This is a genomic window from Corynebacterium fournieri, from assembly GCF_030408775.1.
GTDB classification, from domain to species: domain Bacteria; phylum Actinomycetota; class Actinomycetes; order Mycobacteriales; family Mycobacteriaceae; genus Corynebacterium; species Corynebacterium fournieri.
Genome location: NZ_CP047210.1, coordinates 1,294,617 through 1,351,246, shown reverse-complemented (window position 1 = coordinate 1,351,246; position 56,630 = coordinate 1,294,617). Strand labels below are relative to the sequence as shown.

Sequence of the window (56,630 nt, the reverse complement as noted above, 5' to 3'; positions counted from 1 at the left end):
AATCGGTCGTTTTGTCCGCTCCCGCATGCCGGGCGAATCCGCGTCCGTGTTTTTGCCGTCCGTGCCAGTGCTACTGGGCCTGGCCGAGGAGATGGAGGTCTCGCGCGACCACGTGCTGGGCAAGCCTCACCGGGAATCAGGGTGGTCCGACGAACTGCTCGAACAAGCCAACCGCACGCAAAGCGAACCGGACGACCTGCCGACGTACGAGTCGATCGGCGCTTCCGCCGAGCTGGATTCGCTGATTTTCGACGGCTCAACCTACGGCACGCCCACCCAGGCCGGTTCTGCGGAGGAACAGGATTTCCTGGGCCTGCCCGGCCTTTTGGACGCTGATCAAGTCCGCACCCTGCTGGCAAAGCGCCAAAGCGAGCAACTTGACGCGCGCGATGCGGAAGAGCGGGCACGGCGCGCGGAGGAGCGCAAGGCCCGCGAACGTGCCGAGGTGCTGGGCGAGCCAGTGAAAAAGACGGCGCCTGCCGAAACCGCCCATAGTGAGGCGAGCACGGCCGCGGACGAGATCCCCGCCCTGCGCAAGGAACTCAACACGCGCGTCGCCATCGCGGCCGGGAAGACAGGCCGCCCCCACGGCGCGATCCACACTGAGGTGCGCAAAGCGTGCGGTGGCCCGCCGACAGCCCTGTGCAACGCAGAGCAGCTGCGGCAGCGCATTGCGTTCCTGCGCGACTGGTAGCTCGCCCGGTAGGGTGGCGTGACACACGTATACACGAAAGGAAATGTAATGAGCACTCCCTATAACCCCGGCCAGAACCCGAACGACCCGAACGACCCGAAGAGGCAGAACCCCTATGGGCAAAACCCCTACGGCGAGCAGCAGCAGTACGGCGCTCAGCCGGCGGACGGCAACTACAGTGCCCACCCGGAGGGGGTGTCCAGCTACGGCAACTACGACGGCCACGATCAGCTGCAGCCGGATTACACCCGCGGTGAAGCCGGCCATGCGGGCTATGGCATGGCCGGCGGCAATTACAACGCAGCGCCGACCTCGTACGGCTATGAACCGGCCCCTGCCCAGCAGGGGAGCAACGGGATGGCGATTGCGGCGCTGGTGCTGGGCATCTTGTCCCTGCTGGGCCTGCTTCTCGTCTTCCCCGGACTGATTCTTGGTGTCATCGCACTGATCCTCGGCATCGTGGGCGTGCGCAAAGCCAACAACATCGCCGGCCCCGGTGCCCGCAAGGGCATGGCCATCGCCGGCCTGGTCATGGGCGCGATCGCTACGATTCTGTCGGTACTGATGCTCATCTTCGGAGTCTCCGTGGCAAAGCAGATGATCGACGACGGCGTGTTCGAGGCGTGCGAACACCTCCAGGACGATACCGAGGCCTACCAGTCCTGCATTGAAGACGAAGTAAACGAGAGCTTTAACCAGTAGGGGTGAGGTAGCCTCTGCTGCAAAGCGCAAAGACGCCCTGACCTTTGAAAGGTCAGGGCGTCTTTGTGCGCTGGGCGCAAGCCCGCCAGCCGCAGGTGGCCGGGGTGAAAAACTAGTCCAAGTAGTCTCGCAGCACCTGGGAGCGCGACGGGTGACGCAGCTTCGACATCGTCTTGGATTCGATCTGGCGGATGCGCTCACGTGTCACGCCGTAAACCTGGCCGATCTCGTCGAGGGTGCGCGGCATGCCGTCGGTCAGGCCGAAGCGCAAGCGCACAACGCCCGCCTCGCGCTCAGACAGCGTGTGCAGCACGTCCTGCAGCTGGTCCTGCAGGAGAGTGAAGGAAACCGCGTCCACAGCGACAACAGCTTCGGAGTCCTCGATGAAGTCGCCCAGCTGGCTGTCGCCCTCGTCGCCGATGGTCTGATCCAAAGAGATCGGCTCGCGGGCGTACTGCTGGATCTCCATCACCTTCTCCTCGGTGATGTCCATTTCCTTCGCCAGCTCCAGCGGCGTGGGCTCGCGGCCGAGGTCCTGCAGCAGCTCGCGCTGGATTCGGCCGAGCTTGTTGATGACTTCGACCATGTGCACCGGAATACGGATAGTGCGGGCCTGGTCCGCCATTGCGCGGGTAATAGCCTGGCGGATCCACCAAGTGGCGTATGTGGAAAACTTGTAGCCCTTGGAGTAGTCGAACTTCTCCACAGCGCGGATCAGGCCGAGGTTGCCTTCCTGAATCAAGTCGAGGAAGGCCATGCCGCGGCCGGTGTAGCGCTTGGCAAGGGAGACCACGAGACGAAGGTTCGCCTCCAACAGGTGGTTCTTCGCCTTTCGGCCGTCGCGGGCCACCGAGCGCAGATCACGCTTGACAGCTGGGGTGAGTTTGGCGTCCTTGTCGCCCTCCGCCGCTGCACGCGCCATCTCGTCCAGCCGGTACTGCGCGTACAGGCCAGCCTCGATGCGCTTGGCCAGGGAGACCTCTTGCTCAGCGTCGAGGAGCGCAACCTTGCCGATCTGCTTCAGGTAGGCACGAACGGAGTCTGCGGAAGCGGTCAGCTGCGCGTCCTTGCGGGCTTGGCGCAGTGCCGCAGATTCCTCGATGTCCCAAACAGAGGAACCGTCGTCTTCCTCTTCTTCTTCCTCTTCGTCCTCGTCTTCGCCTTCGCTTTCGAGGGTGTCGTCGATGTCTTCGTCGAACGCGTCATCGTCGTCGCCGAGCTCCGGATCGTAGTCCGCGTCGTCGCGGTCTGCGTCCTGGTCGGCCACATCGTCTGCGTCGCCGCCGGGGTTGAGAAGATCGTCCTCAATCTCGTCCGCATCTGCTGCGCCCGCCTTGGCGGCCTTCGTCGCCTTCTTCGCCGCGGCCTTCTTTGCCGTGGTCTTGCGGGTGGCTTTCTTCGCGGACTTCTTGGCGGTCTTTCTTGCCGTCTTCTTCGCCGTCTTCTTCGCCGTCTTTTTGGCGGTCTTCTTCGCGGTCTTTTTCGCAGCCTTCTTGACTGTCTTCTTCGCGCTGGATTTAGCAGCGCTGCCTGCGTCACCGTCGGACGAGACTGCAGTCACGTCGTCGGTGTTATTGCTTGAAGCTTCGCTGGCTACCACGTATGCCCTTTCGAGTCATCGGACCTTACCACTGGCAATCCAGGGTACGTATGCGTCCCAAATTTTTCAGACCGCCAATAATAACAGTCAGCAGCGGATCGTATTCCTAGTCCCCGTCTGCCAATCGTTGAACGGCACTCACCGTACAACACCTGTGCACGACGGCTACGGTGCGACATGGTCGCGGGCGGCCATCGCTGCGCCCACGATGCCTGCGCGGTTGCGCAGCGCAGCCGGGACCACTGGGACGTCCACGGTCAGCAGAGGCACCCACTGATCAGCGTTTTGAGAGATGCCGCCGCCCACCACGAACGCTGTTGGGTTAAACAGCTTGCTGAATTCATGCAGCACGCGATCCACCCGCTGCGCCCACTGGCTGTAATTCAACGCCTCGCGGTCGCGCGCTGCAGAGGAGGCGAACTGCTCCGCCTCCGCGCCGTCGATAAGCATGTGCCCGAGTTCGGTGTTTGGAAACAGCGTCCCATCCATGAGAAACGCTGATCCGATGCCGGTGCCGAAGGTGAGGAAAACGACAGCTCCACTGCGGGCGGCCTCGTCGCCAAAGGCCACTTCCGCTAGTCCGGCGGCATCCGCGTCGTTGAGCACCGCAACGTTCGACCCCTGCAGGGCGGCGGAGAACACCTCCCGCACATTTGCGCCCACCCAGGACGGGTCGATGTTCGCTGCGGTGAGCGCGACCTGCTGGGTGATCACGGACGGCACAGTGATGCCGACAGGGCCGGCCCATTCGCACTGCCGCACGATCTGTGCGACCACCTCGGCAACGGCCTCCGGGGTGGCAGGTTGCGGAGTAGCAACAGTGACTTGCTCGCCGACGAAGTCGCCCGTGCGCAGGTCGACCACGGCGCCCTTGACGCCGGACCCGCCGATATCTACCCCGAACCCGAGTGCATTTTCTGTCATGCTGGGCAGTGTACAAACGCGCCCGACATGTCGCGCTACATTCGATAGTTTCGCATTGTGAGCTGGGAGGATGACAGGGCTATGTGGATGACCTAGTATTCCGCTCAAATAACGACATTCAGCCCCCTTCCGGGGCGACCACGCTGAGCTGGAGGACACACCACCATGGCCACCGATTACGATGCGCCGCGCCGTCGGATGGACGACGACATTGAGACCGATTCCTTGGAAGGGCTCAAGGCCGCCGAGGTAGCCGGCAGCAGCATGGATGACGACGGCGAGATTGTCGAGCCGGTCGAGCCGCCGACCCAGGACCTCTCCGGCGAGGAGCTCAACGTCGAGGTCAAGCCCCGCCAGGACGACGAATTCACCTGCGCGTCCTGCTTCCTCGTGCAGAAGAACAACCGCCTCGCCTACACCGAGGACGACGGTTCCAAGATCTGTCTCGACTGCGAGTAGGCACTCGCTTCACGACGACCAAAGGGCGGCGCCACCTTGGAAGGTGGCGTCGCCCTTTCGTGTCATCGGCTCCGAAGGCCTATTCGCCCGCGACCGTCTCGGGAGCAAAAGCCGCCAACACCTCTTCCGGGTGCTTCGCAGAAACGAGCCAGTAGGGGGTGGGATCCTCCGGGTCGTCGAGCACAACCAAGATGTGCTCACTGACCCACGGGCGAGACACAAGGAAAGCGGCCGGATCCAACTGCCGGCCCAACGCGTTTTGGCGTGCGGAGCCCGGCACCACCATGGACCGGGAGACAACGGTGTCGGGCAGGTTCGCGTCTTCCACGAGCAGCCAACGGGTGCCGTCCGTGTCCTGTTCCACGGACACTGTCGTGCGTGAAAGCCAAAACAGGAACCACGCGAACAGTGCCGTGAACAACACGAGCGGGACAATGAACCACCAGATGTTGCGGTTGAGTCCAAACTGCCCGGCAAGCAGCAGCGCCAGGCCTGCCAGGGCTACCCACCAGTACCAGGGCACCCACTGCCGCTCCGTGTACAGCACCTTCGGCTGCGTCGCTGACGCGCGGGTAGCGGCGCTGCCGGATCCGGGATTCGTAGGGGTCGACGAGGTCTCACTCACCCCTCCCACAATAGGCGGGGCTGGCTCGGTGGCCTACTTCCATCCAGCTTCCGGTGTATCCCCGCAGGACTGTCTCACGTAGGGTGGGCGGAGTGGAACAGCAAAGCAGCGAGCACAGCACGACCGGGTGGGACGCACTGCCGCCGATTCCGATGAAACGGCTTGACCCGGAACTTCCAATGCCGAACCGGGCGCACCCCGAGGATGCGGGAGCGGACCTGTATTCAGCCGAGGACCTGGTGCTGCAGCCGGGGGAGCGTGCGCTGGTGGGCACTGGCGTGGCTATCGCCCTGCCGGTGGGAACCGTCGGGCTTATCCACCCGCGCTCCGGCATGGCGGCGAAGCACGGGTTGAGCATTGTGAACACTCCCGGCACCATCGATGCCGGTTACCGTGGCGAATTGAAGGTGTGCCTGCTCAACACCGACCGGAGCGAGCCCATTGAGATCACCCGCGGCATGCGCATCGCGCAGCTGGTTGTCCAGCGGGTTGAATTGGTCGGGTTCGAAGAGGTCGATCAGCTCGACGAGACGCAACGCGGAAGTGGCGGGTACGGCTCGACAGGCACACACTGACGCGGACTACAGTCTTTAGCCGTAAACACAATTAATCCACACATCTGCGACCACAACTAAGGGAGTGACCAGCGATGGCATTTTGGCCGTTTGGCAAGAAAAAGAAGAAGCAGCAGGAAGAGCGTGCAGTAGAGTCGTCGCCGCTCGAGCCGCAGACTGATGCGACCGAGTCTGTCGCGCCAGAGGCTGATGCTGTGCCAGCCGAGCAAGCTGCGCCAGCCGAACAGGCGCCTAAGGCCGATGACGTGGCGGACGCTTCGAACGTCGAAAAGCGCGAGGCTGCTCCTGTCGCTTCTGCCGCTGCGGGCGTGGAAGCGCTGACGGATTACGACCCGGTCGGCGGATCCACCGGCCCCTTCGACGGCGACAACGTTGACATCGAGGACTTCGATTTCACCGACTTCTCCAACGTCACCCTCAACCTCGGCTCGATCCGCATCCCGCTGCCGAAGGAATCCCAGGTGCAGGTGGAAATGGGTGAGCAGGGCCCGAAGATGGTCCACATTGTCACCCGCTACGGCCGTATCACCCCGGTCGCCTTCGCCGCGCCTCGCACCGGCGGCCTGTGGGAGGAATCCGCAGAAGAAATTATCCAGGGCATGCGCTCCGAGGGAATGCCGGTGGAAATCCAGCAGGGCCCGTGGGGCCAGGAAGTGGTTGGCACGGGCACCAACGGCGTGATCCGCATCGTCGGTGTGGAAGGCCCGCGTTGGTTCTACCGCGTCACCTTGGCGGCGCCGACCGGTTCCGAAGATCAGCTCGCGGAAATCGGGCGCGAGACCATCGCCCGCTCCTTTGTCTACCGCGGCGAGGACCCGATCCTGGCCGGTAACTCCCTGCAGGTGGTGCTGCCGGCGCAGCTCGCGCAGCAGGTGCAGGCCGCCGCCGAGGCGCGCGCACGCCAAGGCCAGGCCACCGAGCAGGCGCCGGCAGAGGGCAACCCCAACGCGCTGAGCGACGCGCTGAAGCAGATCATTGCTCAAAACGCTGAGAATCAGAAGCAGCTGCAGGAGTTGCGCGAGCGCCGCGCAAACGGGGGCAGTACGAACGCCGGCGGCGCAACCCCGCCGGCCGCCGAGTAAGTGGCTGACACACGCGACAGCACCGGCTCACCCGCACTGACAGCGGGCGAGCCGGTGCGCTTGCACGTGCGCGCCATGGCGCATGGGGGAGAAGGCATTGCAGACGCACCCGACGGGCGGGTTGTGTTTGTCCGCGGCGCCATCCCCGGCGATGTTGTCGATGCCACACTGACCAAGGTGAAGAAGCGCTGGGCGCGCGCCGAAACGACCGCGGTCGTGCAGGCTTCTGCACACCGGATCGAACCCACGTGCCGCGCGGCGGCCGTTGGGGCGGGGTGCTGCGATTTTTCCTTCATCGACCCAGAGGCTCAGCTACAGCTCAAGCGCGAGGTTCTTTCCGGCCAACTGACTACCTTGTCCTCTCGGTCCGGCGTGCTGGACAACATCGACCTTTCTGCAGTGGGAGCGATGCAGCTGCAGCCGGTGACAGGCTGGCGCACCCGCGTGCGGTTGGGCGTCGATGGAAACGGCCGTGTTGGCGTGCGTCGCGCTCGGTCCACGGAGGTTGTCTCAGACAAGCAGTGCACCCAACCTGTCCCAAGCTTGCTCGACGGCGTGGTAGGCGAGGGCGCGCGCACGTTCACTCCGGGAGCGGAGCTGGTCGTCGCCGTCGACGCCGAGGGTGCGCGTCATGTGGTGGAAACCCAAGCTGCGCAGCGGGGCCGCCGCGTGGAGCGCGTCGAGCGTGTCCTTGAAGGGCCCGGCCGGGTGGTTGAGCGGGTGCGTGGTTTCGAATACGTCTTCCCGCCCACCGCATTCTGGCAGGCGCACCGCCGTGCTCCCGAGGAGTACTCGAATGTGATCGCGCGTTGGGGTCGTGCGGACTACGCCAGCCGCGTCGGCTGGGACCTCTACGGCGGTGTCGGCGCATTTGCCCCCGCCATCGCCGACGCCCTGGGCGGAGGGACGATTGAATCGGTGGATTACTCCAGCGCCGCCGCCGCACACCGCCAGCAAGTCGCGGAAGAGCTGCCGCTGCACATGCACCACGGCGACGTGGCGGCGTTGGTCGGTCAATTGCCAACTCCGGGACTGGTCGTTTTGGATCCGCCGCGGGCAGGGGCAGGTGCGCAGGTGGTGCAAGCAATCGCCGCGGCCCGGCCGGAGCGTATCATCCACGTCGGCTGCGACCCGGCCACGTTCGCCCGCGACCTGGCGGGCTTCGGTGAGCAGGGCTATGCGGTAACTCGCATGACGCTTATCGACGCGTTTCCGAACACCCACCATTTCGAAACGATTGCTCTGCTCGAACCAGCATCACGCGCCGGATAGGGGCGCGCGGCCGGACGTGTAAACTAACGAGAACTACACGGCAGACGCACCCGCGGTGGGCGCGTCCGAAAATGCGAAGGAGTACGACAGGACTGTGGCACTGCTCGAGCACATTGCAACGCCAGCGGATGTCCGCAAACTTTCTCCTGCGCAGCTCAATGACCTCGCGGATGAGATCCGCGAGATGCTGATTCAGAAGGTTTCCGCCACCGGCGGCCACTTGGGGCCCAACCTTGGCGTGGTGGAGCTGACTATCGCGCTGCACTACATCTTCGACTCGCCCGACGAGCCGATGATCTTTGACACGTCCCACCAGTCGTACGTGCACAAGATCCTCACCGGCCGCGGCGGGCAGTTCGAGTCGCTGCGCAAGAAGGGTGGCCTTTCCGGCTACACGTCGCGTGCGGAGTCTGAGCACGACTGGACGGAATCCTCCCACGCCAGCGCGTCGCTGTCGTACGCGGATGGTCTGTCCAAGGCGAAAGCGCTGACGGGCCACAGCGAGGACAACGTGGTTGCCGTGGTTGGCGATGGTGCGTTAACCGGCGGCATGTGCTGGGAGGCACTGAACAACATCGCGGCGGCGAACCGCAATGTCGTCATCGTCGTCAACGACAACGGCCGGTCCTACTCGCCAACCATCGGCGGGTTCGCCAACAACCTGACTAAGCTGCGGGACCAGCTCGCGGCGATTCGCATGCAGCCGGCCTACGACGAAGTGATGGAGTCGGGCAAAAAGACCCTGAAATCCATGGGCTGGGTGGGTGAGCGCACCTTTGATGCGTTGCATGCGATCAAAGAGGGCGTGAAGTACCAGGTGCTGCCCTCCGAGATGTTCGCCGAGCTCGGCATCAAGTACGTCGGGCCTGTGGAAGGCCACGACATCAAGAGCTTGCTCAACGCGTTCAAGTACGCGAAGCGCTACGAAGGCCCGCTGATCGTGCACGTGGTGACCGAGAAGGGCCATGGGTTCGCCCCGGCGGTGAATAACGTGGCGGATCAGATGCACTCCACTGGCGCGATCGACCCGGTTACCGGCGAAGCGCTCGCAGCGACCAAGCCCGGGTGGACGTCCGTGTTCACGGAGGAGCTGCTGCGCGCGGGCCACGAACGCGACGACATCGTCGCAATCACCGCCGCGATGGCGGGGCCGACTGGGTTGCAGCCGTTTGCGGAGCAATTCCCGGACCGTTTCTTCGACGTGGGCATCGCGGAACAGCACGCGGTGACCTCCGCGGCCGGGATGGCGCTCGGTGGGTTGCATCCCGTGGTCGCGGTCTACTCGACATTCCTCAACCGCGCTTTTGACCAGCTGCTGATGGATGTCGGCTTGATTGACCAGCCTGTCACATTGGTGCTCGACCGCGCGGGCGTGACTGGGTCAGACGGCGCGAGCCACAACGGCGTGTGGGACATGGCGATTTCTTCCATCGTGCCGGGTATCCGCATCAGCGCGCCGCGCGATACGGCGCGGCTGCGCGAGGAGTTCGCCGAGGCGATCGCGATTGACGACGGCCCGACGGTAGTCCGCTTCCCCAAAGGTGCAGCAGGACCGGACATCGTCGCGTTGGAGCGCCTCGCTGGCGGCACCGACGTGCTCGCGCGACCAGAAGGCGAGGGCACCGAAGACGATATCGACGTGCTCATCGTGGCGGTCGGCGCATTTGCGCCCTACGCACTCGAGGTGGCGGAAGCAGTGCGCGGCGACGGCATCCGCGCGACGGTGGTCGACCCGCGGTGGGTCGTCCCTGTTTCCGCGGACGTGCTGAGCCTGGCGGCAGATGCAGACCTGGTGGTCGTCTACGAAGACGGCGTCGTCCGCGGTGGTGTCGGATCCGCTGTGGTTGAGGCACTTGCTGCCGCGGAGGTGGACGTGCCGGTGAGGCAACTCGCATTCCCGGATATCTTCCCGCTGCACGCCTCGCGCGGCGAGATCCTGCAGGAATACGGTCTCGATCCTGCCTCCGCAGCCGAGCAGGTGCGAGCGTGGGCGGGCAGCTTGGCTGACCCTGACGTTTAAACTAGGAAGTCCTAGTCGGACGCAGTCATCTCTGCGTGGGCGGCAGCGAGGATCGGCGCGGTGATAGCAACTTGCCAGGGGCGCGCACCTGCAGTTTGAAGCGCGGCGGCAGCCTGGTGCGTATCCCACGCCTCGCTTGTCGGCGCATTCCACACCGCCTCCCGCAAAATGGCGGGGGTAAGCAAGATCTCGGGCTGGACATCCAAATCGGAGGCGGCCCGTGCGATCTCGGCACGACACGTCTGCAGCACCCGCCACGAATCTGGGTAATGGCGCTCCCAGCCGGATTTCGACGGGGTGGCGTCCGGGCTCGGCTCACGGCGCTTCGGCCACGTGGCCGGGTCAGCTTCAAGCGCGGTCTCGACCACGCTCAGCCAACGCCGCACTTCCCGCGGGGGCAGATGTCCCCGACCGGCGGCGGAAGTCAGGTCGCGGGACGTGGCTGGTTCTGCTCTCGCAATGTCCACCAATGCCCGGTTGGACAGCAGCCGGCCGGGGGAGATGTCCTTCTGGGCGCTGAGCTCCTCGCGTGAGTTCCATAGCTCGCGTGCTACCTGGAGGCTCGACTGGTTGCGCAGTGAGGACAACCCCTTGATGTCGCGCCACGTCTTTTCCTTTTGGGGGGAAAGCGAATAGGCGGTGATGAGGTGGTTGAACTCTTGGAACGCCCACTCGAGTTTGCCGTCGGCGTCGAGGACTTCAGTGAGAGCCTCGGCGAGTTCGTTTAGATATTCCACGTCGAGCGCGGCGTAGTCCTGCCACGCTGCCGGCAGCGGTGTGCGGGACCAGTCTTCGTGGCCGTGCCCCTTTTCCAATTCGACTCCGACAAAACGCTCAACCATCGCCGCCAGGTTGGGGCGGCTGTAACCAGCGAGTCGTGCAGCGAGCTCAGTGTCGAAGAGCACGCCGGGTCGAAGACCTAGGTGCGCCAGGCTGCGCAGGTCCTCGCCGGCGGCGTGGATGATCCATTCTGCGCCGTTGAGTACTGGGGCGAAGGCCTCTTGTGCTTCATCGCGGTGTCCTTCGGGTGCGATGAGAAACGTTCCCGCGCCACGGCGGCGCACCTGCACTAAGAAGGCTCGGTTGCCGTAGCGAAATGAAGAGGCGCGTTCGGTGTCCACTGCGAACGGGCCCCGCCCGCGCGCGAGCGCGCCCGCCGCTTGTTCAAAAGCGGCGGGCGAGTCAACTAAAACGTAGTCCAGCCGGTGACGCATACGGACAAAACTAGCGCGGGCTGAGCTGGGACACACCTTCTGGGGGCAGGCCCGCAACGTGTGCTAGCACCTTGGCAAATGCCTCGACATGGTGCTGCAGGTCGGTGCCTTCCGCGGTCCACGACGCGCGCATTTCCAACTGGTACGCGCGCGGCGGGCCACCAATTTCGCCGAAGCGTACCGATGCGGTGGAGGTGACGGTGCCACCGAGGTTGGTGTAGCCAGCGCCAGTTTCGGCGAGCGACTCGTTGAGCCACTGCCACGCCACATCCGGCAACAGCGGGTCCGAGGCGACGGCATCGTCCATGTCTGCCTGGATGTAGGCGACGAGGCGCATGGTGCCTTCCCACGCCTCCTCGGCGGCGGGGGAGTGCAGCAGGATGAGGCGGCCGAACGCGTCGCCTTCGGAATCGACGGGCACGTGGTCCTCGTCAGCGTGCGCGACCTCGAGGCCGACAGCGTGGCTGAACGGCGCAGGGCGCTGCGGCGGGCGGATGGTGCCCAGGGTGATTTCGGGGCGCAGGCGCGCGGCGTGCATGGATTCCACTGCCGCGCTGAATTCTGCGGGCCAGGTTTCGCTGCTGCCGTGGTCTTGCCTGCTCTCGCCCGCGCCGCCGGCGGACATGGGGGAGGTGGTGTCCGGTTTCATCACAGGGTCAAACGTATCCAGCAACCGGCGGTGGTGGGGGAGGCGCGCCGTGAGTCCGAGAAGCGACGGCGTAGAATCTCATACGACTTTCGTTTGATCTGCCGTGTGGCAGGAAAGGGGCAAAATCCATGGCAAAGCTCGACTTTGACAAACTCAACGCTACGCAGCGCTTCCTCCAGTTCGCGGTCTTCCGCGCCATCCCTGGTGCGCTGGGCAATGAGCGAGCGGAGCTTATCGACGAAGCTCGCGCATTTTTCGCTGGATTGGAAGAGCAGGGCCTCGTCACTGTCCGCGGCATCTACGACAACACCGGAATCCGGGCTGATGCGGACTTCATGATCTGGTGGCACGCCGAGGAGTTCGAGCACCTGCAAAAGGCGTTGGCCGATTTCCGCCGCGAGACGTCTTTCGGGCAGCGTGTGGAGGTCAGCTGGATCGGCAACGGCTTGCACCGCCCTGCGGAATTCAACAAATCCCACCTGCCCAGCTTCATCATGGGTGAAGAGCCGGGCGATTGGATCACGGTGTACCCCTTTGTCCGTTCTTACGACTGGTACGTGATGGATCCGCAGGAGCGGCGCCGCATCCTCGCCGAGCACGGCATGGCAGCACGCGACTTCGCCGACGTGCGGGCGAATACCGTCGAGGCGTTCACCTTGGGCGATTACGAGTGGATGCTGGCGTTCGAGGCGCCCACGCTGGAGCGCATCGAAGCGCTGATGAAGACGATGCGCTACACCGAGGCACGCCTGCACGTGCGCGAGGAGATCCCGTTCCAGACGGGCCGCCGCGTGGGCGACATCGCCGAGATTATCGAGATGCTGCCGTAGGTGGAGCGGTCAAGCTCCTGCTCTACGCTTCGTCGAGCGTCAGCGATATGGAGTTGATGCAGTAGCGCAGGTCGGTGGGGGTGTCGAAGCCCTCGCCGGCGAACACGTGGCCCAGGTGCGAGCCGCAGTTGGCGCACAGCACCTCAGTGCGCACCATGCCCAGCGAGGTGTCCTCGCGCTCGATGACGGCATCGCCCGCAAGCGGGGTAAAAAATGACGGCCAGCCGCAGTGAGCGTCGAACTTCTCCGAGGAGCGGAACAGCTCCGCCCCGCACGCACGGCAGCGGTACACACCCTCGGTGGTGGTGTTGGTGTACTCGCCGACCCCCGGAGGCTCAGTGCCAGCCTCGCGCAAGACATGGAACTCCTCAGGAGAGAGCTTCTCGCGCCACTGTGCGTCCGTGAAGTCCAAGTAATTCGGTGTCTGCTCGCTCATCGCACAGTCCTTTCCGTCGAAGGTGTCCGCAAGGATAGCCCCGACAATACCCAGCCTGCGCACGCAACAATAAATATCGCCCACCCGGCAGTGGGCAGGAACGTATTTAGCCAGGCGCCCTCCAGCGGATGCGCGGAGCTGGTCCAGCTCAACGGGGAAAGGCAGAGCGCGGCACCCAGCCACGCAGGCCAACTGCGCAGTGGGCTCGCGGGATGGAAAACGGAAAACAGCGCGGGAAACAACGTCATGGAGTAGTAGGCCTGGCCTAGCGAGGACAGCAGGCAAACCCCTGCCAGCAGCACTCCCGAACCCACAGACAGGTACAGCAGCTCCTCGGTCTGCCGGACTCTGGCCAGACCTAATACAGCGGCGGCAACCGCCGCGGCCAACAAGGCGAACAGCACGATGTGCGCCCAGGCGGGCATGCCGAAGTAGACGGCGCAGCCAGACAGGGAGGAGTTGGCGTAGTCACGGGTGGTGCGCAGGTACGGCACCACTACATCGAGGTAGTCGCGTGCGCCCGGGGTCAACGGCCAAGCGATGAGGTTCATCAGCACCGGCACGGCGACTGCTCCAATCAGAGGGCGCCAGCGCAACTGCAGCAACGGAAGGATCACCAGCGGGGCGAACATGGGCTTGACCAAAATAGCCACCCCAAGCACCACACCTGCAGCGATGTCGCGTCGAGAACCAAGCAGTGCAATAAAGGTAACCAACGCGAGCAGAAGCACGCCGTTGATGTTGGAAAAGACCAACGTGTTGGTCACAGCCTCCGTGCAAAACGCCAGGGCGATGGCGACCGGCAGAGTCGGTCCGGACAGCGGGCGGCCCCACAGGCGCGTCAGCCAGGCCAGCGCCGCGATGATGCAAGCCGCGTTTAGGGCGATGAACACGGGGCGCGCCGTCGCCATGTCCGAGAACAACCCCAGTGGCGATAACAGCAGCGTCGCGCCAGGGTTGTACAGGTAGTGCGGGTCGACGTGGCTGTAGACCTCGTTGTAGACGGGGACCCGCTCCACAAAGCGGCGCGCCGCCGACCACACCGTGGTGAAGTCGTCTGTGACCGAGCCATCCCGCGCCAAAATGAGCAAACGGTGTAGGACGAGCAGCACCGCGATCGGCCAAACAGCTGCGGTCACGGCAGGCGCGAAAGAGGCAGTCGGCACCGCAGATGGGTCCTGCTGGTTAGCGGTACTGCTACTCAGCGGCCTTGTATGCGTCGGTGGGGAAGCAATCACGCGCCTAACCGTACCTGGCGGGATGTGCTTACCTTTCGCGCACGCTCCGGTATCGCAGGAACAACACAGAATCGCCTGAGTCTGCCTCGAGGTCGGAAGCATGCGTGGCCTCCAGCGTGTAGCGATCTTCAAACGGTGGCTGCTGGGCCAGGTTGTCCATGCCCCATGGGCCGTCGGCGTCGCTCACGGTGGGATCGAGGGTGATGTGCAGGACATCGATCTGGTTGTCTGCGATCATGTCGGCGTACACGCTGGGGCCGCCCTCGCAGGCAATGCGCTTGAATCCCTCCCGGTGCAACGCCTCCACAATCTCAGCTGCGGTGCCTTCGCCAGCGGCCACAAATCGAGCGCCCGCCCGTTCTAACGCGGCGCGTTTGTTGTTGAGCGTGACGTCGAGCAGTGAATCTTCCGGGCAGACGATGATGGCGTCGCGTCCCTTGAACACTCCGGCATTGGGCTTGATGTTGAGGGAACGGGAGAGGATGGCGATGGGCGTGTCTGCAGGACCGTAGGCCTCCGCCGTGACAGTGCCGGCGGAAACGAGCACCACGTCGGCCCACGAGCGCAAAGCGTGGAGGAGCTGCGAGTCGAGGTCGTTTCCCAGCACCGCGGAAGTGCCTCTGCGTCCGAAGGCGCCGAAGATAGTCATCACCATCGCGGCTCGGGTTTCGCACTCTGCGCTGTCGAGGACGGGACCGATCAAATCGCTTGCACAAGTAGTCATGCGCAAAAGAGTAACCCCGGCTCCAGGCAGAACCTGGGCCGGGGAGTGGAGCGGATGACGAGACTCGAACTCGCGACCCTCACCTTGGCAAGGTGATGCGCTACCAACTGCGCTACATCCGCAATGCAAACGTTCGTCTGCATAGGAATCCAGCAAGGATTCCAGTGCGCGATACTGGGATCGAACCAGTGACCCCTACCGTGTCGAGGTAGTGCTCTACCGCTGAGCTAATCGCGCGAGGCTAGTTAAGTTTGGAGGTGGATACGGGAATCGAACCCGTGTACACGGTTTTGCAGACCGTTGCCTAACCACTCGACCAATCCACCGTGGAGTTACCTCCGAAGTATTCGGTGTACCCCGAAGTACTTGGAGCGGATGACGAGACTCGAACTCGCGACCCTCACCTTGGCAAGGTGATGCGCTACCAACTGCGCTACATCCGCATTGTTATTCAATTTGCGAGGGGTAAACCCTCTGTGCGCGATACTGGGATCGAACCAGTGACCCCTACCGTGTCGAGGTAGTGCTCTACCGCTGAGCTAATCGCGCTCAAGTTCCCTTGGGAACTGGAGCGGATGACGAGACTCGAACTCGCGACCCTCACCTTGGCAAGGTGATGCGCTACCAACTGCGCTACATCCGCATGCTCTCTGCACTGTTCGTGCTGAGTGCGAGAACAAACCTTATCCGCATTCCGCACTCCCTTCCAAATCGGCACGTCACAGCCGTTTCTGTGCGCGTTTTTGGAAATTACGCGGGTGTCATTCCTGTCGCGGGGACTCTTGCTTGGCGACGTTCACCTTCGGCTCTCCGCGATACCCCGCATGACCTGCCGATTCGGTACTTTCGGGTGCGGCGTGTAATCTTTCAACTCGTTCGGTCCTATGGCTCAGTGGAAGAGCGTTCCGTTCACACCGGAAAGGTCGCTGGTTCGATCCCAGCTAGGACCACAAAATCAGAAGCCGCCTCCAAGCAGGCGGCTTTTTGCGTTTGCGGCCCGACTAGCGGTGCGGGGCTGACGGCTCTTATGTTTTCGCAGCGGGGGTCAGGGAACTAACGTTTGGTCGCATCCGACTACTGAAGCTAAGCGCCAATCGGCGCGAAGGTTTTACCTGTAAGGAGATGTCATGCACATTGCGACTACCGCACGACGAGGGGGAGTGGTGGCCGCTATCGCGGCGACGACGGTCCTTTCTGCAGCGCCGGCTCTCGCCCACGATTCCGTGATCGGTTCAAACCCTGAAGACGGCGCAGTGATCTCGCAGTTTCCGGATACTGTCTTGCTCGAGTTTTCCGGTGAGGTCCAGGACGGCTTCAGCACCGTGGCCATTTCGCGCGAAGCTGACGGCTCTGCCGACGTGATTTACTCGGGCGAGCCCGAAATTGACGGCCGCAATGTCACCCTCGACCTTCCGGCGGATCTCGCCCCGGAGGCGGGCGATTACAAGGTCGGCTACCAGATCGTGTCCTCTGACGGGCACGCAACGAAGGGCATGACCTCGTTCACGTTTGATCCTGCAGGCGAGTCCGAAGCGGCGACTGCCCAGGAGAAGAGCCAGGAGAAGAGCGAGCAGAAGGGCGCAGCGGAGGAAGCCGAAAAAACCTCTGAAAACGAAACCGATAGCTCTAGCTTGCTCAAGACATTCCTGATCGCGTTTGTCGTCGCCCTCGGCGTCATCGTGGCAGGGCGCGCACTGATGAAGCGTTCGAAGCAGAACGAGCCGGACACCAGCCGCGACGAGAAGTAGGAGACAGCGATGAAAAAGACTCTGATTTCCGGGCTCGTAGCCTCCGCAATGGTTCTCGCCGCATGCAGCGACGAGGCGAGTGATTCTGCGACGCAGGAGCAGTCGTCATACAACGAGGCAACGTCCGAGGTGGCCACTAGTGATCCGGCAGGCGACTTCGCCGACGGTGATGTCGCTCTCGACCGGGGAGCTGTTCGCGCGAAGGCGGCGAATGATGCAGCCGATGGCAGCGACATGACCTCGATCTTCGGCACGCTGCGCAACACCACGGACAAGGACATCACTGTGGTTGGGTTCACTACGTCGCTTGGTGATGCCACCTACCAGATTCACGAGGTGGTCGACGGCAAGATGCGTGAAAAGGAAGGCGGTTTCGACGTCCCCGCGGGCGGCACGCACGAGCTCGCCCCAGGTGGCGACCACTTCATGGTGATGGGCTACGCCCCGGCGATCGAGGCGGGCGACTCCATCGACGTCACGCTGCTGCTCGAGGGCGGCAGCACCGTTACCATCCCCGACGTCGCAGTTCGCACCATGCTGCCGGGCAATGAAAGCTATGGCGATCAAGCCGGACACGACATGGGCGGCCATGCTGAGCACTCTGGGCACGCTGAGCACGCTGAGCACAGCCACTAAGGAGGGCGCATCATGCCAGGTGTGAGCCGGCGGGGGTTTTTGAAGGGGACGGCCGGGACGGTCGGCGTGGCGTCGTCAGGCATGCTGCTCGCTGCCTGCGACGATCCTCCGAGCAACTCGGAGCCGAACAGCGAGCCGCTGACAGAAGCGGCTGTCGCCTTCGACGGCGAACACCAGGCGGGCATTCAGACCCCGTCGCAGGCGTCGTTGAACCTCGCCGGTTTCAACCTTAAAGACGCGGTGGACGCGGCAGGCGTCGCCAGGCTGATGCGGCTGTGGACCGAAGACGCCCGCGAGCTCACCGCAGGCCGAAACCCGCTGTCCAGCTTGGAACCGGAGATGGTTCAGTGGCCGGCGAATCTCACCATCACCTGCGGGTTCGGCCAGCGAATCTTCGAGCTCGCAAACCCGGATGCGAAACCGGACTGGTTGCACGACATCCCTACCGTGCCACGCGAACAGCTGCAAGCGCAGTGGGGACAGACGGATCTGGTGCTGCAAATCTGCTCGGACGATCCAGTGATGTGCGCATGGGCGTTGCGCCACATGACGCGTGCCGGGATGGATTACGTGGAAACCGCCTGGTTGCAGCAGGGCTTTGTCAACGCCTACGGGTCCATCCCGAAGGGCCAGACACCGCGCAACCTGTTCGGCCAAGTAGACGGCACCGTCAACCCGCAAACAGACCAGGACTTCCAGCAGCAGGTGTTCGCGGACGACGGATCGTCCTCGCTCGTGGTGCGCCGCATCACGATGGACCTGGATAACTGGGAGCGCCTCGACCGCGCGTCTCGCGAGGTAGCAGTCGGGCGCAAGCTTGACGACGGTGCTCCGCTGACCGGCGGCGACGAATACGATGCCCCGGACATGGAAGCCACGGACGAGTACGGGCTTCCCGCCATCGACAAAAACTCCCACATGGCGCGCGCGATGCCGCCTGCAAACCATCCGGAGCAGCGGTTTTTGCGCCGACCCTACAGCTACACGCTGCCGCCGGCGCTGGGCGAGCTGTCCAACGCAGGGCTGATCTTCCTGGCCTATCAGAAAGACCCGGACGTGCAGTTCACGCCGGTGCTGCAACGGCTCATGGAGGTGGACCGCCTCAACGAGTGGACCACCCACATCGGTTCCGCGGTGTATTGGATCCCGCCGGGCACGGCGGCGCCCGAAGGGACGTCGCAAGGCAGCGCACGCGGCGACACGTACTGGGGCGAGACAGTACTTTCGGGTGGCCGGGGGTAGAATCCCTGGCGTCCGGCGCGCCCCGAGCGCCGTCAGGAGAGAACGTAGAGGATGGGTCGCGTCCAGGTATGCCGTGTCCCAGTGAAGCGCAAAGGAGCGCACGACAGATATGTCCATCGAAGCAGCAGTCGAGTTCGCACCGTTCGAGGTTCCCGCCGGTACCGCCGTCGGCGCCGCCATGCGGGAGCTGAACCTGCCCAATAAGGGGGAGGGCGCCATCGTGTGCGTCCAGGATGAACAGGGCGACCTTAAAGACCTCTCGTACGTCCCCGACACGACCGCGACGTTTATTCCGGTGCCCGCGAACACCGAGCAGGGCCGCTCCGTCATCCGCCACTCCTGCGCCCACGTGCTCGCCCAGGCCGTCCAGGCCGAGTTCCCCGGCACCAAACTAGGAATCGGCCCGGCCATCAACGACGGTTTCTACTACGACTTCGACGTGGCGGAGCCGTTCACGCCCGAGGATCTGAAGACGCTGGAAAAGCGCATGAAGAAGATCATCAAGCAGGGCCAGAAGTTCGTCCGCGGCGTCTACGCCTCTGCGGAGGAGGCCGCCGCTGACCTGAAGGACGAGCCGTACAAGCTTGAGCTGATCAACGACAAGGGCAACGTCGACCCAGATTCCGACGAGGCCACCGAGGTCGGCGCCGGCGAGCTGACGCACTACGACAACGTCAACCCGCGCACCAACGAGGTCGAGTGGCACGACTTGTGCCGCGGCCCGCACGTGCCCACCACCAAGTACATTCCGGCATTTGCACTGACGCGCTCGTCCGCGGCCTACTGGCGCGGCGACCAGAACAACGCCGGCCTGCAGCGCGTCTACGGCACCGCGTGGGAATCCAAGGACAAGCTCGAGGAATACATGACAATGCTCGAGGAGGCGGAAAAGTGCGACCACCGCCGCCTGGGCAACGAGCTGGACCTGTTCTCCTTCCCGGATGAGGTCGGCTCCGGCCTGCCGGTGTTCCACCCGGACGGCGGCATCGTGCGCATGACCATGGAGCAGCACTCCCGCGAGCGCCACGTCGCCGCCGGCTACTCCTTCGTCAACACCCCGCACGTGACCAAGGGCGACCTGTTTAAGAAGTCCGGCCACCTGGACTGGTACGCCGACGGCATGTTCCCGCCGATGAAGCTCGACGGCGAGGTCGACGAGGACGGCAACGTGACGAAGCAGCCGGTGGACTACTACGCCAAGCCGATGAACTGCCCGATGCACAACCTGATCTTCGATTCGCGCGGCCGTTCCTACCGTGAGCTGCCGCTGCGCCTGTTTGAGTTCGGCACCGTCTACCGCTACGAAAAGTCCGGTGTGGTCCACGGCCTGACCCGCGCCCGCGGCTTCACGCAGGACGACGCCCACATCTACTGCACCGAGGAGCAGCTGGAAGAAGAGCTGACCAGCGTGCTGGAGTTCATCATCTCCCTGCTGCAGGACTACGGCCTGGACGACTTCTACCTGGAGCTGTCCACCAAGGACCCGAACAAATACATCGGCGACGACGAGATTTGGGAGCGCTCCACCAGCATCCTGGAGTCCGTGGCCAAAAAGTCCGGCCTGGAACTGGTGCCGGATCCGGCGGGTGCAGCTTTCTACGGCCCGAAGATTTCCGTGCAGGCGCGCGACGCCATCGGCCGCACCTGGCAGATGTCCACCGTACAGCTCGACTTCAACCTGCCGGAGCGCTTTGACCTGACCTACACCTCCTCCGACGGTTCGAAGAAGCGCCCGGTGATGATTCACCGCGCTCTGTTCGGCTCCATCGAACGCTTCTTCGGCGTGCTGCTCGAGCACTACGCCGGCGCATTCCCGGCGTGGCTGGCGCCGCACCAGGTGGTGGGCATCCCCGTGGCCGACGCCTTTGGCGAGCACCTGGACGGTGTTATCGGCGCACTGCGCGAACGCGGCATCCGCGCGGAGGTCGACCACTCCGATGACCGCATGCAGAAGAAGATCCGCACCCACACCACCGGCAAGGTGCCGTTCATGCTGCTCGCCGGCGAGCGAGACGTGGAGGCGAACGCGGTCAGCTTCCGTTTCCTGGACGGCTCCCAGATCAACGGCGTGCCGGTGGACGACGCAGTGGAGATCATCACCGAGTGGGTCACCGCCAAGCGCAACGACCAACCGAATGAGGCCACCGTTGCAACCCGCAACTAACGGTGAGACCTATGCCGACACCGGCGTAGGCGACCCGGACCGCCTCTCCCGCCTGTGGGCGCCGTACCGTTCGAGCTACATCGCGTCCATGCCCGCAGCGGATGAGGGGGCGGGGGAGACCGAAGGAGCGTCGCGAAGCAAAGGCGACCCCTTTTTGGAAATCCCCACAATGAGCGACGAGGACGGGTTGATCATCGCGCGCGGCCAGACCGTGTACGCGGTGTGCAACCTGTACCCGTACAACGCCGGCCACCTCATGGTCGTGCCGTACCGCAAGGTTGCGGAGCTTGAGGCGCTCACCGACGAGGAAACCGCCGAGCTGATGGCGTTTACCAAACACGCGGTGAAAACGCTCAAGCGCGTCTCCTCACCGGAAGCGATTAACGTTGGGCTGAACCTGGGCAAGGCGTCCGGCGGGTCCGTGGGCGACCACTTGCACATGCACGTGGTGCCGCGGTGGGCCGGCGACTCGAACTTCATGACGGTCGTCAGCGGCACGAAGGTCCTGCCGCAACTTCTGCGAGACACCCGCGCGCTGCTTGCCGAGGGCTGGCGCGAGATTGACGAAAAGGAAGCGGGGCAACGCGATGCTTAGCGTGCACGGGCGAAAGCCGGCTGCCGTGGTGGTGGAGCCGGTGGCGAAGGGGCTGCTGAACATCGGCATGACCGCGAACGCGACGACGGCGGTCGGCACAGCACTGACCATGCTCACGGCGATGGTGCTCATCCCCACCGACCACCTGGTTGCTGCTGCTGTGCTGAGCCTGTTGTTCGCCGCCTTCGACATGGTGGACGGCACGATGGCCAGGCTGCGCGGCGGAGGCACGGCGTTCGGCGCAACGCTGGACGCCAGCTGCGACAGGCTCACCGACGGTGCACTGTTCGGCGCCATCGCGTGTTGGATGATCTACGTGGCGGACGCCGCCCCGGTCAACGTGGCAGTGTGCCTGGCGGTGCTCGTCCTTTCGCAGACCATCAGCTACATCAAGGCCCGCGGCGAAGCTGGCGGATTGAAGATCGTGGGCGGGTTGATCGAGCGCCCGGAGCGCCTCATCCTCGGACTCGGCGGCATCGCACTCGAGGGCTTCGGCGTGCCGCACGCAGTGGAGGTATCGCTGTGGATCCTGCTGGTCGGCTCCGTATTCACCGTGGTGCAGCGACTCATCTTTGCCAAGCGCGATGAGGGGGCGAACGCCACAATCGCCCCGCCGGCGGGGGCGTAGATGGCCTCGGTGCGGGAGCGGCTCACCGCCGCCGGCTACATCGCCGGATGGAAGATCGTTGGCGCGCTGCCGGCACCCCTGACCGCACGCGCCGCCGAGATCGCGGCGGACCAGATCTCCGCCGACGGCGCAGGCATGGATATGCTGCGCCGGAACTTGGCCCGCGTAGTCGGGCCGGAACATGTGACCCGCCAACTGGTGCGCGACGCCACGCGCTCTTATGCCCGCTACTGGCTGGAGGCGTTTCGGCTGCCGCGGCTCGCAGGCGATCCGCAGCTTGACGCCTCCCTGTCTGCGGGCCTGGTCGGCCGTGAACACTTAGACCGCGCGCTTTCAAAAGGCAACGGGGCGGTGATCACGCTGCCACACTCCGGTAACTGGGATATGGCCGGAATGTGGCTGGTGCAAAACTACGGAGGGTTCACCACGGTGGCGGAGCGACTGAAACCGGAGGCGTTGTTTGACGCGTTCGTCCAGTTCCGCCAGTCCCTCGGCTTTGAGGTAGTGGCGCTGACAGGCGGCGAACGGCCGCCGTACGAGCAGCTCAAAGAAACGCTGGAAGCCGGCGGCGTGGTGTGCCTATTGGGCGAGCGCGACTTTTCCGGGCACGGTGTGCCTGTGACGTTCTTCGGCGAGGAAACGACGTTTCCAGCCGGGCCGGCGAAGCTGGCCATGGACACCGGGGCTGCGCTGCTTGTGGCGCACTCCTGGTTTTGCGGTACCCGGCTCCGTCCGGAGTGGGGCATGAGCGTGTCCGCGCCGGTGGAAGTAGCCACGCTCGAGCAGACTGCGCAGCGTGTCGCGGACTTGTTTGCAGCCAACATCGCCGCGCACCCCGCTGACTGGCACATGTTGCAGCCGCTGTGGCCGGCGGACGCGAAAAAGCCCAGCCGCCGCCGTGATTTCGAGCGCCGCTTGCGGGAGGCGGGGAGGTAGGCCGTGCGAGTCGGTTTGGTGTGCCCCTACTCCTTCGATGAACCCGGGGGAGTTCAAGCCCACGTGCTTGAACTAGCGCAGCAACTGCGAAATGCGGGGCATCACGCCGAGGTGCTCGGCCCGGCATCCGAGGCAACGCCGTTGCCGGAGTGGGTCACCCGCGGCGGCCCCGCGGTACCAGTGCGCTACAACGGCTCCGTGGCGCGGCTGTCCTTCGGCCCGCAAGTGCGGTGGACCACCCGCCAATTCATCGAGCAGGGCGGCTTTGACATCCTCCACGTCCACGAACCGAATTCGCCGAGCTATTCCATGGCGGCCACGCGCACGGCCACCGGGCCGCTCGTTGCTACCTATCACGCCTCGGCAGAGTCGTCCTACGCGCTGAAACTGGCCCTGCCCGCGTTGCGCGGCAGCCTGGAAAAGATTCGCGCCGGTATCGCAGTCAGCGAGGAGGCATGGCGCTGGCAGGCAGAGCAGGTGGGCACCGATCCCGTGATCATTCCCAATGGGGTGGACACTTCCCGGTTTGCCGCCGCCCGCCGGGCAATCGCGGAGGACGGTGATGTTGAGGTGGCGTTTTTGGGCCGGTTGGACGAACCCCGCAAGGGTCTCGACGTCTTCCTCGACGCGGTGGCGATGCTCCCGCAGCGTCCACGGGTCACTGTCATGGGCGCTGGCACCGCGCGCGCCGTTGACGGCGTCACGTTCACGGGTCGCGTCACTGAGGAGAAAAAGGCCGCGATTTTGGGTCGTGCCGACATCTTTGTCGCTCCGAACCTGGGCAGTGAGTCCTTCGGCATCATTTTGGTCGAAGCGATGGCGGCGGGCTGCGCGGTCGTCGCCAGCGACATCCCCGCGTTTGCGGCAGTGTGCGGCCAGGATGCCGGGTTGCTGTTTCCACCGGGAGACACTGTAGCGCTCGCCAGGAAAATACAGATGCTTATCGACGACGTCCCGTTGCGCACCCGCCAGTCCAACCAGGGGAGCGAACGGGCCAAGCAGTTCGACTGGTCGGTGGTGACCGGTCAGGTGCTCGCGGTCTACGAGGCTGTGTCCGTCGACGAGAAGGTAGGGGTGGAACGGTGGCTGTGACACTTGTGCTGTGGGTGATTGTCGCCGTCGTTGTGGCGCTGTTCGCCGCGTGGGCCTTCAACACGGCGCAGCGGTTGAACCGGCTGCACATCCGCCTCGACCGTTCCCGCGACGCGTTGCAGGCGACTTTGGATCGCCGGTGCGCTGTTGTGGCGGCCCTTTACCCGGAGCTGGGGCATCTCGCGTCCGAGACGGAACAGGTGCGGCTCGGTGCGACTGATCTGCGCAGCAGGCTCGCGCAGGAGGAGGTACTGACGGCGGCGCTGCGCGAGCGGGTGGGCGCGGCCGGGCTGCCCACAGCGTTGCAAGACGCGAATACCCGAGTCGAACTTGCGCTTCGCTTCTACGACGACGCGGTGGAGGATACGCGTGCGTTGCGGGTCCGGCCGACGGTTCGCGCGTTTCGCCTCAGCGGCACGGCACCCCTTCCGCAGTATGCACGGGGTGACCGGTCTTAGCCCGCCGAAGGCGGTGCGTATAATGCCGTCTGTTACACGTCAACCGAGGAAAAGGGGTGCGTTATGTCGGGCCACTCAAAGTGGGCAACCACCAAGCACAAGAAGGCCGCGAACGACGCGAAGCGTTCCAAGCTGTGGGCGAAGATGATTAAGGACATCGAGGTCGCGGCTCGTACCGGCGGTGGCGATCCGGCCGCGAACCCCACTCTGGACGACATGATCCGCAAGGCCAAGAAGGCCTCTGTGCCGAACGACAACATCGAGCGTGCGCGTAAGCGCGGCTCCGGTGAGGAAGCTGGCGGCTCGAACTGGGAGACCGTCATGTACGAGGGCTACGGCAACAACGGTGTTGCCGTGCTGATCGAGTGCCTGACCGACAACCGCAACCGCGCCGCCACCGAGGTTCGCACGGCGATGACCAAGAACGGCGGCAACCTTGGCGAGTCCGGTTCGGTCGGTTACATGTTCGAGCGCACCGGTGTGGTGACAATCCAGAAGGGCGAGCTGAGCGAGGACGACGTGCTCATGGCGGTGCTCGATGCCGGCGCCGAGGAGGTCAAAGACCTGGGCGAGGAGTTCGAGATCACCTGTAAGCCGACGGATCTCCCGGCGGTGCGTGAGGCGCTGACGGGCGAGGGCATCGAGATCGAGGATGCTGGCCAGGAGTTCCGCGCGGACGTGGAGGTAGAGCTGGACGCTGAGGGCGCGAAGAAGATGATGCGTCTGATCGACGCGTTGGAGGACTCCGACGACGTGCAAAACGTTTACACCAACATGAACATCTCTGACGAGGTTGCAGCACAGCTGGAGGACTAGATTCCTTCTGCGTTTCAAGCCCGTGTCGCGCTGCGGTGCGGGCTTTTGTGCTGCCGGACCACCGCCGATTGAGGCTGCGCGTGACAGGCGTGTGGTAGAACATATGTGTCACATGTGCGGAAGGAGGATGGGATGTCGCTTGAAGGCTTGCGCGTCATGGGCATCGACCCGGGGTTGACCCGGTGCGGTCTGTCTGTGGTTCAGGCGGGGCGCGGGCGGCAGATCATTCCCATTGCGGTCGGTGTGGTGCGCACGCCGTCCACCGCCGAGCTTGCAGAGCGCCTGCTGCGAATCTCGCGTGCGGTGGGCGAGTGGATCGACGACTACCAGCCGGACGTCATCGCCATGGAGCGCATCTTCGAACGCGGCAACGTCTCTACGGTCATGCATACTGCACACGCGGTGGGTGTGATGGTGCTCGCCGCGGCGGAGCGTGGGATTCCGGTGCACATGTACACCCCATCTGAGGTGAAAAAAGCGATCTCCGGCAACGGCCGTGCGGACAAAAAGCAGATGACGGTGATGATCACCCGCATCTTGGGGCTGTCTGAGGCGCCCAAGCCGGCGGACGCGGCGGACGCGCTGGCCATCGCGGTGTGCCACTGCTGGCGCGCACCGCTGATCGCACGTACTAACCAGCTCTCTATGAAGGCGGCGAACCAATGATTGACTCCTTGCACGGCGAAGTGCTCTCCATCGGACTCGACCACGGTGTCATCGAGTGCTCCGGCGTGGGCTACCGGTTCTTGGCCACTCCGCAGACGCTGGGGAGGTTAACTCGCGGCGAGCAGTGCAGGGTGATGACGTCCATGGTCGTCAAAGACGACGGGGTCACACTGTACGGTTTCGGCGACACCGAAGCGCGGGAGATGTTTCACAAGCTGCAGTCGGTTTCCGGGCTGGGGCCGAAGCTCGCGCTCGCGGCGCTGTCCGTGTTCGACCCGGGGGAGCTGTCTTTGCGCATCGCCAGCTCGGACACGAAGGCCATCCAATCCATCCCTGGGGTGGGTAAGAAGATGGCGGAGCGCATCGCGCTCGAGCTCAAGGACAAGGTTGAGGCCTTCATCCCGGCCCGTGGCGAATCTGGCCCGGCCAAAGCAGCGGCCTCGAGCGCGGGGACCTCGTTGGCGTCTGAACAGGTAGTGGAAGCACTTGTGGGCCTGGGCTTCCAGGAACGCTCTGCCCGTCCCGTCGTGGAGGCGCTGGTGGAGGCAGAGCCGGAGGAATCCGCGTCCGTGCTGTTGCGCCGCGCGTTGAGCCAGCTGGGCAAGAAGTAAGGGGGCAGGGCAGTGTCGGACGTGGAAAAGACTGAATTTGCTCTCCCAGACGGGTTCGCCGCGAAGTCTCCGTCGCCGGTGGATGCCCACGCGCAGGCGGACGAGCACGACATCGAGCGCTCGCTGCGACCGAAGTCCATCAAGGAGTTCATCGGGCAGCCGAAAGTGCGCGAGCAGCTCAACTTGGTTCTCGCCGGCGCCCGCAGTCGCGGAGTGACCCCGGACCACATCTTGCTTTCCGGCCCGCCCGGCTTGGGCAAGACAACCATGGCCATGATCGTGGCGCAGGAGCTGGGCACGTCGCTGCGCATGACCTCGGGCCCGGCTCTCGAACGGGCCGGCGATCTCGCTGCGATGCTGTCGAACCTCATGGAGGGCGACGTGCTGTTTATCGACGAGATCCACCGCATCGCCCGCCCGGCGGAAGAGATGCTGTACATGGCGATGGAGGACTTCCGCATCGACGTCATCGTCGGAAAAGGTCCCGGTGCCACCTCGATTCCGCTGGAGATTCCGCCGTTTACCCTCGTCGGTGCGACCACGCGCGCGGGCATGCTCACCGGTCCACTGCGTGACCGTTTCGGGTTTACCGCGCAGATGGAGTTCTACGACGTTGAGGATCTGACCAAGGTGGTCAGCCGTGCCGCGACGATTCTGGGCGTGCGCATCGACAACGATGCGGCAGTAGAAATCGCGTCGCGCTCCCGAGGCACCCCGCGTATTGCCAACCGTCTGCTGCGTCGCGTGCGCGACTGGGCGGACGTGCACGGGGACGGCAACGTCGACCTTGCAGCTGCGCGTGCAGCGCTCGACGTGTTCGACGTCGACGAACTCGGGTTAGACCGGCTTGATAGGGCTGTGCTGGACGCGCTGATCCGCGGGCACGGCGGGGGACCGGTCGGCGTCGGCACGCTGGCGATTGCCGTGGGTGAAGAACCGGCAACGATCGAGGAGGTGTGCGAGCCGTATCTCGTGCGTGCTGGACTCATGTCGCGCACCGGACGCGGCCGCGTCGCCACCGCCGCGGCGTGGGAGCACCTCGGTTTGCAGGCGCCGCCTGACGCCCCGGGGCAAATGTCACTTTATTAAGGGTTGAGTGGGACCGGACTGCGGAATTTTTCGAGCTATGCCGTAGCATGTTCCGTTGTGTCTCCACCGGCACGCCCCTCATTTGCATCAATTCGCAGGTGCGGCGGGGTGCGGTGGGGGAGAAAATTGGAGCTCGGAAAGCAGAGGAGTCAGCTCAGTGTCCAACAACACTCGGCGGTCCCGCGAGATGAAGGGGAAGAAGCGTTGGCCTGCACGGGCTCTCGCCTTCTTCGCCCTCCTCGTCATCGGCGTCTACGCCCTAGTCTTTTTCACCGGCAGCAAGTCTGCTGAGCCAAAGCTCGGCATCGACCTGCAGGGCGGAACCCGCGTCACGCTGGTCCCGCAAGGCGACGAGCCGACGTCCGAGCAGCTGGAAGACGCACGCAACATCCTGGAAAACCGCGTCAACGGCATGGGTGTTTCCGGCGCGTCTGTCGTCGTGGACGGCAACACCATCGTCATCGAGGCGGCCGGCGACGACACGGCTGAGATCCGCAACATCGGCCAGACCTCCCAGCTGTTCTTCCGCCCGGTGTTGGACCCGCCAGCCGCGGACAGTGCCAAGGTCGACGCCGTGATCCTGGACATGGCCAACGAGTGGGTTGAATACGGCATCTTCTCCCCGCAGGAGGGGCAGGCTGTGATGACGCAGCTCGCCGCGCGCAAGGAAGCGGCGGAGAAGGAGGCGCAGAAGGCCGCAGAGAATCCGCAGGGCGACTCGCAGGAGGGCAAGGATGCCGCTCCGAAGGACGATGAAGCGCCGGAGGAGCCTAAGGATGTACCGCAACTGACGGCGGAGCCGCTGCCGGAGCCCAAGGGACCGGTGGAGTCCGCAGAGCGCCGCCAGGAAACCACGGACATGCTGCGCCGCACCCGCCAGTCCACCGACCCGACCGAGCAGTTCGCCGCGCTGACGCTGATGTCCGCGCGATGCATGGGCCAAGTCACCGACCCGCTTGCCGGCTCCGACAAGGCGGATCTGCCGCTTGTCGCGTGTGACCAGAATTCCGGCCAGGCGCTGCTTCTCGACGAGGTTCCCTTGCTCGACGGTGTGACTGACCCGAACGGCCCGCGCCTGACCGGCGAGCAGATCGACACCTCCCGCAACATCAGCGGCGGCTTTAACCCGCAGTCCAGCAAGATGGAGATCAGCTTCGCCTTCAGCCAGGCAGGCCAGCCCAACGGCTCTGAAACGTGGGCTCGCCTGACCAGCGAGATGCTGGGGAAGCAGATCGCCATCACCCTGGACTCCCAGGTCATCTCTGCACCTGAGATTCAGGGAGCTACCCCGGTCGGTTCCGCGACCTCCATCACGGGCAACTTCTCGCAGGAAGAAGCTGAGAGTCTGGCGAACAACCTGCGCTACGGCGCTCTGCCGCTGTCCTTCGCCGGTGAAAACGGCGAGCCGGGCGGCACCGCGTTGTCGGTTCCTCCGTCACTCGGCCAAGCCTCGTTGAAGGCAGGCCTCTACGCGGGCCTGGTGGGCCTTGCCCTGGTGGCACTGTTCGTCTTCGCTTACTACCGCCTGTACGGCCTGATCTCGCTTGCTTCCCTGGTCGTCTCCGGCGTGCTGGTTTACGGCACGCTGGTGTTGCTGGGCCGCTGGATCGGCTACTCGCTGGACCTGTCCGGCATTGCCGGTCTGGTCATCGGCATCGGCGCGACTGCCGACTCCTTCATCGTCATCTACGAGCGCATCAAGGACGAGGTGCGAAAGGGCAAGACCTTCCGCTCGGCCACCGCTTCTGGTTGGGAGCGTGCGAAGGACACCGTGATCACAGGCAACATGGTCACCCTCATCGCCGCGGTGATCATCTACTTCCTGGCCGTGGGCGACGTGAAGGGCTTTGCGTTCACCATGGGTCTGACAACCGTGTTCGACCTGGTTGTCACCTTCCTGGTCACCGCGCCGCTGCTGATCATCGCCTCGCGCAGCCGCTTCTGGTCCAAGCCGTCCGTCAACGGCATGGGCAAGGCATTTGAGACCGCCGACGCACGTCGCTCGCAGGCGCGCGTCACGGGGGAACAGGATGGCGTCGTAAAGCAAGAGCTCCAGCCGGCCGCAACGAATGAGGAGATCTAGACATGTCGAGCACGAAGGCAACTGCCACACACACCTCGGCTGAAGCTGTGAACACCGCAGCTCCCGTCAAGGCGAAGCGTTCCGCAGAGACCCTGTACGACGGCTCCGGCGCCATCGACTTCGTCGGCCGCCGCAAACTTTGGTACGGCATCACGCTCGCGTTGGTTGTGATCTCGCTTCTGGCGATGCTGCTGCGCGGGTTCAACATGGGCATCGACTTCGAGGGCGGCACCAAGATGACCATGCCCGCCGGCGAGCTGGTGGCCGAGCAGGTGGAAGAGACGTTCGTCGACGCCACCGGTGTGACTCCCGAGATGACCCAGATTGTGGGCTCGGGCGACACCCGCATGCTGGAGATCAACTCCGAGCACCTGTCCCAGGAGCAGATCGACGCGGCCCGTCAGGCCATCTTCGACGAGTACCAGATCGAGGACTACAACGGCGAGCCCAGCGCAGACGCGATCGGCGACTCCACGGTCTCCGAGTCCTGGGGCTCCACCATCACCAACCGCATGCTGTTGGCCATGGCGGTCTTTTTGGTCGCCGCAGCGGTCTACGTCGCTGTGCGCCTGCAGCGCGAGATGGCGGCAGCGGCCATGGCCGCGCTGATCGTGGATGCCGTGCTGATCGCGGGCATCTACGCGCTGTTCGGCCTCGAGGTCACCCCCGCGATGATCATCGGTTTGCTCACAGTGCTCACGTTCTCGCTGTACGACACGGTGATCGTGTTTGACAAGGTGCGCGAGAACACCTCCGGCGTGCTTGATTCCCGCCGCTCCACCTACGCGGAGGAGGCGAACCTGGCGGTGAACCAGACCGTCATGCGCTCGATTTCCACGTCCGTCATCTCCGCGCTGCCGATTGTGGCGCTGATGGTCGTTGCCGTGTGGATGCTCGGCGTGGGCACGTTGCGCGACCTGGCCCTGATTCAGCTCATTGGCGTCATCGAGGGCATCTTCTCCTCCCTGTTCCTGGCCACGCCGCTGCTGGTCAGCCTGGTTAACCGGAAGAAGAAGTACAAGGACCACAACGCTGAGGTGGAGCGCTACCGCGCCCGCGCCACCGGCGTCGAGGTGGATGAGGCGCCCGAAGAGGTTGTGCAGGAAAAGCGCCAGGTGGCTACCCCGATGCGCCGCCCTGGCAGCGACGCCGAGGGCACCACTGGCTCCACCACTTGGCGTCCGACGAGTCGATAGGTGGCGGCGCAGACGATGGCAGGACGTTTCACACGAGCCGTCGCGGCATTGACCGTGGCGGTAAGCTGCGTGTCCCTTTCCGCATGCGAGCCCGAGGAGGACACCGGCGAGGAAACGAAAAAGCTGTTCGGCTACCAGGTCCTGAGCGATCTGCGCTCGACCAACGCCGGCACGCTCGAGGGAGCAACGGATTTGGCTGAGGTGCTGTCCGTGCGCCTATACCCGGGCGTGTACGTGCCGGGGCCGAGCGGGCAGATGATCCCGAACACCGACTTGGTCACGACCCAGGTGCTGCCGAGCGATCAGCGCAAGGTGATCTACACGCTCTCGGACGAGGCGGTATTTTCGGACGGCACTCCCGTGACTTGTTCGGATTATCTCTTGACCTTCACCGCCGGGCAGTACCCCGGAATCTTCGGCTCGCACATGCCGCTGTTCGACGACACCGAGGAGCTGTCGTGCACGCCCGGGTCGAAGGAATTCACCCTCACCTTCAAGGAGAAGCGCGGCGCGCGTTGGCGCGGCCTGTTCGAAGCTGGCACGGTGCTGCCCGCCCACGCGGTCGCGTCCAAGCTGGGCAAGAGCGTCGAGGAGCTTGACGACGACCTCCGGTCCGACGACTTCTCCCGCTTGAAGCCGGTGGCGGATGTGTGGCGCAACGGCTTCAACCTCGCAGAGTTCGACCCCGAGCTGCAGGTGTCCTTCGGCCCGTACAAGATCTCCGAGGTCGGGGAGCGCGGGGAAGTCACGCTTGTGGCCAACGAGCACTACTACGGCGATGCCCCGCAGACCGCCGAGATGGTGGTGTGGCCCGGCTCCGCCGATTCTGGGGAGTTGGCCGCGGCGCAGGCACTGCGCATCGGCGATCTGCGCGAGACTGATCCCGCCTGGCACGACGTCAACGCCGAAGGCAACCGTTTGGATGTGCAGACCTCCGTCGGTGAGCTCACCGAAGCGCTGCGGTTTCCGGAGGTTGGCATGTGGGCCACCCCGGAAAACCGCCAAGCGCTTGCCAAGTGCGTGGACCCGAAGGCCGTCGCAAAGGCCTCCAGCGATGTCGCGGGCGTGGACGTGCCGGTTGCGCCGCTGCACGTGCTGCGTCACACCGACCCGCTGGCGCAGCGCGTGGTTGACGTGGCGGAGCCGCACCTCGCCGTCGACATCGACGCGGCTTCCGCGCTGGCGGGCACCGAGGTGCGCATCGGGTATCCGTACCCGGACACGCGCTTTGCCGCGATGGTCGAATCCATCCGTCGCTCCTGCGAGCCGGCCGGCATCACGGTCCGCGACGTCACGGAGGGCGGCAAGACGCTCGCGGACTTGCCGCGGGCGGAATACGACGAATGGGGCAACGAGACGTGGACGGAAGGCAGCGCGGACGTGATTTTGCGCGCCGGCGACCCGATGCGCGAATACCCCTCTGCAAACAACCGCGCCCAGGAGCTGGGTGCGCTGCGCGCCCAAGAGGGCTATCTGTGGGACGAGTTGTCCTCGATTCCGCTGGCCGCGCAGCCCCGTACCTTCGCTGTGGACAGCGAGGTGCGTAACGTGGTGCCATACACAGGTCTTGCCGGCATCGGCTGGAACATGGACCGGTGGCAGCTGCACTCAACCACAACCCCGGCCGAGAAGTAACAGGAGAATCCAACACATGGCCCCCACACCTATCGACGGCAACCGCTACGCCACCGCCCGCGACGCACTGAAGGACAAGATCCGCCAGGTGCAGGACTTCCCGGAAGAGGGGGTGCTATTCGAAGACCTCACTCCGGTGCTGGCGGATCCGGCCGCGCTGAACATCGTGATCGCAGAGATGGCCTCCGCCAGCCGCAGGCTTGGTGCCGACCTGGTCGGCGGCCTGGACGCTCGTGGCTTTTTGCTCGGCTCCGCCGTCGCCTACGAGTTGGGCACCGGTATCTTGGCCATCCGCAAAAAGGGCAAGCTTCCGCCGCCGGTGGTGACTCAGGAGTACACCACCGAGTACAGCTCCGCGGCACTGGAGATCCCGGCAGATGGCATGGACATCGCCGGCAAGAACATCGTGCTGGTCGACGACGTCCTCGCCACTGGCGGCACCCTTCGTGCAGCCCACGACCTGATCGAGCGCGTCGGCGGCACCGTCGCGGGCTACGTAGTTGTGCTGGAGGTGCCGGGCCTCGGCGGGCGCGAGAAGCTTGGCGACGCTCCGCTGGTAGTTCTCGGCGAAGAGGCCCCGGACGCAGCGTAGGATTGCAGTCTTAACAGCGAGAGAAGTTCCCGTCGTGATCGGAGGCTGGAGATGACCGACAAGCCGGTGAAGCGAACGGGGCCCTCTGTGCGCAGCATGTCTGCGCGCTTGGCGCGGTCGCTGACGGGCAACAGCCGCTCCAAAATCAACCCGGTGCTCGACCCGCTGCTGTCGCTGCACCGCAAGTTCCACCCGAAGGCCGATGCGGAGCTGCTGGACCGCGCCTACTCCACGGCGGAGCGGCTCCACGAGGGCGTCTACCGCAAATCGGGAGATCCGTACATCACCCACCCGTTGGCGGTTGCCACGATCTGCGCCGAGATCGGCATGGACACCACCACGCTGGTGGCGGCGCTGCTGCACGACACGGTGGAAGACACCGACTACTCGCTCGACGACCTCACCCGCGACTTCGGCCCGGAGGTGGCCAAGCTCGTCAACGGCGTGACCAAGCTGGACAAGGTGGCGCTCGGGGCCGCCGCGGAGGCGGAGACGATCCGCAAGATGATCGTGGCGATGGCCGAAGACCCTCGCGTGTTGGTGATCAAGGTGGCGGACCGCCTGCACAACATGCGCACGATGCGGTTCTTGCCGCCGGAAAAACAGGCGAAGAAAGCGAAGGAGACGCTCGACGTCATCGCTCCGCTCGCGCACCGCCTGGGCATGGCGAGCGTGAAGTGGGAGCTGGAGGATCTCGCTTTCGCCATTTTGCAGCCGAAGAAGTACGAGGAAATCGTGCGCATGGTGGCCGACCACGCACCCTCACGTGATCGGGCGCTACGGGAGATCACGGAGACACTGAAACGTGAGCTCGCCGCCAACGGCATCGAGTCCGAGGTGATGGGGCGGCCGAAGCACTATTGGTCCATCTATCAGAAGATGGCGGTGCGCGGTCACGACTTCAACGAGATCTTCGACCTTGTGGGCATCCGCGTCCTCGTGGACACGGTCAACGACTGCTATGCAGCCATCGGCGTGGTCCACTCGTTGTACTCGGTGATGCCGGGCCGGTTCAAGGACTACGTGTCCAAGCCCCGCTTCGGCGTGTACCAGTCGCTGCACACCACGGTGATGACGCCGACGGGCCGCCCGCTGGAGGTGCAGGTGCGCACCCACGAGATGCACTACAACGCGGAGTTCGGCGTGGCTGCGCACTGGCGCTACAAGGAGACCAAGGGCTCCCACAAGGGCGACCAGTCTGAAGTGGACCAGATGGCGTGGATGCGCCAGCTGCTGGACTGGCAGAAAGAGGCGGCGGACCCGAACGAGTTCCTAGACTCGTTGCGCTACGACCTGACCAGCCAGCAAATCTTCGCCTTCACCCCGAAGGGCGACGTGGTGGATCTGCCCGCCGGTTCCACCCCGGTGGACTTCGCCTACGCCGTGCACACCGAGGTCGGCCACCGCTGCATCGGCGCGAAGGTCAACGGCAAGCTGGTCACGCTCGAAACTGAGCTGAAATCCGGCGACCGGGTGGAGATTTTCACCTCCAAGGACCAAAACGCCGGGCCTTCGCGGGACTGGCAGGACTTTGTCGTCTCCCCGCGGGCGAAGGCGAAGATCCGCCAGTGGTTTGCCAAGGAGCGCCGCGAGGAGCAGCTGGAGGCGGGCCGCGACGCGCTGGCCGCGGAGGTGCAGCGCGGCGGGTTGCCCTTGCACAGGCTGTTCACCAACGAGTCCATGCGCCAAGTGGCCACGCGCTTGCACTACCAGGACGTCGACGCGCTCTACACGGCCATCGGTGCGGGCAACGTGTCCTCCCAGCACGTTGCGCACCTGCTCATGGATATGTTCGGCGGCGACGACGACGCCGTCGATGTGCTCACCGCACGCACTCCGATGTCCGCGCTGGTGCGCCCGCAAGCCTCCAGCGACGGCCCGGGCATCCTCGTCGAGGGCAGCCCGGATGTGATGGCCAAGTTGGCGAAGTGCTGCCAGCCGGTGCCCGGCGACGCCATTTTCGGCTTTGTCACCCGCGGCGGAGGAGTTTCCGTCCACCGCACGGACTGCACGAACGCGAACAAGCTCAAAGATGAGACGGAGCGTTTGGTTCAGGTGGAGTGGGCGAACCAGAGGTCGTCGCAAAGCTCCTCGCGCGCGACTATCCAGCTCGAAGCCCTGGACCGCAACGGCCTGCTCACGGAGACCACTGGGGTGTTGTCCGAGTCGAAGCTGCCGATCCTGGCCATGTCCTCGCAGGCGGGCGACGACCGCATCGCCACCATCCGGCTGACCATCGAGGTCTCCGACATCAAGCAGCTCGGCTCCATCATGAACCAGATCCGCAACATCGAGGGTGTTTTCGACGTCTACCGCGTGACTGCTTAACGACGCTCCAAAGGGTCCTCCCAAACGCATCCGAGCAAGACTTAAGGTTTCCTCCAGGTGAAATCTTGGTGCACGGGGGGTTATTTGCCCAGCAACCGCGCCGGTGCTTGGGGCAATTGGGCTGCAACAATGCGGATTTCGGGTTACAAGGGAAGGAACCAATCCGCCCCCGAACTCGAGGAGTCCCCGTGTTTGATATCCGCCGCGCCGGCGCCTTGATCGCCGCCACCACCTCGACTGCGGTCGTGCTCACCGCCGCGCCCTTCGCCGCGGCTGCAGAGGCAGACCAGGTCACCATCAACGTCGCCAACATCACCGACTTCCACGGCCGCCTGGAGGAGAACATCCAGCGGGACAAGGAAACGGGCGAGATTAAGGCGAGCCGCAGCGAGATGGGTGCCGCCAACATTGCCGGCATCATCAACTACATCCGCTCCCACAATCCCAACACCATCGTCACCAACTCCGGCGACAACCAGGGTGGCTCCGCGTTCGTCTCCGCGATCTCCGACGACAAGTACACCATGGACTTCGTCAACGCCATCGGCACCGACGGCACCGCAGTGGGCAACCACGAGTTCGACAAGGGCTACGCGGACCTGATCGACCGGATTGTTCCGGGCACCAACGACAAGCAGCTCGGCGCCAACATCTTCAAGACGGACGGCACCCGCGAGGTCAAGCCGTACACCGTCGTGGAAAGGGACGGCGTCAAGGTCGCACTTGTCGGCACCACCTCCAACCTGACTGTGGCCAAGTCCAACCCGGCAAACGTCAAGGGCCTCGACATCAAGGATTCCGCCCTGCAGGTCAACGAGGAAGCGAAGAAGATCAAGGACAACGGCGAAGCAGACGTCGTCATCGCCCTGATCCACGATCCCGCCAAGGAGGCCTCCGAGAAGCTCGACGCAAACTACGTCGACTTCATCTTCGGCGGCGACTCTCACATCCAGGACATGAACCTCGACGCCGCGGTTCCGTACTTCCAGTCCTACGAGTACGGCAAGGTCGTCACCGACCTGACGTTCACCTACGACAAGGCGGACAAGAAGATCGTTTCCCGCTCGGCCGAGCAGCTCGACGCAACCGACCTGGAAAAGCTGAACATCACCCCGGACGAGGACGTCGCCGCCATTGTCCAGGAGGCGAAGTCGAAGGCCGACGAGCTGGGCGCGAAGGTTGTGGCCAACGTCGACGCCGACTTCAAGCGCGGCTCCAACCCTGGCGCCGAGCCGGGCACCAACCGCGGCACCGAGTCCACCGCGAACAACATGCTCGCCGAATCCGCTCTGGTTGCGCTGGAGAAGTTCCTCGACGAGGAGATCGACCTCGGTGTGATGAACGCAGGTGGCGTGCGCGACGATCTGCTCACCGGCGACGTCTCCTACAAGCAGGCATTCAGCGTCCAGCCGTTCGGCAACAGCATCGACGTGGCAACGCTGACCGGTTCGGCCATCAAGGAGGCGCTGGAGAACCAGTGGCAGACCGAGGAGCAGGCTGCGAAGTCCGGCCGTCCCCGCCTGGATATGGGCCTGTCCGACAACGTCTCCTACACTTACAACCCGGACGCCCCGCGCGGCGAGAAGGTCTCCGCCATCACCATCGACGGCAAGCCGCTGGAGATGGACAAGAAGTACCGCGTCGCGGCGTCGTCCTTCCTCTTCGACGGCGGCGACGACTTCATCGATGCTGAAAAGGTGAGCGACCGCAACACCGTCGGCTACAACGACCTGCAGGCGTTCGTGGACTACCTCCAGTCCGACGCGGCGAAGGTGCGCAAGGGGCAGAAGGACGTCGGCGTGGTCCTGCCGGAGGGTGGACTCAAAGCCGGCGAGAAGAACACCATCGAGCTGACCTCCCTGAGCTACTCGTCCGCCGGTGAGCCGCAGGCCAAGACCGCCACCGTCAAGCTGGGCGATGCGACCGCCTCCGCAGACGTGGACAACGCAGTGACCGACGCTGACGCTGGCTTGGGCGAGCAGGGCCGCGCGACCGTCGAGCTGGAGATCCCGGCGGACGTTGCAGGCGAGCAGACTCTCGAGGTCACCACCGACGCCGGCACGGTTGTCACCCTGCCGGTGAGCGTGGCCGCTGCCGAGAAGCAGACGGAGGAAACCCCGGCCGACACCGACAAGGATTCTGCGTCCTCCTCGTCCGACGCTCCCGTCGGCGTCATCATCGGCCTGATCGCGGCAGTCCTGGCACTGATCCTGCCGCTGGCCCTTGCATTCCCGATCGACTCGGTGCTGGGTCCGATCGCGATGCTCAACAACAAGTAGAACCGCGCGGGCGCGCCCGAACGACACCAGGCCGCCGCTTCCCGGAGGAGGGGAGCGGCGGCCTTGTGCGTGTGATCCGGGGCCCGAATGGGCCAGAACCGGCTACCTGCAACCGGCTACCGCTGCGTTTTCGCAGGGGTAGCCGGTTGCAGGTAGCCGGTTCTGTGTTCCAGCGGGGCTGAAACTGTGTTCCAGCGGGGCTGAAACTGTGTTCCAGCGGGGCTGAATAAGCGCTAGCGCGAGAACTTGGACGCGACAGACAGGATCTGAGTGAGCAGACCGACAACCGTGGTGATCACGGCGATCCAGCTCTTGATCTCTTCGGGGCTCAGATCCTCGATGGAGGAACCCTCTTCACCCGCAGAGGAGCTCAGCCCGTCCTTGGTGGTCTTCTCAGACTCGGTGGACTTGCTCTCGGCGGTGTCGTTGACCGTCGGAGCGGCATCGGCAGCTGCGGCACCGGAGACCATCACGGCGGTGGCAGTTGCGGCTGCGGCGAGACTGGTACGAAGCTTCATGGGTGTTTCCTCACTCGTTGAAATGTGATTGCTTTTGGGAATGCTAACGGGTGGCCGGGGGCAGCGCTACCCAGTGCAGCAGACTCTGCGTTGATTCTCAGATCTATGTTGCCTGCGGCGTCCCGGGTGTTACTTCACCGTCGCCTTTTCAATGCGGACTTCCTCGGCCGGTGCGCCGTCCTGCTCGCCGCCTTCGACACCGTGCTCGGCGATCTTGTCCAGGGTGTCCAGGCCCTCGTCGTCGATGTGGCCGAAATAGGTGTACAGCGGTGGCAGTACGGAATCGCCGTAGTTGAGGAAGAACTGCGAGCCGTTGGTGTCCACGCCGGCGTTTGCCATTGCGATGGTGCCGCGGTCGTAGCGCTGCGGCTGGCCGGTTTGCTGCAGCATCATGGACTTGGCCTGCTTGACCTCCTCTTCGGAGGTGCCCTCCGGCAAGCCCATCTGGGATGGGTCGATCTTCTCCAGTTCCTGGTCGGTGGGCAGCTCGTTTGCGAACTGGAAGCCTGGACCGCCTGCGCCGGTGCCGTCGCGGTCGCCGCACTGGAGCACCTTCAAACCGTCGCCGGTGGTCAGGCGGTGGCAGACAGTGTCGTTGTAGAAGCCTTCCTCGGCCAGGTACTCGATGGCGTTGACGGTGCACGGCGATGCGGCGCGGTCCAGCTCCATACCGATCGGGCCCTGGTTCGTCTCCAGCTCGACGGTGACGGTGCCTTCCGTGGACACGCCCTCGGTTTCCGGGGTGCCGGCGTTTTCGCCGCCCTGCTCGGCGGATTCGTTGTAGGTGCAGTTCACGGTCGCCGGAAGTGCCTGTTCACGCTTTGTGGCCACCGGTTCGAACTTGGAGGCGTCGAACGGCTCCTGCTCCTCGGTGCTCTCCTCGGAGGCCGCGGTGGTCTCGGAGGCCGCAAGGTCGTCGTCGCTGTCGTTGTTGGCGGCGAAGTAGATGCCGCCGCCGATCAGGGCGATCACGGCCGCGGAGATGGCCGCCACCGACCAGGGGCGCGACTTCTCCTTGCGGTCGCGCGAATCAAGTTCGCGCTCTAGGTGGGTAAGGGCTTCTTTGCCGCGCTGTTCATTCGATGCCACTGGGGTTACACCTCGCGTTTTGTAGGGGCCTTGTGTCGGGGTGGGCGGAGTAGACGTCGTCAAGCGTCCGCCCTTGAACGGCTAGAAAGCCTAGCAGCCTCGATATAGTGGCCAGCATGAGAATCGCCGGATTTGCCGCAGGCCCGTTTCAAACCAACTGCTACATCGTCGCCAACGAGCAACGCGCGTTTGTGATCGACCCGGGCCTCGGCGCGCATGAACCTGTCGCGCAGATGACCCAGCAAGAGGGGCTGAGTGTGGAGGCTGTGGTGCTCACGCACGGGCACATCGACCACATCCGCGACGCGGCGGCGTTCGGTGTGGAGACGTTTGTGCATCCGGCGGATGCGTTCATGCTGCTGCGCGGCGAGGGTGTGAGCGAGCAGGCACGGCAGCTTTACGACGCCTCCGGCATGCAACCCATCGACAATCCCACCCCACTCGAGGACGGGCAGACCTTCGAGGTCGCGGGCGTGGAGCTCAACGTCGTGCATGCTCCCGGCCACTCTCCGGGGTGCGTGATGCTTGTCGCCGATGAGGTGGTCTTTTCCGGCGACGTGCTGTTCCGCGGTTCCATCGGGCGCACCGATCTGCCGGACTCGAACCCGGAGCAGATGCAGCAGAGCCTGCGCGGCCCGGTGTGGGACCTGGCGGACGAGCTGCAGGTACTGCCCGGCCACGGGCCCGCGACGACCGTCGCGCACGAGCGCGCGACGAACCCGTTTTTGCGCCAGGCCAACGCCTTCCGCTAGGCGGGCGCTGGCTCCGGCGAGATGGGCGCTGCATTAGACTTGGCTCCTGTGAGCGAGAATCAGAACGACCAGTTTCAGAAGCTTTCCGCACCGAAGGGCGTGCCGGACTACGCGCCGCCGCAATCCGCGGCGTTTATCCGTGTGCGCGACGAGTTTGCCCGTCAGGCGCGCATCGCCGGGTATCAGCACATCGAGTTGCCGGTGTTCGAGGACACTACGCTGTTCGCCCGCGGCGTGGGCGAATCCACGGACGTGGTGAGCAAGGAGATGTACACCTTCGAAGACCGCGGCGGCCGTTCTGTCACGCTGCGCCCGGAGGGAACGGCGGGTGTCATGCGTGCATTCATCGAGCACAACATGGACCGCGGGTACCTGCCCGTGAAGCTGAACTACTACGGGCCGTTTTTCCGCTACGAGCGCCCCCAGGCCGGCCGCTACCGGCAGCTGCAGCAGGTGGGTATCGAGGCAATCGGCGTGGACGATCCGCTCCTGGACGCGGAAGTCATCGCGCTGGCGGACCGCAGCTACCGCGCCATTGGGCTGTCCGGTTTCCGCCTTGAGCTGACCAGCTTGGGCGACAAGAACTGCCGCCCGGCATACCGTGAGAAGTTGCAGCAGTTCCTCTTCAACCTGCCGTTGGACGAAGAGACACGGAAGCGTGCTGAACTCAACCCTCTGCGCGTGTTGGACGATAAGCGCGAAGAGGTCCGCGAGATGACCGCTGACGCGCCGCTGATGCTCGACCACCTTTGCGACGAGTGCCGCGCGCACTTCGAGGCGGTCACGTCCGCGCTGGATAGCTTCGGCGTGCCTTACGTGATCAACCCCCGCATGGTCCGCGGCCTGGATTACTACACCAAGACCACGTTCGAGTTCGTCCACGATGGGCTTGGCGCGCAGTCCGGCATCGGCGGCGGCGGGCGCTATGACGGCCTGATGGCGCAGATCGGCGGGCCCGATCTGTCGGGCATCGGCTACGGCCTCGGCGTGGACCGCGCTGTATTGGCGCTTGAGGCCGAGGGCGTGCAGCTCGAGGGGCTCGACAGCCGCGTCGACGTGTTCGGTATCGCAATCGGCGACGAGGCCCGGGCGCAGATGAGCAAGCTTGTCGACGAGCTCCGCGCTGCCGGCGTCAGCGCCGACATGTCCTACGGGCAGCGTGGACTCAAAGGTTCCATGAAGGGGGCGGACCGCGCCGGCGCCAAGTTTGCGCTGGTGTTGGGGGAGCGCGAGCTGGAAGCTGGCGAGGTCGCGGTGAAAGACCTCGCCGAGCACTCCCAGAAGTCTGTGGCGCTGGACGCGCAGGCAGTCATCGACGCTGTGCGGTAGCTGCCTGCGCGCCGGCCGGGGCGCTTAGCACTCCGTGATGTTCACGGGGAGACCGAGCTGCACGGCGAGGCCGCCCATGGAGGTCTCCTTGTACTGCGTCATCATGTCGCGGCCGGTGGCGGCCATGGTCTCCACCACGTCGTCGAGGGTGACGATGTTGGTGCCGTCGCCGAGCTTGGCGAGGCGGGCGGCGTTGATGGCTTTCACCCCGCCAATGGCGTTGCGCTCGATGCAGGGCACCTGCACGAGGCCGCCGACTGGGTCGCACGTCAGGCCGAGGTTGTGTTCGAGCGCGATCTCGGCCGCGTTTTCCACCTGCGCCGGGCTGCCACCGAGGATGGCGCACATTCCGGCAGCTGCCATGGAGGAGGCGGAACCGACCTCACCCTGGCAGCCGACTTCGGCGCCGGAGATGGACGCGTTGGTCTTGATGATGGAGCCGACCGCTCCGGCGGTAAGCAGGAACTCCCGGGCGCGCTCGGTGGTGAAATCGTCTGTGAAGTCGCGGCAGTAGTGCATCACCGAGGGGATGATGCCTGCTGCGCCGTTGGTCGGTGCCGTGACCACCTGGCCGTGGGCGGCATTTTCTTCGTTGACGGCGAGTGCGTACAGGTTCACCCACTCCATCGCGTCAAGGCCGCGCGCGGTCGACGCTTCGTACTCGGCGGTGAGCAGGCGGTGCAGGCGGTTCGCACGTCGCTTGACGTTTAAGCCGCCCGGCAGCACGCCGTCCGTTTTCAGCCCATGCGCGACGCACTCCTGCATGACGTTCCACACAGCATCCAGGTGAGCGTTGAGTTTGTCGCGGCCGTGGATGGACTCCTCGTTGGCGCGCATGATCTCGGCGACGGTCATGCCCGTCTCGTCGCAACGCTGCATCAGCTCCGCAGCAGTGTCGAAGGGGTAGGGGACGGACTTGATCTCGCGGGCGGCGGCGACACCGGACTCGTCGCGGTGTGCTTCCATCTCCCAGCGGTCCTGGATAAAGCCACCGCCAACCGAGTAATAGTCTTCGCGCTCTGCGATTACGTTGCCCTGGGCATCCCAAGCATCGAAAATGAGGCAGTTGGGGTGCGCTGCCACGGGCGCCGGGTCGAACCGCAGCTCGTATTCCACCTCGCCGGTGGGCCCGGAGATGGTCCCGGTGGCCGGGATAGGCTCGCCCGGCTTCGGAGAGACATCCGCTGACGTCGTGGTGGGCGTGTAGCCGACCAGGCCGAGCAAAGCTGCCCTGTCGGTGCCGTGTCCGACACCGGTTGCGGCGAGGGAGCCGCGCAGCTCTACCAGCACTTTTGCGGGGTAAGTATCGAGTGTGTCAATGAAGGCTTGGGCTGCGCGCATCGGCCCGACGGTGTGGGATGATGACGGCCCGATGCCAATGCTGAACAGGTCGACAACGCTGACAAAGTTTGCTGACATGCCGGGGATACTACAGGAGAATCAGTATTCGAGAACGGGCGGAAAAGAGAAAAGTTTAAGCCTCACGGGCAAGCGCTGGAATGTCCGTGGCGCCGAGCACTGAGACGGGCTTTTGAGTGGGTTTTCCGTGCTCCGTGATAATGGCCAATCGCGGCACCGCGCCAGAGGGCAGTGGGGTGCTCAGCGACTCCATCGCGGCGGCTGCCGTGACGGAACGGGGGAGGAATACCGGCTGGTCCAACTTGCCGCTGTGCGTCAGCACGTCGGCGACGGTGCCTGTGGCGATCGTGTCGTCTGCCCGCAACTCCGCCGCCAGCCACCGCGCGATGGCGTTGGTGGTTAGCAGCCCTACGCATTCGCCGTCTTCGTAGACGGGAAACTGGGCGAGGCCCTCTGATGCGATGACAGCGAGCGGCTCGTGGATGTCGGAGTCGGGGGAGAAGCTGACCACCCGCTGGTGTTCGACGACATCGAGAGCAAGGGTCGGGGCAAGGAGGCGGTCGCGGATGCGCTCGATTTCCGCGACGGTCTCTGGAAGAGGCTCTGCAATCGGACGCAGATTGTCGTACTCGCCGTGGCTGATTGCGTTGCGGAGATCGGCGAACTCCTGCAGTGCATCGGATTGCTCGCGCGTGAGGATGCCCTTTTTCGCCGCCAACCGCGCCATCCAAGAAAAGCCGTCGGACCGCTTCGCGCTCAGCTCCGAGCGCAAGAACTTCTCAATCGCGTTGAACGCAGCAAGAAACGGCACGGCGCGGTTGGTCTCGGCTTTGCTCATGCCGGCCACTGTAGCGCCGTGCCGTCGGTTGAGGCGGGGGAAATCAGGTGCTAGCTCTTGTACACGCCCCGGTTCAGCGTGTCGCAAGCGGACATCTTTCCGGACTCGTAGCCGGACTTGAATGCCTGCATGCGCTGTTCGGAAGAACCGTGGGTCCAGGAATCCGGATCGACCTCGCCGCCAGAGTGGCGCTGGATGCTGTCGTCGCCGATGGACTGCGCAGTCTGCATCACCTGGTGCAGCTGCTCGTCCGAAATCGGCTCCAACGCCGCATTTTCGCCCTGGGATGCCTTGTGCGCCCAGATGCCCGCGTAGCAGTCGGCCTGCAGCTCGATAGCCACCGCAGCGGAATCCTCGCCGGGGTTCTTGTAGTCGCTCAAACCCAGGGTGCCCTCGAGGTTTTGGATGTGGTGACCGAACTCGTGCGCTGTGACGTACTCCTGCGCCAGGGGACCGTTGGAGCCGCCGAGCTGGGACAGCTGGTTGAAGAAGCTCACGTCCAAGTACGCGGTCTTGTCGCGCGGGCAGTAGAACGGGCCGGTATCAGAGCTGGCGAATCCGCACCCGGTGTTGACGTTGTTTTTGAAAAGGGTCATCTCCGGTTCCGTGAACTGCACGTCGGCCTGCGCCGGCAGCACCTCAGCCCAGATGCTGTTGAGCGACCCCATGGTGGCTGCGGCGCGGCAATCGTCGTACTCGTTGGAGGAGCCCTGCTCTTGGCAGTGCTCCAGCGAGTACTCGTCCTGGGACTGCTGCTGCGAGTCATTGCCCCCGCCGAGGAGGCCGTCGAATGCGCCGCTGAAGTAGAGCAACGCAAGAAGAACCAAGATGATGGTGCCGCCGCCACCGCCGCGCAGCAGCAACGGAAGCAGCATCATTGCGCCAGAGCCGAGCCCGCCGCCTCCGCGGCCGCCGCCGGAGGAGGTGTTGACGTTGCCGCCTTGGCCTTGTGCGTAGTCGCCTCGAAAAGTCATGGACAGAATTCTGCCAAATATCCGGCACACGTGTGGGATTTGGGTCCAGCGGGCCCCACCGTGGAAGGGGGCTGGGCGCGCGGTGTCGGAGCTGCGGGTAAACTTTGCCAGGTTAGATTCGCCATCACGTGGAAGGACGTGGAAACTGTGCTGCGCACTCACCTTGCGGGGAACCTCAATAAAGAACTCGACGGCCAGACTGTCACGTTGACGGGTTGGGTTGCCCGCCGCCGCGACCACGGCGGTGTGATCTTTATCGACTTGCGTGACCGTTCCGGCCTTGCGCAGGTGGTCTTCCGCGAGTCCGAGGTGGCTGAGGCTGCGCACGATCTGCGCAGCGAGTACGTCATTCAGGTCACCGGTGTGGTCGAGCCGCGCCCGGAGGGCTCGGCGAACCCGAACCTCGCGTCCGGCGAGATCGAGGTCAACGTCACCGACCTGACCGTGTTGAACAAGGCTGCGGCGCTGCCGTTCCAGATCGAAGACGCTTCCTCCAACGAGGTGGGCGAGGAGGCACGCCTGCGTTACCGCTACCTGGATCTGCGGCGTGAGCGTCAGGCACAGGCGATGCGCCTGCGTGCGAAGGCGAACCAGGCTGCGCGCCGCGTGCTGGACAATCACGACTTCACTGAGATCGAAACCCCGACGCTGACGCGCTCCACCCCGGAGGGCGCCCGCGACTTCCTCGTGCCGGCGCGTTTGAAGCCGGGCTCCTGGTACGCCCTGCCGCAGTCTCCGCAGCTGTTCAAGCAGCTGCTGATGGTGGCTGGCATGGAGCGTTACTACCAGCTGGCGCGCTGCTACCGCGACGAGGACTTCCGCGCTGACCGCCAGCCGGAGTTCACCCAGCTCGACGTAGAGGCCAGCTTCGTCGACCAGGACGACATCATTGCGCTCGCCGAGGAAGTCCTGGTGGAGCTGTGGAAGCTGATCGGCTACGACATTCAGACGCCGATTCCGCGCATGACCTACAAGGAGGCGATGGAAAAGTACGGTTCGGACAAGCCGGACCTGCGCTTCGACATCCCGCTGGTGGATTGCACTGAGTTCTTCAAGGACACGACCTTCCGCGTGTTCAAGGCTGAGTACGTCGGCGCTGTTGTCATGGACGGGGGAGCTTCCCAGCCGCGCCGCCAGCTCGACGCATGGCAGGAGTGGGCGAAGCAGCGCGGCGCGAAGGGCCTCGCATACATCCTGGTCCAGGAAGACGGCGAGCTGACCGGCCCGGTGGCAAAGAACATCACGGACGAGGAGAAGGCGGGCATCGCCGAGCACGTCGGTGCCAAGCCGGGTGACTGCATCTTCTTCGCGGCCGGCGAGACCAAGGCGTCCCGTGCGCTGTTGGGCGCCGCCCGCGGCGAGATCGCGCGCAAGCTGGATCTGATCAAGGACGGCGACTGGGCGTTTACCTGGGTCGTCGACGCACCGCTGTTCGAGCCGGCCGCAGATGCCACCGCTTCCGGCGACGTCGCGCTCGGCCACTCCAAGTGGACCGCCGTCCACCACGCGTTTACCTCTCCGAAGCCCGAGTTCCTGGACAATTTCGAAGAGAATCCGGGCGAGGCGCTCGCGTACGCGTACGACATCGTCTGCAACGGCAACGAGATCGGTGGCGGCTCCATCCGTATCCACGAGCACGACGTGCAAAAGCGCGTGTTCGAGGTCATGGGCATCACCGACGAGGAAGCGCAGGAGAAGTTCGGCTTCCTGCTGGACGCTTTCCAGTACGGCGCTCCGCCGCACGGCGGTATCGCGTTCGGCTGGGACCGCATCGTTTCCCTGCTCGGCGGTTTTGAGTCCATCCGCGACGTCATCGCTTTCCCGAAGTCCGGCGGCGGCGTGGATCCGCTGACCGACGCCCCGGCGCCGATTCCGGCAGAGCAGCGCAAGGAGACGGGCGTGGACTTCAAGCCGAAGAAGGATGCCGAGGCGAAGGGCAACGAGGCCGAGGCTGCCGGCGCCGAGAAGTAGGCCTGGCATGGCTGATACGCCAGAGATCGTCCGCGCAGCCGCCGACATTTTGACCAAGCGCTACGGCGGCGAGCAGGAGCTTGTCGACGTCGAGCGGCTCGACGGCTCCGGTCTTGCCGACGTGTTTCGCGCGAAGGTGGTGAACAACCCCTTTTTCCAGCACCGCTCGGTGGTGGTGAAGCACTCGCCGGCGACCGGCGACGAGCTCGCTGATGCGGCGTTTCTGCGCGAGACGGTGGCGTATCAGTTTGCGACGTCGCTAAGCGCAGATGTGCGCCCGGGCCCAGTCCTGCTGGGATACGACACCGCGCAGCGCATTTTGATCATTTCCGATTTGGGCGACGGGCAAACCCTGGCGGATGCGTTGCAGGACGCGGACCCGGAGACCCATGTGGAGTTGCTGCGGCTGCTCGGCCGCGCGCTGGGCAAAATGCACGCAGGCACCGCGGACGAAGAAGACGCGTTCAACGTGTTGTTCCAGCGCATGATGCGTTCGCGGCCGAACGCGGCGAACCTGCAGCTGTTGCGCGACCGGCTGCTGTCGCACCGGATCCGCATCGGCATGGAATTCTTGGAGCGCGCGGGAATTGAGATCCCGGGAGAGGTGCGGTTCGCCGCCACCAACGTGCGCACCCGGCTGCTGCGCGGCGGCATGCGTGCCTTCACCCCGTTCGACCTGACCCCGGACAACATCATCCAGACGGACAAGAAGTTCCACTTCTTGGACTACGAGTGGGCGGGGTTCCGCGACGTCACGTTCGACGTGGCATTTGTGGTGGCGCGCTTCCCCGTGTTTTTGGCGGCACAGCCGTTCAACGCCGCTGCCACGGAGGCGTTCGTGGATGCGTGGGTCAGTGAGGTCCGCGGCATTTGGCCGAGTGTGCAGCACCCTGACACGTTGCAGGCCCGCATCACGGCAGGCCTGATCGGCTGGGCGATGAGCAGTGTGTCCATGCTGGATCCGGTCAGCCCCGCTGAGGTCGTCGAGCACGATGCGAAGCTGAAAGCGGACTTTGCTGCTGCCGGGCTCGACGTGTCCGCGCTGGGGCCGTTGGAGGAGGCTGTCGAAACGGACGACGCCAGCTCTGAGGCAGCCGGGGATGTGCTGCGGCCGCACTCGCACGGGCCGTTTACGGCGGACGAGGTGCTGGTGCGGCGGGATCTGCGAGAGACGTTTGAGTCTCTGGCCGCGTTTGCCGGCACCGGAAAGGATCCGGCGTACCAAACCATTGCCGAGTTCGGCCGCACATTGGCTGAGCGCCTGCGATAGGGAGGTGTGAGGTGGACCAGGAGGGGCTGTTCGCCGCAGCAAACGACCGCAGCGGTGGCGCGGATTCTGGAAACCGGGGAACGAGCTTCTTTGAGGCCGGCGCATCGGCCCCGCTCGCAGCCCGGATGCGCCCGCGCACCCTTGACGAGCTCGCGGGCCAACGTCACCTGCTTTCTGAAGGCAAGCCGCTGCGCAGGCTGATCGACGGCTCCGGCGCTGCCTCGGTGATCCTCTACGGACCGCCGGGCACTGGCAAGACCACCATCGCATCGTTGATCGCCTCTGCGATGGGCCAGAACTTCGTGGCTCTATCCGCGCTTTCCTCCGGTGTCAAGGAGGTGCGCGCCGTTATCGACGACGCGCGGCGGGACCTCATCCGGGGCGAGAAAACCGTGCTGTTTATCGACGAGGTGCACCGTTTTTCCAAGACGCAGCAGGACGCTCTGCTCGCGGCGGTGGAAAACCGCACGGTGCTGTTGGTTGCGGCGACCACCGAAAACCCGAGCTTCAGTGTTGTTGCTCCGCTGCTGTCGCGCTCGTTGCTGCTCAAATTGGAGTCGTTGGACGCCTCCGAGCTCGCGGGGGTGCTTGAGCGCGCGATGGCAGATGAGCGCGGATTTGGCGGCGAGTACTCGCTCGACGACGCCGCCCGCGATCAGCTTGTCCTCCTCGCCGGCGGGGACGCCCGCCGTGCATTGACCTACCTCGAGGCCGCCGCCGAGGCAGTGCAGCCGGGCGAGACCATCACTGTCGAGACCGTCAAAAACAACGTCAACCGCGCTGTGGTGCGCTACGACCGCGACGGAGACCAGCACTACGACATCGTCAGCGCGTTTATCAAGTCCATCCGCGGCTCCGACGTCGACGCAGCGTTGCACTACCTCGCACGCATGATTGAAGCGGGGGAGGATCCGCGTTTTATCGCGCGCCGGTTGGTCATCCACGCCTCCGAGGACATCGGCATGGCGGACCCCACGGCGCTGCAAACCGCCACTGCGGCGGCGAATGCGGTGCAGTTCATCGGCATGCCGGAGGGACGCCTCGCTCTCGCGCAGGCGACGATCCACTTGGCTACAGCTCCGAAGTCGCCGTCGGTGATCAAGTCCATCGACCACGCGCTTGCAGATGTGCGGGCCGGACATGCGCCGCCGGTGCCGGCACACCTGCGCGACGGGCACTACGAAGGCGCGAAAGCCATGGGCAACGCGGTGGGCTATGTGTATCCGCATGATGATCCGAAGGGCGTCGTCAAGCAGCAGTACATGCCTGACGGCCTCGAGGACGCCGTCTATTACGAACCCACCGATCACGGGGCAGAACGCCGCATCAAAGATTTCATCGGCCGCCTTCGCGCGCTCGTCCGCGGGCGGTGAACCCTGGCGGCGCACGGTGGCGGGGTAGAGTAAGCCCGGATAAAAACCGGCGCACTTGAAAGGACACCGAAGCGTGCAGACCCATGAGATCCGAGAGCGGTTCACCAACCACTTCGTCAAGGCTGGCCACACCCCGGTGCCGAGTGCCTCGCTGATTCTGGACGATCCGACGCTGCTGTTCGTCAACGCGGGCATGGTGCCGTTCAAGCCGTACTTCTTGGGCGACCAGACCCCGGACTTTGAAAACGGCACCGCAACCTCCATTCAGAAGTGCGTGCGCACCCTGGACATCGAGGAAGTGGGCATCACCACCCGCCACAACACCTTCTTCCAGATGGCCGGCAACTTCTCCTTCGGCCAGTACTTCAAGGAAGGGGCCATCACCCACGCCTGGACGCTGCTCACCGGCTCCGTCGACGAGGGCGGGCTGGGACTGGACCCGGAGCGTCTGTGGGTCACCGTCTACCTCGACGATGACGAGGCCGCATCCATCTGGCGCGACAAGATCGGTGTACCCGAAGAGCGCATCCAGCGCATGGGTATGGAAGACAACTTCTGGTCCATGGGCATTCCCGGCCCCTGCGGTCCGTGCTCTGAGATCTACTACGACCGCGGCCCCGAATACGGCAAGGACGGCGGTCCGGTCGCGGACGACAACCGCTACATGGAGATCTGGAACCTCGTGTTCATGGAATCCATCCGTGGCGAGGGCGACAAGAAGGGCAACTTCGAAATCGTCGGAGAGCTGCCGCAGAAAAACATCGATACCGGCCTTGGCATTGAGCGCGTGGCCTGCCTGCTGCAGGGCGTGGACAACGTCTACGAGACTGACCTGCTCCGCCCCGTCATCGACGCAGCGGTCGAACTGACCGGTTCCAAGTACGATGCCGGTAATAAGGACGATGACGTGCGCTTCCGCGTGATCGCCGATCACGCGCGCACCAGCATGATGATCATCCTTGACGGCGTGACCCCCTCCAACGAGGGCCGCGGCTACATCCTGCGCCGCCTGCTGCGCCGCATCATCCGTTCCGCACGCCTCTTGGGCGCTACCGGCCCGGTGATGGAGACGTTCATGAACACCATCATGGACACGATGACCCCGTCCTTCCCGGAGATCGCGGAGAACCGCGAGCGCATCCTGCGCGTTGCCATCGCCGAAGAAAAGGCCTTCTCCAAGACGCTGGAAGCGGGTACGACGCGTTTCGACGAGGCCGCGTCGGCCGTGGCCGCATCCGGAGCCAAGGTCCTGCCGGGTGCGCAGGCCTTCGAGCTGCACGACACCTACGGCTTCCCGATCGACCTGACCGTGGAGATGGCCCGCGAAGCCGGGCTGGACGTGGACATGGACGCGTTTAATGCTGCGATGCAGGAGCAGCGCGAGCGCGCAAAGGCGGACAACAAGGCGAAGAAGCACCGCAACGTCGACGAGTCCCTCTACCGCGAATGGGTCGACGCCAACCCCACCGAGTTTGTGGGCTACGACCAACTCGTCCACGACGGCACCGTCATCGGGTTGGTGCGCGACGGCGAGAAGGTCGGCGAAGTCTCCCAGGGCGATGAGGTTGAGGTCATCCTCGACGTCACTCCGATGTACGCGGAGTCCGGCGGCCAGATGGCCGACCGGGGCCGCCTGGTCATGGGGGATACGATCCTCAACGTCAACGACGTGCAGCGCGTGGGCAAGAAGCTGTGGCTGCACAAGGCGACGGTGCAAAACGGCGGGCTGGACCTCGGCTCCACCGTCACTGCCGAGGTCGACGGCGCATGGCGCCACGGCGCGCGCCAGGCGCACTCGGCGACGCACCTCATCCACGCCGCAATCCGGCAGGTGCTCGGTCCGACCGCAGTCCAGGCTGGTTCCTTGAACAAGCCGGGTTACCTGCGCTTCGACTTCAACTACACCGACCAGCTCACGGATGCGCAGCTGCAGGAGATCGCCACCATCACCAACCAGGCCGTGGACGCGGACTTCGCAGTCAACACGATTGAGACTTCGCTCGAGCACGCGAAGGAGATGGGGGCGATGGCGTTGTTCGGCGAGAACTACGGCGACGTCGTGCGCGTGGTGGAGATCGGCGGGCCGTTCTCCATCGAGCTGTGCGGCGGCACCCACGTCGAGCACGCGTCCCAGATCGGCCCGGTCGCTGTGCTCGGCGAGTCCTCCGTCGGCTCCGGCGCGCGCCGCATTGAGGCCTACTCCGGCATGGACTCCTTCAAGTTCCTCTCCAAGGAGGCCGCGCTCGCGTCTGGCCTTGCCGCGGAGCTGAAGACGCCTACCGACGAGCTGCCGGACCGCATCGCGCAGCTGTCCGAGCGTCTGCGCGCGGCGGAAAAGGAGATTGAGAACCTGCACCGTCAGCAGCTTCTCGCCTCCACTGCAGGGTTGGCGAATGAGGCCGAGACGGTGGGCACGCACCGCGTCGTCGCCAAGCAGCTGCCCGAAGGCATCAACACCGGCGACCTGCGCACGATCGCAAACGATCTGCGCGGCAAGCTGCAGGCCGAAGACGCCGTGATCGTGCTGATGTCCACCGTGGGCGGCAAAGTCTCCCTCGCCGCAGCGGCGACGCCGCAGGCAGTTCAGTCCGGTGTCAAGGCAGGCGACCTGGTCAAACTGGTCGGCCAGTACGTCGACGGCAAGGGCGGAGGCAAGCCCGATCTGGCGCAGGGCACCGGATCCAACGCCGCCGGCATCGATGACGCGCTGCGGGCGGTGCGTGACAGCCTCGCCGGCTAAACCGACGCTGTAATCCGTGACACGCCGAGGAACCGACCCACTGGTTCCTCAGGTAACGGTTAGTTTTAACTAAGGCCTGGCGGCTGGGTCGGTGAACACGGCCAGTGTTCAGGGCCATTGGTCGCCGACGGCCGAAGTCGCAGGCATCGCAGACGGAAAGGAATCGCGGATGAAGGTGCAGCCGGACACACCGGGTCTGGACGATCCAGGCTCGGGCCGACGCATCGGCATCGATGTAGGAACCGTCCGTATTGGCGTGGCCGCCTCCGACAAGGACGCCACGCTGGCCACGCCGGTGGAAACGGTTCGCCGGGTCACCGGATTTAAAGACCGCGACGGCGACGATATCGAACGCCTGCTCCAGATCATCGACGAGATGGACGCGGTGGAAGTTGTTGTCGGCCTGCCTGCGAACCTGAACGGTGACGGATCCAAAAGCGTCAAACACGCCAAGGAAATTGCGTTCCGCATCAAGCGGCGCAGCGACGTCCCGGTCAAAATGGCCGACGAACGGCTGACCACAGTCGCCGCCACCCAAGCGCTTCGCGCATCGGGTGTGCGGGAAAAACAAGCCCGCTCCGTGATTGACCAAGCGGCTGCGGTGGAGATTTTGCAAACCTGGCTGGACGGCCGCAAAAACTACCTCAAGGAGAACTAACCGTGTCCACACGACAAGCCGCCATGCGGCGCACTCGGAGCACCGCGATACTGGTTGCCTCGCTCCTGCTGATTATTGGCCTCATCGCCTGGATCGCCGTCGCCCGCGGCTCTTCCGCATCGGACTTCCAGGGATCCGGCAACGGCGAAGAACAGGTAGTGCAGATCAAGGAAGGCTCGAGCCTGTCCGCACTGGGCCCCGAGCTGGAGGACCGCGGCATCGTCGCCTCCGACAACGCGTTCCAAACTGCCGCGGCCAACAACGCCAACTCCGACAACATCCAACCGGGCTTTTACCGTCTCGAAGGTGAGATGAGCGCCGATTCTGCCGTGGAAGCGCTGCTCGACCCCCAGAAGCGCATCAACCCGCTGCAGGTCTACGGCGGTGCAACGCTGATGGACATCAACATCCTCGGCGGCCAGACGCGCACGGGCATCTTGTCCATGATCCAGCAGTCCGCGTGCGGCGAGAAGCCGACCTCCGATTGCGTGAAGTTGGAGGACCTGAACAAGGTCGCGGCTGAGGCCGATCCGGCAGATCTCGGTGTGCCGGAGTGGGCGCGCGAGACCGTGGCCGGGCGCGCCGGCGACGCCAAGCGCCTCGAAGGCCTGATTGCGCCGGGCGAGTACATCATCGACCCGCACGCGTCCGCGGAGGAGATCCTCACCGACCTGATCACTCGTTCCGCCGAGCAGTACGAGTCCACGGACATCGTCGGCCGCGCCAAGAACCTGAACCTCACACCGTACGAGCTGCTCACCGCTGCCTCCCTTGTGGAGCGCGAGGCGCCGGCGGGAGAGTTTGACAAGGTTGCCCGCGTGATCCTGAACCGCCTAGAGGAGCCGATGCGCCTGGAGTTCGACTCCACGGTCAACTACGGCCTGCCGTCGGTGGAGGTCGCCACCACCGACGAGGACCGCGGCCGCGTCACCCCGTGGAACACCTACGCCATGGATGGCCTGCCGCAGACCCCGATTGCGTCGCCGTCGATCGAGGCAATCGAGGCGATGGAGCACCCGGCTGAGGGCAACTGGCTGTTCTTTGTCACCGTGGATAAGGACGGCACGACGATCTTCAACGACACCTTCGAGCAGCACATGAACGACACCCAGCGCGCTGTGGATTCGGGCGTGCTCGACTCCCAGCGTTAACCGTGACTGTGACCCACCGCGCCGCTGTCCTCGGCTCGCCGATCGAGCACTCGCTGTCCCCAGTGCTGCACAGTGCCGGATACGCAGCGGCGGGCCTTGCTGGGTGGGACTACACCCGCATCCAGTGCGAAGCGGACGACCTGCCGCGTGTTGTGGGACAGGCCGGCGACGCATTCCGCGGGTTCTCGGTGACTATGCCGTGCAAGTTCGCAGCATTGGAGTTCGCAGATGAAGTGACCGACCGTGCGCGGGAGATTGGCTCGGCCAACACGCTCGTGCGCACCGAAACGGGGTGGCGGGCGGACAACACCGACTGCGAAGGCGCGCAGGTAGCGCTGCGCGAACTCGTAGGCGAGCGACCCCTCGACAACACGGTAGTAGTTGGCGCGGGCGGCACCGCCCGCGCCGTGATGTGGGCGCTGCGCGAGATGGGCTGCCAGCAGGTCACTTTGGTCAACCGATCGGACCGCAGCGCCGAGTACGCGGAACTTGCCGCGGGCATGGACGTGACATTCACCGGCTTCGACGCAGACCTCGAAAAAGTGGCGATGGACGCGGACGCGGTGGTCTCCACCGTGCCGGCGGACGCGCTTCGCGAGCATGCGGCTGCACTGGCCCATGCTCCCGTCTTCGACGTGATCTACAACCCGTGGCCCACCCCGCTGGCTGTGCGTGCCGCATCCAACGGGTATGCGGTCGTTGGTGGGCTGTCCATGCTCGCGGGGCAGTCGTACGCCCAGTTCGAGCAGTTCACCGGTAGAAAGGCACCGCGCGAAGCGATGCGCGGCGCGCTGTTGCAGCACTGGGAGTATTCCCGCTAACCTGCAGCGTATGGGGGATGGGGGAATTGCCACTTGGGTGGCGGTCGCCGCATTTGCTGCGTGGACTGCGATGTTGTGCGCGACCGATGTGCGACAACGACGCCTGCCGGACGCGCTGACGGTGCCGCCCGCACTGGCTGCGCTTACTGCCTGCCTGTGGTGGTCGGCGCTTGCATGGGGGCTTGTGTGGGCAGGGTTTTACTTCTTTGCTGGCCGTGGCATCGGCGGGGGAGACATCAAGCTCGCAGTTCCGCTCGGCATTGCCTGCGCCGCCGTGGGTGGCCCCCTTGGAGTGTTTGCCGCGATGGGCTTGGCCGGACTGTTCACGGCGACGGCCGCAGCGGCTCTTAAGCGACGGACGGTGGCGCACGGTCCGTCAATGCTGGGGGCCTGCTGGGCCGTGTTTCTTGTTTTGTGTATCTATTTCGGGGATTGAAGGCTGTTGTGCGCAGCGCTTGTGCAAGAATGTCGCCATGCTTCTTTGGACAACGGCCGGAGAATCGCACGGCCAAGCCCTGATCGCGATGGTGGAAAACGCGCCAGCAGGCGTCGAAGTGCGCAAGGAAGAGATCGCGCACCAGCTTGCGCGCCGCCGGCTCGGCTACGGGCGCGGTGCCCGCATGAAGTTTGAGGCCGATGAGCTGACGCTGCTCACCGGTGTGGTGCACGGGGTCTCCATCGGCGGCCCCATCGCCATCCAGATCGGTAACACAGAGTGGCCGAAGTGGACCACCATCATGTCTGCCGAGCCGGTGGACATGCAGGACCCTGAGGTGGCCAAGGCGATGTCCTCGGGCAGGGGAGCCTCGCTGACTCGGCCGCGCCCCGGGCACGCTGATTTTGCGGGCATGATCAAGTACGGGTTCGACTCCGCGCGTCCGGTGCTGGAGCGCTCTTCCGCACGTGAGACGGCGGCGCGCGTGGCCGCGGCAACCGTTGCACGCAGCCTGCTGCGCGAAACGCTCGGGGTGGAGGTGTTTTCGCACGTGATCTCCATCGGCGAGTCAGCGCCGTACGCGGGTCCGCATCCCAGCTTCGACGACATTGAGGCTATCGACGCTTCCCCGGTGCGCGCCTACGACAAAGAGGCCGAAGCAGACATGGTCGCTCGCATTGAGGACGCGAAGAAGGACGGCGACACACTCGGCGGCATCGTCGAGGTGATCGTGGATGGCCTTCCTGTCGGGCTCGGCTCCCATGTTTCCGGGGAACGCCGCCTCGACGCGCGGTTGGCCGGCGCGCTGATGAGTATTCAGTCCGTCAAGGGCGTGGAGGTCGGCGACGGCTTCGAGGAGGCGCGACGTCGCGGCTCCCAGGCGCACGACGAGATGGTGCGCAGCGCCGCTGGCATCGAGCGCGCCACCAACCGGGCTGGCGGGCTTGAAGGCGGCATGACCAACGGCGAGCAGCTGCGTCTCCGCGCCGCGATGAAACCGATTTCTACGGTGCCCCGTGCGCTGAAGACGGTTGATATGTCCACCGGCGAGGCGGCGACGGGCATCCACCAGCGCTCCGACGTATGCGCGGTGCCCGCAGGCGGCGTTGTCGCTGAAGCGATGGTTGCTCTCGTGCTCGCTCAGGCTGTGACCGAGAAGTTCGGCGGAGATACTGTGGATGAGGTCCGGCGCAACGTGGATGCGTACCGCGCGTACGCTGCTAAGCGGCTGGCGTTCGCCCAAGAGGAGGATATGGCATGACCACCCCGGCCGGGGGAGCCCCGGCAGACATCGTGAACGACCTGGTGGACGATCTCGCACCTGATGCAGCGGGCGAAGGCGATGCCGTGCACGTCACCCCATTCGACGAGAACGACGCGCCGAGCGCGACCGAGCTCGTCGAGGCGGCGCCTGCCATGGTGTACGCCTCGCCCCGAGTGGTGCTCGTGGGCATGCCTGGAGCTGGCAAGTCCACCATCGGCCGCCGCATCGCCAGCGCGCTGAACTTGCCGA

Annotated in this window: 52 protein-coding genes and 7 tRNA genes (2 of these 59 cut by a window edge); 40 read left to right on the top strand and 19 right to left on the bottom strand. The window is 64.7% G+C overall.

All coding sequences use genetic code 11. The features are described from left to right. Together CFOUR_RS06585 and CFOUR_RS06580 are read left to right on the top strand one after the other, a co-directional pair. Positions 1–694, top strand: the 3' portion of a protein-coding gene (locus CFOUR_RS06585; protein ID WP_085958091.1) for a DEAD/DEAH box helicase. It extends 1,067 nt beyond the left edge of the window; only the last 694 of its 1,761 coding nucleotides appear in the window; its start codon lies off the left edge, out of view; its stop codon occupies positions 692–694. A gap of 48 nt (positions 695–742) precedes the next feature. Then, positions 743–1,396, top strand: a complete 654-nt coding sequence (locus CFOUR_RS06580) for a DUF4190 domain-containing protein (RefSeq protein ID WP_085958090.1) — start codon at positions 743–745, stop codon at positions 1,394–1,396. 112 nt (positions 1,397–1,508) lie between these two features. Here the strand turns inward: CFOUR_RS06580 and CFOUR_RS06575 are convergent, their stop codons facing one another. Beyond that, complete coding sequence (locus CFOUR_RS06575) at positions 1,509–2,957, bottom strand: RNA polymerase sigma factor (RefSeq protein WP_230471854.1); 1,449 nt, start codon at positions 2,955–2,957, stop codon at positions 1,509–1,511. Between the two features lie 204 nt (positions 2,958–3,161). Further along, positions 3,162–3,920 carry a polyphosphate--glucose phosphotransferase gene (gene ppgK / locus CFOUR_RS06570; RefSeq protein ID WP_085958088.1) on the bottom strand — a complete coding sequence of 253 codons (759 nt, stop codon included), beginning with the start codon at positions 3,918–3,920 and terminating at the stop codon, positions 3,162–3,164. A gap of 165 nt (positions 3,921–4,085) precedes the next feature. Here ppgK and CFOUR_RS06565 point away from each other — a divergent pair, with 165 nt between their 5' ends. Next, positions 4,086–4,379: a DUF4193 domain-containing protein gene (locus tag CFOUR_RS06565; RefSeq protein ID WP_085958087.1), complete on the top strand. Its 294-nt coding sequence runs from the start codon at positions 4,086–4,088 to the stop codon at positions 4,377–4,379. Between the two features lie 79 nt (positions 4,380–4,458). Here CFOUR_RS06565 and CFOUR_RS06560 read toward each other — a convergent pair whose 3' ends face one another. Then, positions 4,459–5,004: a DUF3093 domain-containing protein gene (locus CFOUR_RS06560; protein WP_085958086.1), complete on the bottom strand. Its 546-nt coding sequence runs from the start codon at positions 5,002–5,004 to the stop codon at positions 4,459–4,461. Between the two features lie 152 nt (positions 5,005–5,156). On the opposite strand from CFOUR_RS06560, the gene dut reads away from it, so the two are divergent. The 4 genes from dut (at position 5,157) to dxs (ending at position 9,953) form a co-directional block, all read left to right on the top strand. Next, positions 5,157–5,579, top strand: coding sequence for a dUTP diphosphatase (dut, locus tag CFOUR_RS06555; protein WP_085958500.1), 423 nt, complete (start codon positions 5,157–5,159; stop codon positions 5,577–5,579). A gap of 74 nt (positions 5,580–5,653) precedes the next feature. Beyond that, positions 5,654–6,661: a DUF3710 domain-containing protein gene (locus tag CFOUR_RS06550; RefSeq protein WP_290179059.1), complete on the top strand. Its 1,008-nt coding sequence runs from the start codon at positions 5,654–5,656 to the stop codon at positions 6,659–6,661. Further along, a complete protein-coding gene (locus CFOUR_RS06545; protein ID WP_230471851.1) occupies positions 6,662–7,933 on the top strand; it encodes a class I SAM-dependent RNA methyltransferase in 1,272 nt (423 codons plus the stop codon). It begins immediately after the preceding gene. A 94-nt stretch (positions 7,934–8,027) separates the two neighbouring features. Continuing rightward, entirely contained in the window at positions 8,028–9,953 is a 1,926-nt protein-coding gene (dxs, locus tag CFOUR_RS06540) for a 1-deoxy-D-xylulose-5-phosphate synthase (protein WP_085958498.1), read from the top strand. Positions 9,954–9,964: 11 nt separating this feature from the next. Here the strand turns inward: dxs and CFOUR_RS06535 are convergent, their stop codons facing one another. Together CFOUR_RS06535 and CFOUR_RS06530 are read right to left on the bottom strand one after the other, a co-directional pair. Beyond that, on the bottom strand, positions 9,965–11,167 hold the full coding sequence (locus tag CFOUR_RS06535) for an HRDC domain-containing protein (RefSeq protein ID WP_085958085.1): 1,203 nt from the start codon (positions 11,165–11,167) through the stop codon (positions 9,965–9,967). A 10-nt stretch (positions 11,168–11,177) separates the two neighbouring features. Further along, positions 11,178–11,792 (bottom strand): DUF3000 domain-containing protein, encoded by a 615-nt coding sequence (locus CFOUR_RS06530; protein WP_085958497.1) that lies wholly within the window; start codon positions 11,790–11,792, stop codon positions 11,178–11,180. Positions 11,793–11,944: 152 nt separating this feature from the next. Here CFOUR_RS06530 and hemQ point away from each other — a divergent pair, with 152 nt between their 5' ends. Continuing rightward, positions 11,945–12,646 carry a hydrogen peroxide-dependent heme synthase gene (gene hemQ / locus CFOUR_RS06525; protein WP_085958084.1) on the top strand — a complete coding sequence of 234 codons (702 nt, stop codon included), beginning with the start codon at positions 11,945–11,947 and terminating at the stop codon, positions 12,644–12,646. Positions 12,647–12,668: 22 nt separating this feature from the next. Here the strand turns inward: hemQ and msrB are convergent, their stop codons facing one another. From msrB to CFOUR_RS06480, 9 genes are all read right to left on the bottom strand, one after another. After that, complete coding sequence (gene msrB, locus CFOUR_RS06520; protein WP_085958083.1) at positions 12,669–13,082, bottom strand: peptide-methionine (R)-S-oxide reductase MsrB; 414 nt, start codon at positions 13,080–13,082, stop codon at positions 12,669–12,671. Next, positions 13,079–14,221, bottom strand: coding sequence for a glycosyltransferase family 87 protein (locus CFOUR_RS06515; protein ID WP_230471850.1), 1,143 nt, complete (start codon positions 14,219–14,221; stop codon positions 13,079–13,081). Before CFOUR_RS06515 ends, msrB begins: the two co-directional genes overlap by 4 nt. Before the next feature lie 127 nt (positions 14,222–14,348). Continuing rightward, on the bottom strand, positions 14,349–15,044 hold the full coding sequence (locus CFOUR_RS06510; protein ID WP_085958081.1) for a dihydrofolate reductase family protein: 696 nt from the start codon (positions 15,042–15,044) through the stop codon (positions 14,349–14,351). A gap of 46 nt (positions 15,045–15,090) precedes the next feature. Next, positions 15,091–15,166, bottom strand: a tRNA-Gly gene (locus CFOUR_RS06505). A 43-nt stretch (positions 15,167–15,209) separates the two neighbouring features. Further along, a tRNA-Val gene (locus tag CFOUR_RS06500) sits at positions 15,210–15,281 on the bottom strand. Positions 15,282–15,296: 15 nt separating this feature from the next. Then, a tRNA-Cys gene (locus CFOUR_RS06495) sits at positions 15,297–15,370 on the bottom strand. A gap of 41 nt (positions 15,371–15,411) precedes the next feature. Beyond that, positions 15,412–15,487, bottom strand: a tRNA-Gly gene (locus tag CFOUR_RS06490). Positions 15,488–15,521: 34 nt separating this feature from the next. Next, a tRNA-Val gene (locus CFOUR_RS06485) sits at positions 15,522–15,593 on the bottom strand. A gap of 18 nt (positions 15,594–15,611) precedes the next feature. Further along, a tRNA-Gly gene (locus CFOUR_RS06480) sits at positions 15,612–15,687 on the bottom strand. A 235-nt stretch (positions 15,688–15,922) separates the two neighbouring features. Here CFOUR_RS06480 and CFOUR_RS06475 point away from each other — a divergent pair. The 20 genes from CFOUR_RS06475 to CFOUR_RS06380 all read left to right on the top strand — a co-directional run bounded on the left by CFOUR_RS06475 (position 15,923) and on the right by CFOUR_RS06380 (position 37,838). Further along, positions 15,923–15,994 (top strand) — tRNA-Val (locus CFOUR_RS06475). A gap of 177 nt (positions 15,995–16,171) precedes the next feature. Beyond that, a complete protein-coding gene (locus CFOUR_RS06470) occupies positions 16,172–16,792 on the top strand; it encodes a copper resistance CopC family protein (protein ID WP_085958080.1) in 621 nt (206 codons plus the stop codon). A 9-nt stretch (positions 16,793–16,801) separates the two neighbouring features. Further along, entirely contained in the window at positions 16,802–17,428 is a 627-nt protein-coding gene (locus tag CFOUR_RS06465) for a copper chaperone PCu(A)C (RefSeq protein ID WP_085958079.1), read from the top strand. Between the two features lie 12 nt (positions 17,429–17,440). Next, positions 17,441–18,670 carry a Dyp-type peroxidase gene (locus tag CFOUR_RS06460; protein ID WP_085958078.1) on the top strand — a complete coding sequence of 410 codons (1,230 nt, stop codon included), beginning with the start codon at positions 17,441–17,443 and terminating at the stop codon, positions 18,668–18,670. Positions 18,671–18,779: 109 nt separating this feature from the next. Continuing rightward, entirely contained in the window at positions 18,780–20,834 is a 2,055-nt protein-coding gene (gene thrS, locus CFOUR_RS06455; RefSeq protein WP_085958077.1) for a threonine--tRNA ligase, read from the top strand. Continuing rightward, the gene (locus tag CFOUR_RS06450; protein WP_085958076.1) at positions 20,806–21,429 is read left to right on the top strand and encodes an ATP adenylyltransferase; all 624 of its coding nucleotides are present in this window, start codon (positions 20,806–20,808) and stop codon (positions 21,427–21,429) included. The genes thrS and CFOUR_RS06450 overlap by 29 nt, the downstream gene beginning before the upstream one ends. Beyond that, entirely contained in the window at positions 21,422–22,057 is a 636-nt protein-coding gene (gene pgsA, locus CFOUR_RS06445; RefSeq protein ID WP_085958075.1) for a phosphatidylinositol phosphate synthase, read from the top strand. The genes CFOUR_RS06450 and pgsA overlap by 8 nt, the downstream gene beginning before the upstream one ends. Next, positions 22,058–22,993: a phosphatidylinositol mannoside acyltransferase gene (locus CFOUR_RS06440; RefSeq protein WP_085958074.1), complete on the top strand. Its 936-nt coding sequence runs from the start codon at positions 22,058–22,060 to the stop codon at positions 22,991–22,993. It begins immediately after the preceding gene. 3 nt (positions 22,994–22,996) lie between these two features. Continuing rightward, positions 22,997–24,085, top strand: coding sequence for a glycosyltransferase family 4 protein (locus CFOUR_RS06435; protein WP_085958073.1), 1,089 nt, complete (start codon positions 22,997–22,999; stop codon positions 24,083–24,085). Further along, positions 24,082–24,543 (top strand): hypothetical protein, encoded by a 462-nt coding sequence (locus tag CFOUR_RS06430; RefSeq protein WP_085958496.1) that lies wholly within the window; start codon positions 24,082–24,084, stop codon positions 24,541–24,543. The genes CFOUR_RS06435 and CFOUR_RS06430 overlap by 4 nt, the downstream gene beginning before the upstream one ends. Before the next feature lie 63 nt (positions 24,544–24,606). Beyond that, a complete protein-coding gene (locus CFOUR_RS06425; RefSeq protein WP_085958072.1) occupies positions 24,607–25,359 on the top strand; it encodes a YebC/PmpR family DNA-binding transcriptional regulator in 753 nt (250 codons plus the stop codon). A 132-nt stretch (positions 25,360–25,491) separates the two neighbouring features. Further along, entirely contained in the window at positions 25,492–26,025 is a 534-nt protein-coding gene (gene ruvC / locus CFOUR_RS06420) for a crossover junction endodeoxyribonuclease RuvC (protein WP_085958071.1), read from the top strand. Beyond that, the gene (gene ruvA / locus CFOUR_RS06415) at positions 26,022–26,636 is read left to right on the top strand and encodes a Holliday junction branch migration protein RuvA (protein WP_085958070.1); all 615 of its coding nucleotides are present in this window, start codon (positions 26,022–26,024) and stop codon (positions 26,634–26,636) included. The genes ruvC and ruvA overlap by 4 nt, the downstream gene beginning before the upstream one ends. Positions 26,637–26,648: 12 nt before the next feature. Beyond that, a complete protein-coding gene (gene ruvB, locus CFOUR_RS06410; protein WP_085958069.1) occupies positions 26,649–27,725 on the top strand; it encodes a Holliday junction branch migration DNA helicase RuvB in 1,077 nt (358 codons plus the stop codon). 187 nt (positions 27,726–27,912) lie between these two features. Continuing rightward, positions 27,913–29,808 (top strand): protein translocase subunit SecD, encoded by a 1,896-nt coding sequence (gene secD / locus CFOUR_RS06405; protein WP_085958495.1) that lies wholly within the window; start codon positions 27,913–27,915, stop codon positions 29,806–29,808. A 2-nt stretch (positions 29,809–29,810) separates the two neighbouring features. Continuing rightward, positions 29,811–31,004 (top strand): protein translocase subunit SecF, encoded by a 1,194-nt coding sequence (gene secF, locus CFOUR_RS06400; RefSeq protein WP_085958068.1) that lies wholly within the window; start codon positions 29,811–29,813, stop codon positions 31,002–31,004. Between the two features lie 15 nt (positions 31,005–31,019). Beyond that, positions 31,020–32,639: an ABC transporter substrate-binding protein gene (locus CFOUR_RS06395; protein WP_085958494.1), complete on the top strand. Its 1,620-nt coding sequence runs from the start codon at positions 31,020–31,022 to the stop codon at positions 32,637–32,639. Between the two features lie 16 nt (positions 32,640–32,655). Continuing rightward, on the top strand, positions 32,656–33,231 hold the full coding sequence (locus CFOUR_RS06390) for an adenine phosphoribosyltransferase (RefSeq protein WP_085958067.1): 576 nt from the start codon (positions 32,656–32,658) through the stop codon (positions 33,229–33,231). A 51-nt stretch (positions 33,232–33,282) separates the two neighbouring features. Further along, the gene (locus CFOUR_RS06385) at positions 33,283–35,559 is read left to right on the top strand and encodes a RelA/SpoT family protein (RefSeq protein ID WP_085958066.1); all 2,277 of its coding nucleotides are present in this window, start codon (positions 33,283–33,285) and stop codon (positions 35,557–35,559) included. 188 nt (positions 35,560–35,747) lie between these two features. Continuing rightward, on the top strand, positions 35,748–37,838 hold the full coding sequence (locus CFOUR_RS06380; protein ID WP_085958065.1) for a bifunctional metallophosphatase/5'-nucleotidase: 2,091 nt from the start codon (positions 35,748–35,750) through the stop codon (positions 37,836–37,838). 233 nt (positions 37,839–38,071) lie between these two features. On the opposite strand, the gene CFOUR_RS06375 is transcribed toward CFOUR_RS06380, so the two are convergent. After that, complete coding sequence (locus CFOUR_RS06375; RefSeq protein ID WP_085958064.1) at positions 38,072–38,356, bottom strand: hypothetical protein; 285 nt, start codon at positions 38,354–38,356, stop codon at positions 38,072–38,074. Between the two features lie 129 nt (positions 38,357–38,485). Continuing rightward, the gene (locus tag CFOUR_RS06370) at positions 38,486–39,445 is read right to left on the bottom strand and encodes a peptidylprolyl isomerase (protein ID WP_085958063.1); all 960 of its coding nucleotides are present in this window, start codon (positions 39,443–39,445) and stop codon (positions 38,486–38,488) included. Positions 39,446–39,561: 116 nt separating this feature from the next. On the opposite strand from CFOUR_RS06370, the gene CFOUR_RS06365 reads away from it, so the two are divergent. Next, the gene (locus CFOUR_RS06365; protein ID WP_179154851.1) at positions 39,562–40,197 is read left to right on the top strand and encodes an MBL fold metallo-hydrolase; all 636 of its coding nucleotides are present in this window, start codon (positions 39,562–39,564) and stop codon (positions 40,195–40,197) included. 21 nt (positions 40,198–40,218) lie between these two features. Then, on the top strand, positions 40,219–41,526 hold the full coding sequence (gene hisS, locus CFOUR_RS06360; protein ID WP_085958061.1) for a histidine--tRNA ligase: 1,308 nt from the start codon (positions 40,219–40,221) through the stop codon (positions 41,524–41,526). Between the two features lie 24 nt (positions 41,527–41,550). On the opposite strand, the gene CFOUR_RS06355 is transcribed toward hisS, so the two are convergent. The 3 genes from CFOUR_RS06355 to ypfJ are packed head-to-tail and all read right to left on the bottom strand — an operon-like array spanning position 41,551 to position 44,697. Further along, on the bottom strand, positions 41,551–42,945 hold the full coding sequence (locus CFOUR_RS06355; protein ID WP_290179058.1) for an L-serine ammonia-lyase: 1,395 nt from the start codon (positions 42,943–42,945) through the stop codon (positions 41,551–41,553). 55 nt (positions 42,946–43,000) lie between these two features. Beyond that, positions 43,001–43,723 (bottom strand): CBS domain-containing protein, encoded by a 723-nt coding sequence (locus tag CFOUR_RS06350; RefSeq protein WP_085958059.1) that lies wholly within the window; start codon positions 43,721–43,723, stop codon positions 43,001–43,003. Positions 43,724–43,773: 50 nt separating this feature from the next. Then, positions 43,774–44,697, bottom strand: coding sequence for a KPN_02809 family neutral zinc metallopeptidase (ypfJ, locus tag CFOUR_RS06345; protein ID WP_085958058.1), 924 nt, complete (start codon positions 44,695–44,697; stop codon positions 43,774–43,776). Between the two features lie 147 nt (positions 44,698–44,844). Here ypfJ and aspS point away from each other — a divergent pair, with 147 nt between their 5' ends. From aspS to CFOUR_RS06295, 10 genes are all read left to right on the top strand, one after another. Beyond that, positions 44,845–46,668: an aspartate--tRNA ligase gene (gene aspS / locus CFOUR_RS06340; protein WP_085958493.1), complete on the top strand. Its 1,824-nt coding sequence runs from the start codon at positions 44,845–44,847 to the stop codon at positions 46,666–46,668. A 7-nt stretch (positions 46,669–46,675) separates the two neighbouring features. Next, on the top strand, positions 46,676–47,938 hold the full coding sequence (locus tag CFOUR_RS06335; RefSeq protein WP_085958057.1) for a phosphotransferase: 1,263 nt from the start codon (positions 46,676–46,678) through the stop codon (positions 47,936–47,938). 11 nt (positions 47,939–47,949) lie between these two features. Further along, positions 47,950–49,311: a replication-associated recombination protein A gene (locus CFOUR_RS06330; RefSeq protein ID WP_085958056.1), complete on the top strand. Its 1,362-nt coding sequence runs from the start codon at positions 47,950–47,952 to the stop codon at positions 49,309–49,311. A 73-nt stretch (positions 49,312–49,384) separates the two neighbouring features. Continuing rightward, on the top strand, positions 49,385–52,051 hold the full coding sequence (alaS, locus tag CFOUR_RS06325; protein ID WP_085958055.1) for an alanine--tRNA ligase: 2,667 nt from the start codon (positions 49,385–49,387) through the stop codon (positions 52,049–52,051). Between the two features lie 169 nt (positions 52,052–52,220). After that, entirely contained in the window at positions 52,221–52,709 is a 489-nt protein-coding gene (ruvX, locus tag CFOUR_RS06320) for a Holliday junction resolvase RuvX (RefSeq protein WP_085958054.1), read from the top strand. A 23-nt stretch (positions 52,710–52,732) separates the two neighbouring features. Further along, positions 52,733–53,860 (top strand): endolytic transglycosylase MltG, encoded by a 1,128-nt coding sequence (mltG, locus tag CFOUR_RS06315; RefSeq protein ID WP_085958053.1) that lies wholly within the window; start codon positions 52,733–52,735, stop codon positions 53,858–53,860. A gap of 2 nt (positions 53,861–53,862) precedes the next feature. Next, positions 53,863–54,681 (top strand): shikimate dehydrogenase, encoded by an 819-nt coding sequence (locus tag CFOUR_RS06310; RefSeq protein ID WP_085958052.1) that lies wholly within the window; start codon positions 53,863–53,865, stop codon positions 54,679–54,681. Positions 54,682–54,691: 10 nt separating this feature from the next. Then, positions 54,692–55,117 carry a prepilin peptidase gene (locus CFOUR_RS06305; protein WP_085958051.1) on the top strand — a complete coding sequence of 142 codons (426 nt, stop codon included), beginning with the start codon at positions 54,692–54,694 and terminating at the stop codon, positions 55,115–55,117. A 37-nt stretch (positions 55,118–55,154) separates the two neighbouring features. After that, the gene (gene aroC, locus CFOUR_RS06300) at positions 55,155–56,378 is read left to right on the top strand and encodes a chorismate synthase (protein ID WP_085958050.1); all 1,224 of its coding nucleotides are present in this window, start codon (positions 55,155–55,157) and stop codon (positions 56,376–56,378) included. Between the two features lie 155 nt (positions 56,379–56,533). Further along, positions 56,534–56,630: the beginning of a shikimate kinase gene (locus CFOUR_RS06295; protein ID WP_085958492.1), read on the top strand. It continues 419 nt past the right edge of the window; 97 of the gene's 516 nt are visible here — the first part of the coding sequence; it begins with the start codon at positions 56,534–56,536; its stop codon lies beyond the right edge, outside the window.

What these genes read in the sequence shown, in the direction of transcription:
- CFOUR_RS06305 (WP_085958051.1), top strand. Translation starts at nt 54,692, where the DNA reads ATGGGGGATGGGGGAATTGCCACTTGGGTGGCGGTCGCCGCATTTGCT.
- mltG (WP_085958053.1), top strand. Translation starts at nt 52,733, where the DNA reads ATGCGGCGCACTCGGAGCACCGCGATACTGGTTGCCTCGCTCCTGCTG.
- CFOUR_RS06335 (WP_085958057.1), top strand. Translation starts at nt 46,676, where the DNA reads ATGGCTGATACGCCAGAGATCGTCCGCGCAGCCGCCGACATTTTGACC.
- CFOUR_RS06530 (WP_085958497.1), bottom strand. Translation starts at nt 11,792, where the DNA reads ATGTCCGCCGGCGGCGCGGGCGAGAGCAGGCAAGACCACGGCAGCAGC.
- CFOUR_RS06385 (WP_085958066.1), top strand. Translation starts at nt 33,283, where the DNA reads ATGACCGACAAGCCGGTGAAGCGAACGGGGCCCTCTGTGCGCAGCATG.
- ruvC (WP_085958071.1), top strand. Translation starts at nt 25,492, where the DNA reads ATGTCGCTTGAAGGCTTGCGCGTCATGGGCATCGACCCGGGGTTGACC.
- secD (WP_085958495.1), top strand. Translation starts at nt 27,913, where the DNA reads ATGAAGGGGAAGAAGCGTTGGCCTGCACGGGCTCTCGCCTTCTTCGCC.
- CFOUR_RS06440 (WP_085958074.1), top strand. Translation starts at nt 22,058, where the DNA reads ATGGCCTCGGTGCGGGAGCGGCTCACCGCCGCCGGCTACATCGCCGGA.
- CFOUR_RS06355 (WP_290179058.1), bottom strand. Translation starts at nt 42,945, where the DNA reads ATGTCAGCAAACTTTGTCAGCGTTGTCGACCTGTTCAGCATTGGCATC.
- aroC (WP_085958050.1), top strand. Translation starts at nt 55,155, where the DNA reads ATGCTTCTTTGGACAACGGCCGGAGAATCGCACGGCCAAGCCCTGATC.
- pgsA (WP_085958075.1), top strand. Translation starts at nt 21,422, where the DNA reads ATGCTTAGCGTGCACGGGCGAAAGCCGGCTGCCGTGGTGGTGGAGCCG.
- ppgK (WP_085958088.1), bottom strand. Translation starts at nt 3,920, where the DNA reads ATGACAGAAAATGCACTCGGGTTCGGGGTAGATATCGGCGGGTCCGGC.
- CFOUR_RS06450 (WP_085958076.1), top strand. Translation starts at nt 20,806, where the DNA reads ATGAGGCCACCGTTGCAACCCGCAACTAACGGTGAGACCTATGCCGAC.
- thrS (WP_085958077.1), top strand. Translation starts at nt 18,780, where the DNA reads ATGTCCATCGAAGCAGCAGTCGAGTTCGCACCGTTCGAGGTTCCCGCC.
- CFOUR_RS06550 (WP_290179059.1), top strand. Translation starts at nt 5,654, where the DNA reads ATGGCATTTTGGCCGTTTGGCAAGAAAAAGAAGAAGCAGCAGGAAGAG.
- CFOUR_RS06395 (WP_085958494.1), top strand. Translation starts at nt 31,020, where the DNA reads ATGGCAGGACGTTTCACACGAGCCGTCGCGGCATTGACCGTGGCGGTA.
- CFOUR_RS06580 (WP_085958090.1), top strand. Translation starts at nt 743, where the DNA reads ATGAGCACTCCCTATAACCCCGGCCAGAACCCGAACGACCCGAACGAC.
- msrB (WP_085958083.1), bottom strand. Translation starts at nt 13,082, where the DNA reads ATGAGCGAGCAGACACCGAATTACTTGGACTTCACGGACGCACAGTGG.
- CFOUR_RS06425 (WP_085958072.1), top strand. Translation starts at nt 24,607, where the DNA reads ATGTCGGGCCACTCAAAGTGGGCAACCACCAAGCACAAGAAGGCCGCG.
- ruvX (WP_085958054.1), top strand. Translation starts at nt 52,221, where the DNA reads ATGAAGGTGCAGCCGGACACACCGGGTCTGGACGATCCAGGCTCGGGC.
- dut (WP_085958500.1), top strand. Translation starts at nt 5,157, where the DNA reads ATGAAACGGCTTGACCCGGAACTTCCAATGCCGAACCGGGCGCACCCC.
- CFOUR_RS06565 (WP_085958087.1), top strand. Translation starts at nt 4,086, where the DNA reads ATGGCCACCGATTACGATGCGCCGCGCCGTCGGATGGACGACGACATT.
- CFOUR_RS06535 (WP_085958085.1), bottom strand. Translation starts at nt 11,167, where the DNA reads ATGCGTCACCGGCTGGACTACGTTTTAGTTGACTCGCCCGCCGCTTTT.
- ruvA (WP_085958070.1), top strand. Translation starts at nt 26,022, where the DNA reads ATGATTGACTCCTTGCACGGCGAAGTGCTCTCCATCGGACTCGACCAC.
- CFOUR_RS06470 (WP_085958080.1), top strand. Translation starts at nt 16,172, where the DNA reads ATGCACATTGCGACTACCGCACGACGAGGGGGAGTGGTGGCCGCTATC.
- CFOUR_RS06390 (WP_085958067.1), top strand. Translation starts at nt 32,656, where the DNA reads ATGGCCCCCACACCTATCGACGGCAACCGCTACGCCACCGCCCGCGAC.
- CFOUR_RS06465 (WP_085958079.1), top strand. Translation starts at nt 16,802, where the DNA reads ATGAAAAAGACTCTGATTTCCGGGCTCGTAGCCTCCGCAATGGTTCTC.
- CFOUR_RS06365 (WP_179154851.1), top strand. Translation starts at nt 39,562, where the DNA reads ATGAGAATCGCCGGATTTGCCGCAGGCCCGTTTCAAACCAACTGCTAC.
- hemQ (WP_085958084.1), top strand. Translation starts at nt 11,945, where the DNA reads ATGGCAAAGCTCGACTTTGACAAACTCAACGCTACGCAGCGCTTCCTC.
- CFOUR_RS06510 (WP_085958081.1), bottom strand. Translation starts at nt 15,044, where the DNA reads ATGACTACTTGTGCAAGCGATTTGATCGGTCCCGTCCTCGACAGCGCA.
- CFOUR_RS06460 (WP_085958078.1), top strand. Translation starts at nt 17,441, where the DNA reads ATGCCAGGTGTGAGCCGGCGGGGGTTTTTGAAGGGGACGGCCGGGACG.
- secF (WP_085958068.1), top strand. Translation starts at nt 29,811, where the DNA reads ATGTCGAGCACGAAGGCAACTGCCACACACACCTCGGCTGAAGCTGTG.
- CFOUR_RS06350 (WP_085958059.1), bottom strand. Translation starts at nt 43,723, where the DNA reads ATGAGCAAAGCCGAGACCAACCGCGCCGTGCCGTTTCTTGCTGCGTTC.
- CFOUR_RS06375 (WP_085958064.1), bottom strand. Translation starts at nt 38,356, where the DNA reads ATGAAGCTTCGTACCAGTCTCGCCGCAGCCGCAACTGCCACCGCCGTG.
- ypfJ (WP_085958058.1), bottom strand. Translation starts at nt 44,697, where the DNA reads ATGACTTTTCGAGGCGACTACGCACAAGGCCAAGGCGGCAACGTCAAC.
- hisS (WP_085958061.1), top strand. Translation starts at nt 40,219, where the DNA reads ATGGGCGCTGCATTAGACTTGGCTCCTGTGAGCGAGAATCAGAACGAC.